This is a genomic window from Plantactinospora sp. BB1 (assembly GCF_003030385.1).
Classification (GTDB): domain Bacteria; phylum Actinomycetota; class Actinomycetes; order Mycobacteriales; family Micromonosporaceae; genus Plantactinospora.
Genome location: NZ_CP028159.1, coordinates 5,846,778 through 5,904,151, shown reverse-complemented (window position 1 = coordinate 5,904,151; position 57,374 = coordinate 5,846,778). Strand labels below are relative to the sequence as shown.

Here is a 57,374-nt window from a genome sequence, read left to right as displayed (position 1 = left end):
TTCGGCCTGGCGAACGGTTCGGATCCTGGCGTCGGAGCCTCCGTCAGGGCGACGTTTCCCTTCCGAGGGCTCCGACGGGATGGCTGGTTGGGGAGAAGACCAGGTCGAGGTGGTGGTCGACGACGGCGAGGGCGCTGCTGTGGTGGCCGGCCGGACGCCGGTTCCGGCGATCGAGGGATCTCACGTGATCGGGCGGTCGGGCGAGCGCGCGGTCGGGCAGCCGGTCTCCGGCCCCGGGTGTCTTACCCGGAGACTGTCGAGCTGCCCCGCCGGGGCGCCCACCGGGCCCGATCGGCCAGCTCGCGCGGGCCAGCGCCGGTGCCCCGTTCGTGCACCCAGCTCGACAGGCCGCCCAGCAGAGCCTGCCGGCCGACACCGGCCAGACCCGTGCCCGACCTGACTACGCGCGCACCGGCCGCCGCCTCGGGGCTGTCCCGCTCAGGCGGCGAGGACCGCCTGCACCTCGTGCCGGCGACCGGCGGCCAGTTCCATCAGCAGCGCGGGCGCCTCGTCGAACGGCAGCACCGCCGAGACCAAGTGCGCGCGGATCAGGTCGCCGTACTCCCGGAGCAGGGCGATCGTCTCCGCCGACAGGCGGTCGCGGTCCCAGGTGGGGGCCAGCCCGCGCGGTACCCGGCCGATCTGTGCGCAACGCAGCGAGAGTCCGTTGTGGTGGAACTCCTCGCCGAGCCGCACCAGGTCGGCACCGCCCTGATAGAAGGCGAGGTCGACGACGGTGCCCTGCGGGCGGAGCAGCCGCAGCGCCAGGTGCAGGGCCGACGCCTGGCCCCGACACTGGAAGACGACGTCGGCGCCCCGGTCGTCGGCCGCGTGCCGCCACCGCGTCTTCAACACCACGGCCGGATCGTCGGCGGTCGGGTCGAGGGTCTCCAGGCCGAGTGCCTCGGCGACCGCCCTCCGCTGCGGCGTCGGATCGAGTACGACCACCGAGGCGGCACCGGCCCGCCGGGCGAAGAGCGCGGTCAACAGCGCCACCACCCCCGCCCCGGTCACCGCCACCCGGCGCCCCCGCACCCCGTCGCCGAGGTCCCGCACCCCGCTGCCGTACAGGTCGGCGGCGGCGTGCAGCAGCCCGTTGGCGCAGATCGGCCCCATGTGCGCCACGTAGATCCCGAGCAGCGGATCCAGGTCGGCCGGCAACGGCACCACCCGGTCGAGGAGCGGGTCGCCCCGGTACCCCGTCCGGTGCCCATACGTCATCGCCACCACCGCGCCCTCGGCGACCGCCGGGGTACGACTGCGGGTCACCCGGCCGACCTCCATGTAACCGAGCCGGGTCACCGGGTACGGCGTCTCCGGCGCCCCTTCGACGAAGAGCCCGAGTGTGCCGTCCCAGGTGGCCGACAGGTAGGGGTTGGTGCCCTTGACGTAACTCAGTTCGGTGCCGGCGGAGACGCCGCTGAACAGGGTCTCGACCCGGAAGGTGCCGTCGGTCAGCGGCTCCGGCACCTCGTGGCGGAGCGCCACCTCGTGCGGACCGCTGACCACCAGGTTCCGGTCGACCACCAGGTTCCGGTCGACCACCAGGTTCCGGTCCCGCTCAGACATTCGCCGGCTCCAGCGGCGGTACCCGGACCAGCGCTCCGGTCGCGGCCGACTCGGCGACCGCCAGCGCCAGCAGGTGGGTCCGGAGCGCTTCCGAATAGGGCACCCGGACGTCCGCGCCGATTCCCCGGACCGCGTCGACGAAGGCCCGGTCGACGTCCCTCCGGCCCTGCTCCGGGTCGCCCGCGATCCGGCGCTCGCCGTCGCCGTCCCGCACCAGCAGGCCGTCCTCGCCGACCGACAGCGCCAGGCCGTCGGCGTACACCTCCAGGCCGGCCCGGTGCTTCCAGCCCAGCGCGCAGGTGGTGCCGAGCGTGCCCACCGCGCCGGTCGCGAACCGCAGCGCGGCGGCGGTCGCGCCGTCGACGTCCGCGCCGGCCACCTCCGGGGGTGTGCCGTTGCCGGCGGCCCAGACCTCCGTCACCTCGCCGACGAGATGCCGGGCCAGGTCGAGCACGTGTGCGGCCTGCTCCACCACCGGCCCGCCGGACCGGTCTCGCCGGGGCCACCAGGCGACCGGCGGTACCCTGTCCAGCCAGGTCCCGGCGACCAGCCGGACCGGCCGGTCGGCGAGAATCCGCCGAGCCTCGTCGACCACGGTCAGGTAGCGCCAGTGGTGGCCGACCGCCGTCACGGCGCCCCGCTCGTCGACGAGGCGGTTGATCCGCAGCGCGGTTTCCCGGTCCAGGGCGAGCGGCTTCTCCACGAAGAGGGCCGGACCGGCGGCCAGCACCGCCTCCTCGGCCGCACCGTGCGCGAAGGGCGGCACGCAGACGTAGACCGCGTCCAGGTCCGCCGCGAGCAGCGCGTCGACGTCCGGGAAGAACCGCGCCCGGGTCGACTCGGCCAGCCGCGTGGCCGCCTCCGGCACCACGTCGGTGACCCCGACGATGCGTACGTCGTCGAAGTCCGCAAGTACCCGCGCGTGCCGCTGCGCCACGCCGCCGGCACCGATCAGCCCCACCCGGCAGACCCGCATCCTCGACCTCCTGATCCCCGACCAGACCGGATCTTCGCCTTCTCCGGCCCCGGCCGTCGGGAAACCTCCCGGCGGCGGCGAAACGAAGCGTTCACCCGGTCGCCTCGGGGACGTCGTGATTTGGAGATCAAGCTGTTAGCCGATCTCGGGTTTGCCCGAGCGGCCCCGGGAAACTGTTCGGCCCGGTGCTGCGGATCCTGACTATTGGGGGGTCTGCCCGTGCGGCGGCATACAGAAGCGACCGTTCCACCCGTGGTGGAGGCGTGGACCACGTACCGTACCGGGAACTCGTCGAAGTGGACGAGCCGGCGACTGCTCAGGAGCAAGGGGGAACAGCGGGTCAGCGTGGTGTTACCGGCCCGTAACGAGGAGACGACCGTCGGCACCATCGTCGGTACGCTGCGCCGGCACCTCGTCGAGAAGAGCCCGGTCATCGACGAACTGATCGTGGTCGACTCCCGCTCCACCGACGCGACCGCGGCGGTGGCCGCCGCCGCCGGGGCCCGGGTGGTGAGCCAGGACGAGATGACCCGGGGGTTGCCCCGGCTCGACGGCAAGGGTGACGCTCTCTGGTCCGGACTGGCCGCCGCCACCGGCGACATCGTCGCCTTCGTCGACGCCGACCTGCGCCGCTTCTCGCCCCGGTTCGTCACCGGGCTGGTCGGGCCGCTGCTCGCCGACCCGACCGTCGCGTTCGTCAAGGGCTTCTACCACCGCCCGCTGGTCGGCGGCGGCACCGTGGAGCCGGACGGCGGCGGCCGGGTCACCGAGTTGATGGCCCGGCCCCTGATCAGCATGTTCTGGCCGGAACTGGCGGGCTTCGTCCAGCCGCTCGCGGGGGAGTACGCCGGCCGCCGGGAGGTGCTGGAACAGATCCCGTTCGTCTCCGGGTACGGCGTCGAGATCGCCATGCTGATCGACCTGCTGGAACTGGTCGGGCTGGACGCCCTGGCCCAGGTCGACCTCGGCGAGCGGTTCCACCGGCACCAGGACACCGAGGGGTTGGGCCGGATGTCGGCGCAGATCCTCTACACCGTCTGGACCCGGCTGCACCGGCGCGGACTGGTCACCGAGCCGGTGCCACCGACGGCCGCGCTCACCCAGTTCCGCCGTGGCGGTGAGCAGGCACTGCCCAACCTGGACCGGGAGGTGGTGGTCACCGACGTGTCGGTGGCCGAACGCCCACCGCTGGCCAGCGTCGCCCGGCGGATGCGGGCCGCCCGCGGCCGGGCCCGCCGGCTGGCGGTCGCCGGATCGGCGGTGACCGGCGCATGAGCCTCACCGTACTGGTCAACGCCGGCCCGTGGCTGCCGGTGCCGCCGAACGGGTACGGCGGAATCGAAAACGTGATCGCCACCCTCGTACCCGAACTGCGCCGGCTCGGCGTACGGGTGGTGCTGGCCACGGTCGGCAGCAGTGAACTACCCGTCGACGAACGGCTCGCGGTCTTCGCCGACGGCCAGTTCGGCAGCCTGCAACGGCCGTACAACCAGGCGTGCGGGGTGGTGCAGAGCCACCTGCACGCGGTGGTGCGTACGCTGCGGGACCGCGACGACATCGACCTGGTGCACGACCACGTCGAGGCGGCCGGCCTGGCCACCCTGGCCGCGCTCGGCCCGGACGCCCCGCCGGTGCTGCACACGCTGCACTGGGACCTGGCCAAGCACCCCGAGCTGTACGGCAACTTCGACGGCGCCGACCGGGTGCGCGTCAACGGCGTCTCCGCCTCGCAACTCGCCCGCGCTCCACAGGCGCTGCGCGACCACTCGGTCGGGTACGTCCACCTGGCCACCCCGCTGGCCACCGGCGCGGACCGGCGTCGCCCCGTCGACAAGGCCGGGCACGTCCTGGTGCTCGGCCGGATCAACCCGGGCAAGGGCCAGGACCTCGCCGCCCGGTTGGCCCACCGGGCCGGGTTCGACCTGGTCCTCGCCGGCCCGGTCGGGCCGTACCGGCAGCCCGCCGACCTTGCCGCCGCCGCGGACGATCCGGTGGCGGCGGCCAACCCCGACGTCCAGTTCTGGCGGGAACACGTCGCGCCGCACGTCGACGGGGTACGGGTGCGCTGGGTCGGCACGGTGGCCGGGCGGCAGCGCGACGACCTGGTCGCCACCGCCCGGGCGACGCTGTTTCCGCTGCGTTGGGCCGAACCCGGTGGTACGGCCGTGGTCGAGTCCCTCGCCCTCGGCACACCGGTCGTCGGGCTGGCCCAGGGCTGCCTGCCGGAACTGATCCAGCACGGTGAGACGGGCCTGCTGACCGGGGACGAGGACGAGTTGGCGGCGCTCGTCCTCGGCGCGGAGCGGATCGACCCGCGCCGCTGCCGGGCCGAGGCCGCCCGGCGGTTCACCCCCGAGGTGATGGCCCGGTCCTATCTGGCCCTCTACGAGCGCGTCCGAGCCCTGACCGCCACCCCCGCGCTGACCTGAGCCGGGTTCGGATCCGCAGGTCCCCGGGGGCCGGGACGCGGCTCGGGGCCAGCATGGTTCGTTCCCGTGCCGGCTTCGGTTAGTGTTCCGGTGACTACGCGTACCGGCGGTTGGGGGCAGGGTGGGACTCGCAGCCACATTCGGGCGGGCGGTGGCCGCCCACCGGCAGGCCCGGGCGCATCTGGACGCGGCCCGGCACGGGTTGGCCCGGCTCCAGCCGCCGCCCGACTCCGGCGAGACCGCCGACATCGTGGCCCGGCTGCGCCGGGTCGGCGAGGCGGTCAGCGGCGAACCTGAGCCGGCCCGGTTCTTCGCCGGCCCGCTGCCGGTGCGGCTCGGCGTGGCGAGCACCGTGGACGGAAGCTTTCCGGCGGTCGTACCGCTGAGCGGCGGCACCCACCTGGCGATCGACACCGACGCCCGGGACGGCCGAGTCGCCGCGCTGCTGCGTACCCTGGTGGTGCGGCTGCTCGCCGCCGCGCCGGCCGGCTCGGTGCGGGTGTCCGCCCTGGACAGCGCCGCGCTCGGCGCCACCTTCCTGCCGCTGCGGGTGCTGGTCGAGGCCGGGGCGGTGCCGCCGCCGGCCACCACCGAGGCGGAGATCACCGCCGTGCTCGACGCGGCCGAACGGCACGCCCGGGCCGCCCAGCAGGCCACCACCGGTACCCCGGAACTGCTGCTCCTGGTCGCCGCCTCGCTGCCGGAGGGGCGGGAGCTCGGTCGGCTCGCCGCGCTCACCCACGCCGGACCGACCGCCGGGATCTGCGTGATCGCCGCCGGCTATCCGTCCCGGACGATCGGGGTCGCCCCGCCGCCGCTGGGCGGCACCACGCACGTCCGGCTCGACCCGCAGGGGTACGCCTGGATCGGCGACCCGCCCGGCCATCCGTTCAGTTCGGACGGCACCGGACTCGCCGCCCCGGTACGCCTGGACGGCGAACCGCCGGCCGGTGCGGTCGCGGCGCTGGCCGACCGGCTCGGCGAGGTCTACCGGCGCGAGTCGAGTTTCGAGTTCACCGACCTGCTGCCGGCCCGCCCCTGGGCCGAGTCGTCCGGCAACGGGCTGCGCGCGGTGGTCGGCCGCGCCGGCCGGGAGCCGGTGATCTGCGCCTTCGACGACCAGACCCCGCACTGGCTGGTCGGCGGCCGGACCGGCGCCGGCAAGACCGTCTTCCTGCTCGACGTCCTCTATGGACTCGCCGCCCGCTACTCCCCGGACGAGCTGTCGCTCTATCTGCTCGACTTCAAGGAGGGCGTCAGCTTCACCGAGTTCGTGCCGACCGGCCGGGACCCGTCGTGGATCCCGCACGCCCGGGCGGTCGGCATCGAGTCCGACCGGGAGTACGGCGTCGCCGTGCTCCGCGAGCTGCGCCGCGAGTTGAACCGGCGGGCCTCGGCGCTGAAGCGGCACGGCGTGACCAAACTGGCCGACCTGGTCCGGGACGCCGGCAGGCCGGTGCCGAGGATCGTGGCGGTGATCGACGAGTTCCACGTGCTCTTCGCCGGCAACGACGCGGTGGCGAGAGAGGCGGTCTCGCTGCTGGAGGAGCTGGCCCGCAAGGGTCGCTCCTACGGCATCCACCTGGTGCTGGCCAGCCAGAGCATGACCGGAATCGAGGCGCTCTACGGAAAGACGGACTCGATCTTCGGGCAGTTCCCGCTCCGGGTGGCCCTGCCCGGCGGCGGGGGAGTGCTGGACGCGCTCAACGACGCCGCCGGGGCGCTGCCGATCGGCTCGGCGATCGTCAACCCGGCCGCCGGGCTGACCGCCGCCAACACCGTGGTGCAGTTCCCCGACGCGCACGCCAGCGCCGCCGAGGTGGCCCAGCTGCGGCACGAGCTGTGGCAGGCCCGCAAGCCGGGCTCGCGGCCACCGGCGGTCTTCCGGGGGTACGAGTCGGCGCACGTCGAGGACGATCCGACGTACCGGGGACTGGTCCCAGGTGGACGGCGGCCGTTGGCGCTGGTCGGTCGTACCGTCGACGTGGACCTCACCTCGGCGCTCTTCCCGCTGGACGCCACGCCGGGCCGGCACCTGGCGGTGGTCGGCACCTCGCCGGTCGGGGCCAGCGTGCTGCACGCCGCCACGGTCAGCCTGGCCCGGCAGCACACCCCGGGCAGCGCCCGGTTCCTGGTCGCGCCGCTGGTCGCGGTCGCCGACGAGATCGCCGAGGCGACGATCGCCGAGCTGACCGGCGCCGGGCACCCCGTCGACCGGCTCGACGCCGCCGGACTCCGCGAGGAGCTGCGCAAGCTCGCCGCCCAGCCGGCCGACGGGCCGCCGGCCGCCCGGACCTTCCTGGTCGGGTACGGCATGGACGGTGCCAGCGGCATCCTCGGCGTCCGGGACGAGAACTACCGGTCCGGGCTGGACGACCTCCAGGCGATGCTCCGGCAGGGCCCGGCGTACGGGGTGCACCTGCTCGGCTGGTGGCGTGGGCTGCGCCGGCTCTCCGACGACATCGGCGGGTCGAGCAACCGGGACGACGTCGCCTGCCTGGTCGCGCTGAACGTGCCCGGTGCGGAGCTGGGCATGTATCTCGGGCAGCACGACCTGGCCTACACCCCGAGGGCGAACCGGGCGCTGCTGGTCGACCGGCACGACCAGCGGGTACGCCTGATCGTGCCGTTCGTCCGGGCCGGCCACGAGCACGACGACGAGGAGGGGAGCTGAGGTGGCGAGCTTCGCCGAGTACGCGGCCCTGGCCCGGCACCTGCACGAGCTGCGTCGCAGCGGCGAGCGGACCGCCGCGCAGCTCGCCGAGGCGCGCGGGACGACCGGTGCCGCCGCCGACCGCCTCGACCAGCGGCTCGCGGTGCAGCAGCAGCGGTTGACGGCGCTCGGCCAGATGATCGGCAAGTCGATCCCGACGGCCCCGCCGATGCCCGGCCCGCCGCCCCCGCAAGCCGGCTGGTATCCGCCACCCGGGTCACCCGGGCATCCCACCGTGCCGGCCCAGTACGCCGGACCGGACCAGGTGAACCTGCCCGAGCCGCCACCGCCGGCCGGGCACGTCTACCGGCCGACCGGTCACGGCAACCCGTCAGCCGCTCCGGGTTTCCCGGGGGCGTCGGGTTCTTCAACCGCATCGGGTTCTTCAACCGCATCGGGTTCCCCGACCGCCTCGGGTTCGCCGGGCTACCCGGGTGATCCGGGGAGCGGGGCGGATCCGGCGGGCGGCACGGCGTACCCGGAACTGCCGGCCGGTCCGGCGCGGCGCGCACTGCCGGCGACCCCGGCGACCGGCCCGGTGCCCGGTCCGCGACTGCCCCCCGAGGTGTCGCCGTCCGGCGCCGGCGCGGTCTCCGGCGCGGGCCCGGGGATGCCACCGGCCCGGCCGGTCGACCCGCTGCGCGAGCTGGAGCTGGCCCGGCAGTCGGCGGACGGCGCCGACGTGCTGATCGTGCAGACCGAGACGATGGCCCAGCAGGCCCCGCTCTTCCCGTCGATGTCGTCGCTGGCCCGGGCGACGACGGTCTATCTGATCTGTGCCGGTTTCCTGATGGTCGTCATCTGGGTGCTGCTCTCCGTCGCCGAGGTGCAGCAGAACAAGGGCTTCGACACCGGTACCCTCGCCGTCTTCTCGTGGAGCTGCGCCGGACTGCCGACGATGGCGTTCTTCCTCGGCTATCTCGCGCTCAGCATCTGGGGCAAGCCGAGGATGATCGTCGGCCGTCCCGCCCGGTACGCCCGGCTCGGTTTCCTGATCTGCTTCCTGGCCGCCCCGGTCGCCTTCCTCGGCTACTACCTGGTGTGAGGGTTCCGCCGTCCGGGTCGCGGCAGCGCGGCGAGGGCGGAGAGCATCACCAGTACGGTGATGGCGAGCGCCGCCGGATAGCCGGTACCGGCGGCGACGAGACCGAAGCCGACCGCGCCGAGGCCGATTCCGGCGTCGTAGGCCAGGTTCCAGACCGCGCTGACCGTCCCGTATCCGGCCGGTGACACCTGCCGCAGCATGCTGGTCAGGCTGGCGTTCTGCGCGACGCCGAAGCCGGCACCGAAGAGCAGCATCCCGCCGACGAACGCGACGGGGTGCCCGGTCACGGCGAGGATCGCGACGCCCGACGCGGCGACGAACACGCCGCAGCCGAGCAGCGGGGCGAACGGATGCCGGTCGGTGTACCGGCCGGCCCACCAGCGGGTCAGCGGCGCGGTGACCGCCTGCGCGAGCAGCCCGAGCGCGATCAGGCTCGCCGGGGCGTCGGTCAGCACGGACGGCAGGAACGTGACGACGATGCCGGACGCCAGCGCCACCCCGGCGAAGACCACCGCCGGCCGGGTCAGCGCCGGGTTCCGCAGCCCCGCCACCATCCCGAGCGGCCGCTCCGGCTCGGCGGGCCGACCGGGTAACCCGGTCGCGGCGGCGACCCCGGCCAGCGCGGCGATCGCGCCGAGGACGAAGACGCTGGGATAGCCGACCCGGTCGACCAGCCACACCCCGACCGGCAGCCCGATGATGCCGGGCACCCCGACGACGACGCCGTACAGGCCGAGGGCCTCGCCGCGTCGCTGCGCCGGGGCGAGTTGTGCGGCCAGCGCGCCGCCCACGACAACCGTGATGGCGAAGCCGACGCCCCGGACGAGACAGACCAGCAGGATCGCCGGAATGCCGGTGGCGACCAGCAGGATCAGCGGCGGCACGCCGAGCAGCAGCAGACCGGCGAACAGGAGGCTCCGCTGCCCGAACCGGGCGGCGAGCCGGGGGATGGCCAACTCGACCAGCACGGTGGAGAGCATCAGCGTCCCGGTGACCATGCCGGCGCCCACGTCGCCCGCGCCGACCGAGGTGGCATAGAGCGGTACGACGGTCAGCAGGAGGTAGAAACTCGTCATGGCGCCGAAGCTGGCCACGAAGGCCAGTAGCAGTGCCCTGGTCACCAGCGGTGGCCGGGCGGCGGTGCCGGTGGTCGGCGGTACGGTCCCGGTGCCGGAGGTCATGCTGCTCATGCCGTCGACCCTAGGAGCGGAACCGGCCTGCCTTAAGGTCCAATTCCATGGTGGTTGAGTGGGCCGGTTTGGGCCCGGAGCTTCTCGTACCGCTGGACCGGACCAGTCGCGAACCACTGCGCGCGCAGTTGGAGGGCGCACTGCGGGACGCGATCCGTCGCGGCCGGCTCCGGGCGGGCGAGCGGCTGCCCTCCTCCCGTGAGCTGGCCCGGCAACTCGGCGTCTCCCGGGGCCTGGTCCAGGACTGCTACGGCCAGTTGCACGCCGAGGGCTATCTGCGCACCCGTACCGGATCGGCCACCCGGGTCGCCGAGCTGCCCGCCGGGGCGCTCGCCCCCGGCCCGGCCGCGGCGGCGGTCGCCCGGCCGCTGCGTGCCGACTTCGCCGCCGGGGTACCCGAGCTTGCCAGCTTTCCGCGCGCCGAGTGGCTGGCGGCACAGCGCGAGGCGTTCCGGCTCGTCCCGAACGCCGCCTTCGGCTACGGCGACTCCCGCGGCAACCCGACCTTCCGGGAGACCATCGCCGGCTATCTGCGCCGGGTCCGGGCGGCACACGCCGATCCCGACAACATCGTCGCCTGCGGCGGCTTCGCCCAGGGTCTGCACCTGGCTCTCGGCGTCCTCCGGCAGGCCGGCCACCGGCGGATCGCGTTCGAGGATCCGGGGTACGGCGACGACAGCACACTGGCCGCCACCGCCCGCGCCGGCCTCCGCGCCGTGCCGGTACCGGTCGACGCCGAGGGGATCGACGTCGACGCCCTCGCCGCGACCGGCGTACGTGCCGTGGTGGTCACCCCGGCCCACCAGTGGCCGACCGGGGTGGTGATGGCCCCGGCCCGCAGGCAGGCACTGGTCGCCTGGGCGATCCGGCACGACGCGATCATCGTCGAGGACGACTACGACGCCGAGTTCCGCTACGACCGGGAACCCGTCGGTAGCCTCCAGGGCCTCGCCCCCGACCATGTCGTCACCATCGGCACGGTGAGCAAGACCCTCGCCCCGGCGATCCGTCTCGGCTGGATGCTCTGCCCATCCGCCCTCACCGGGGCGGTTCTGCACGACAAGCGGCTCGTCGACCGTGGCTCCTCGCTGCTGGACCAGCTCACCGTCGCCACGCTGATCAGCTCCGGCCGCTACGACCGGCACCTGCGCCGGATGCGTGGCCGGTACGCCGCCCGCCGTCAGGCACTCGTGCGCGCCCTCGCCGCGTACGCCCCGATGGTCACGCTCACCGGGCTCGCGGCGGGTTTCCACGCCGTGGCCCACCTGCCGGCCGGTGCGGACGAGCGGACGGTGATCGAGCGGGCGTCGGCGCAGCGGATCGGCCTCTACGGGATGAGTGGCTACCGGGCCGACGGGTCGAGCACGCCGCCGCAGCTCGTGGTCGGCTTCGGCAACCTCAGCGAGGACACCATCCAGGCTGCCGTCCGAGTCATCGGGACGCTGGTCTAGGTGCCGCTAGTCGTCGTCCGACGCGGTGTCCGCTGTGGCTGCTGCGTCGTCTGTCGGGTCTTCCGTTGCGTTGTCGGCTGTGGCTGGTGCGTCGTCTGTCGAGTCGGCTGGTGCGTCCACCGTCGGCTCGGCTGGTGCGTGCACCGTCGACTCGGCTGGTGCGTCGCGGATCGCCTGGTCCTCGGCGTCGGAGAGGAAGCGGTCGAGTTCGGTGCGGGACAGGCCCTCGTCGTCGAGCAGCCCGATCAGCAGCAGCGTCTGCGCGGTGTGCGTCCTCGAACGCAGCGGGTCCGGCGTCGGCTCACCGGCCAGGGTCGCCCAGAGCAGCGACTCGGCCAGCCTCGGATCGAGGTCGTAGCCGGTACGGTCGTAGCGTTCCCGGACGCTGGCCACGAACCGGATCACCGGCGCGCGATCCTCCCCGCCGGGCCGGAACCGCCGGTGCGCGGCGAGCCGGAACGCGGTCTCGACCAGCAGGCCGTACCGTCGCCAGTCCGGCTCGTCGAACCGGTCGATCCGGTGCTGGTAGTCGCGCGGCCGGCCGGTGGCAAGGTCGCGGAGTGGGGCAGCGTAGCGGCTCAGCACGACTGGCTCCATTCGCGGTCGACGGGGCGCTGCCGGCGTACCCGGGCCAGGAAGCCACGCCAGCCGGCCCACGGCTGCACACTCAGCAGCACCGCACCGGCCGTCCGGGCCCCGGCCGCGATGGTCCCGACGCCGGCCAGGTGGGCGGAACGGGCGGCGGCGCTGGCGATCGGAGCTGTCGAGCGGCCCGCCCACCGGGGCGCGGGCCGGGGTGGCGGCTGGGCGGTGCCGGCGAGCGCGGCGGCGTACCGGTCGATCGCCCTGGCCCCGATCGCCAGCCGGGCGCTGACCAGGTCGAGTCGGGCGGCGGCGATCCGCCATCGGTCGGCGGCGACCCGGGCCGGGGCGTCGGCGCTGGTCCGGCGCAACCGGTCCTCGGCGGCGGCGAGCTGTCGCCGGACCCGCCCGGCCAGCTCCGTAGCCCGCTCGGCGTCCGTCCGGGCCGCTGTCAGCCCGTCCACCACCTCCTGGACACTCGCCGGGACGCTGCCGGGCAGCCGGCGGGCCTCGGCAATGCCGGAGTAGACCAGGCTGAGCGCGGTCCAGGCGTCGGTGAGCGCGTCGCCCCAGCGGGCCAGCCCGGTAACCGGCAGTGGATCATCTACTTTGGAGAGCTGCCGGTCGGCGCGGTCGAGCGCGGACTTGACGGCGAGGCAGGCGGCGCGCAGCTCGTCGGCCGGCAGCGGCGCGCTCACGTCCCCGGTCAGCATCGGGAGCTGGCGACGACCGTGGTCGTGATGGCCGCCGTCGCCGCCGTAGTGGTGCGGCCGCTGGTTGACCGTCCGTTGGGTGTGGTGCGCCAGGGTCCGCCGGGCGGCGAGCAGGGTGGTGCAGGGGCCGGGCCGACCACACCCGAGACAAACTCCGGTGTACGCGCACACGGCGTGCCCGAGCACCACCCGCCGGGCCTCGTCCATCCGGGCACGCGCGAAGATCGCGTACGCGGGCTGGGAGAGGGCGGTCACGAGACGGCCCTCGAATGTGGAGTGGGATCCATTGCTGCTTCCCGTCTGGTGGGGATAGCCGGCGGGTGTGAGTGGGTCTACGTGGGCAGGTGGGGGCACCCGGCCGACCGGGAGAGAGGGCCGGCCGGGCTCTGTGCGGGACGACCGGCCCCAAGGGTGCTGACCAGGGAACCGCTCAGCGGGAACTTTGTCATACTAGTCTGGTAAAGTCAACGTCCGGAGTAGTCCTTACTTGTCTGGGAAAGTGAGGTGTGATCAAATGGCGGTGCTGACCAGGGAGACCGCCAATGCCCGCCAAACCGAAGTGGGAGCGCATCGCCGACGAGATTCGAGGGAAGATCGAGTCTGGCGAGCTTGCCTCCGGCGCTCAACTGCCGTCCACCGCTCAACTGCGCGCCGAGTATGGCGTATCCGCAGGCGTCGTACGTCAAGCGATCCTGGTGTTACAAACGCAGGGCCTGGTTGAAGGCGTACATGGCGTCGGGGTGTTCGTTTCCGAGTCCTGATCGCCCGTAGAGTGTGAGTAGTCGTGTTTGCAGAAGCTGATCTAGGAACGGTGGGTGGCAGCCCACTGCTCCGGCCGGTCAGTGGGGTAGCTCGGTCACCCCGGGTACTTCCCGTCCGGCGAGCGGACGCAGGGGGACATTACGATCAGGGCGATCCAGACCCGGTCGCCGGAGGTCGTCCAGGAGAACTGGAAACCGTCGGCGGGGTTGACGAGATCCAGTTCGGCGCCGGCGCCGTCGGGCAGGAGTCGGAAGTTCTTTAGCTCGTACCCCTTCGCGGTCCACTCGTCGCGGAGCCGTTCCAGCACCGGGGCATGGCGCTCGACGGGCAGCGTCACGTGGCTGAACCCGGAGACGTGGAAGACCGCGTCGTCGCGGTACCCGTCACAGGGTGCCGGTGCGACGGACGGCGCCGGATCCGGGCTGCCCTCGCCGATCGCCTCCGTCGCGGCACCGAGATGCGCGCGGGTCGCCGCCTCGACATCCGCTCTCGATTGGCTCTGCACCGTCGGATCCTTCCCGTTGTCGGGGTCTGAACATCCGGCGAGGACCGCCACAACTGCGGAAACCGCCACCACGGCCGCCCGTACCCTCATCGTGGCGGCTGCCCGTGATCGAGGGTCACCTGGTCGTAGAGGCCGAGCACGATCCGGCCCTGGTTCTTCAGGCTCTCGCTGCCCGGCGTCCAGTAGCCGCTGTGCCCGGACGTGTCGACCTGGTAGCGGTTGGCGCCGAAGTCCTGGTCGGTCGGTTCGTTGTCGTGGATCCCCGGGATGCTGCCCGTCGCGCCGGTCATCGGATCGTCCGCCGCGCCACCCGCCCAGACGTGCCGGGGATCGAGCTGAAGTTCGCTCACGGTGCCCACCGACATCCCGGGACTGCCGGCCGTCACGATGTCGTGTACGGCGAGGCCGTCGCCGTGGCTGGCCGCCTCGCCCACCACCACGCTGCCGTAGCTGTGCCCGATCACCGTGGTGTGGTTCGGTCCGGGGTCGTGTGCGGCGTTCAATCCGTTGACGAAGCTGTCCAGAGCCGGGGCGCCGGCCTCGGCGTGCCCGGCACCCATCGCGCTGGTGTCGAACCCCGGGGCGTCGTAGCCGAGCCACGCGATCACCGAGATTCCGCCGGCGGTGGGGCCGCCGATCTGCTGTGCCGCTCGTTGGACCTCGGACGCCCGGTCGATCTGCCCTCGCATGTTGTCGAGTTCCGTCCCGGTGCCGGGCACGAGTACGGCGGTGTGCGCGGCGCTGTCCGGGTTGCCGACCGCGACGATCGCCTTGCCGTCGTTGGCGTTCTCCAACCCGAGCAGATACAACTCCTGTCCAGCCGGCCCGTACTCGGCGGCCTCCAGCTTGTCGAGCAGCGGGAGCAGCCGGTCGAGTTCGCGCCGCTCCTGCGCACCCCACTCTGGCGCGTGCCCCAGTTCCCCGATATGTGACCTCAATGCTAGCCGGTTCGCCTCGTCCCGGTCGGTCGCCGGCAGTCCGTCCAGCGCGCCGAGCCGGTCGGGATGGGCTGTCAGGAACAGCAGGCGCTGGTCCTCGGTGAGCCCGTCCCACCAGGCCCGGACACTCGCCGGATCGGCGCCGGCCGCCGGGATGGCGGACTCCGCCACGCCGAGCAGGTCGGCGACCTCCCGAGCGTCCAGGATCGCGTTCTTCCACTCGAAGGTGTCCATGGCGCCACGGTCAAACGGTTCCAGTTTGCCGAGGGCGCGTTTGATGTCCGCGTCCGCGTCGTCCGCCTCGGCGAGCAGCTTGCCGATCAGGTCCGTGTAGATCTCGGCGTTCTGGTACTGCAACGCCCGCTCTGCCCGACCGTCGTCCAGCTGGATGTGCCAGTCCTCGGCGGGTGGCGGCTGCACCCGACCGTCGTCGTTCACCCGCAGGCCCAGCAGGTCGCAGGCGTCGATCGCGGCGTGCAGGCGCTGCTGGACGTCACGCAGTCGCTCGGCGGCGTTGCCGAGCACGATCGCGGCCATCCGGTGCAGCAGGGCCGCAAGTTCGAACTCGTCGTCCAGCACGTCGAGGCGGGAGAAGAGCGCGGACGCCGCGTCGCCGGACCAGCCGGAGGTCCGCAAAGGTCCGGTGAGTTCCTTTACAACCCGCTGCTCCAGTTCGCCAGAGCGGCGGGCCAGCAGCCGCCACGCCTCCGCCGCCTCGGTCACCGTGCCGAGCCGGGCGTCCCGGAGTTCGACGTACGTGACCATCCGGGCTCACCGCCCCACCGCACGGAAGTTGTCCGCGCTGGCCTGGTCGCTCTGCCGGTAGTCACGGGCGCACAGGCGCAGGCCTTCGGTCAGCGCGTCCAGCCGCTGTCGCAGCCTGCCCAGGTCGTCCTCCCACCAGTGCAGCAGATTCTCCAGCGCGGTCCCGGTCTGCCAGCCGCGCAACTCCCGGACCACCTGCGCGGTCTCCGGCTCCACATCCGTCAACTCCCGGTCCAGGCCCGCCCGCAGGTTGGCCGTCACGCCGGCCTTCGCCTCAAGCAGTGCCGGGTCGACTCGTACTTCCGTAGCCATCGACACCCCTCCCCGGGTCGGAGGGTAGCAGGGCGGGCACACTACGTACTCTGTCGAGCCGGGTGGCGATCAGCTGAGCACCTCGCGGACGCGCTCCCGTTCCGGCAGGAACGAACGCCGGAGCAGCTCCTCGTCCTCGGCCGGCAGGTTGTCGACGTCGCCGTAGTCGAACGGCGGCTCGGGGTCGTACTCCAGGAACGCCTGCCCCATTCCGGCGGCCCGCTCACCCCACAGGCGTGCCGCCACCACCAGCGCGGCATCCATGCCGGCGGAGATCCCGGCGCTGGTCACGATCCTGCCGTCGACGACCCAGCGTTGCCGCCTGAACCGCGCACCGCACAGCGGCAGCTCCTCGGCGAACGCCCAGTACGTCGTCGCCGCCCGACCGCGCAGGATGCCGGCGGCGCCCATCAGCAGCACCCCGGTGCAGATCCCGAACGTGATCCGGGTGAACGGATGCACCGCGCGGATGTAGTCCAGGATGCCGGGGTCCTGCATCAGCCGGCTCGGCTGCCCGGGTCCGGGCACCACCAGCACATCCGGCCGGCGGAGCGTGTCGAAGGTGGCGGTGGGCAGGAACGCCAGCCCGTCACCGCCGGGGATCGGCGCCAGGTCGCGGCCGACGAAGTGCAGCCGGGCCGGTCGCGCGCCCGTGCGGATGGTGGCACCGAGCACGCCCAGCGGGCCGATCAGGTCGAGCGGCACCATCCCGTCGAAGACCAGGAACGCGATGTCGAGGGGCTCCTCGGTGCCGCCGGCCGGTCGGGGCTGCCCGGCGGCGGCCGGTCGTCCGGCGCCCAGCGTGAGGCCGGTCGCCGCGAGTGCGGCGCCGAGGGTCAGCATCTGTCGCCGGTTCGGGTTTTCAGGCATGGGTCTACCTCGCTCCTGTCTCGGATGGTTTCTTCGGGGAAGGTGTCGGGTGCTCGTTCGGAAGGAGGGTGCTCGTTCGGAAGGAATGCTCAGCCGAGCGGCGGTGCCGAGCCGGGCGGCCGTCGGCCGAGGCCCGGGTGGAGCTGCTGGCGGTATTCGGTCGGGGACGTCCCGAGGACACTGTGGAAGGCCCGCCGCATCGTCTCGACGCTGCGGAAGCCGCACTGCTTGGCCACCACCTCGACCGGGTCGTCGCCGGCTTCGAGGAGTTGCTGGGCGGCCTCGACCCGGATCTGCTGGACGTACCGGCCGGGACTGGTGCCGAGCACCTGGGTGAACAGTCGCGACAGGTGGCGGGGGCTGACCGAGGCACGGGCGGCCATCGCGTCCAGCGAGTGGTCCGCGTCCGGCTGCTCGGCGACCGCGTCGAGCACCACCCGCAGCGCCGACTGGCGCGAGTGCCTGGTCCGGCCGCGCACCGAGAGCTGCGACTGCCCGGCCGGCCGTTGCAGGAAGACCACCAGCCAGTGCGCGACCCGACGGGCGAGTGCGGGACCGTGGTCCTGTTCGACCAGCGCCAGCGCGAGATCGATGCCGGCGGTGACGCCCGCGGCGGTGAAGACCCGGCCGTCGCGTACGAAGATGCCGTCGGACTCGACGGTGACCGCCGGGTACCGCTCGGCGAGTTCGCGGCAGAAGGCCCAGTGGGTGGTGGCCCGCCTGCCGTCGAGCAGGCCCGCCTCGGCCAGTACGAAGGCGCCGATGCAGACCGACGCCACGACCGCGCAGTGCTCGTGCAGACGACGTACCGCGCGGGCCAGCGGTTCCTGCGCGCCGCCGGCCGGCGAGGTGTCGCAGCCCGCCACCATCAGGATGTGCACCGGACCGGCGAGCGTCTCCACGGCCGTGTGCGCGGCGAGCTGGACACCCTCCCGGGTCTGCACCGGCCGCCCTCCGGGGGAGGCCAGCCGGACCCGGTAGCCGGCACCGAGCTTGCCGGCCAGCGCGAAGACCTGTAACGGCCCGGCGACGTCCAACAGCACGGCACCGTCTCCGGCCGCGACGACCACGTCCCGATGACCGTCGTCGCGGGCGGATGAAATGCTCATGCGGCGAGTATTGGCGGGCAGGCTGGTGCCCGACAACGACCGCCAGCCCACAGATCCGGCCACGATCCCCGGGAACCGGAACCACCTACCGGACGACGCCGCCGAAACGTGGCCGGTTCACGGTGCCGGATGGTGGCGCCGCGGCTGCGAGGCCCGCCAGCCGTAGTCGAAATTCTGCGCGAACTGGCGCCACAGGGCGGTACGGCCGCTGTTCCTGATCTCCAGCATCGGCCCGGCCGACGATGTCCCGTGGTTCACGTAGAAGCCGACGAACATGACCTCGTCACCGATCTGGTAAATGGGTCCGAAGGGCAGAAAATCGTAGAGCCGGATCTCCAGATCGACTTCACCGGCCCGTCGACCTGATCCCGGCAGCCCGCTCTGGTCGTCGTGCACCATCTGCTTCAACCGCACCAGATCGGCCATCGTGGACCTGATCTTCTCCGCGCTCGCCGTGGCCGAGATGCCACGCAGCCGTACCCGCGCGGCGAGCAGGTCCGGCGGCGGATCCCGTTCCTCGCCCGGGTCCATCAGCAGTACCCGCAGGGCGAACCGTTTGTGCTGCTGTAGGTAGAGATTGCAGAGTGCGGCGACGAAGTTCTCCTCGGGGAACCAGGTCTGCTGGATCCGGATGACGGCATCCTCCGGCGCCTTTTCCAGTGCCCTGTGGATCCGCCCGTAGTCCCATCGGTCGTGCACGACGACGGACCGGGACTCGATGCTGGCCACCCCGGTCGCCAGCGTCATCAGGCCGGCCGCGAAGAGCGCCGAGGACGCGGCGGACGAGGTGGTTTCGAGTCGGGCGACCCCTGCGCTGACCGACAGCAGCGCGGCGCCGAGGGCGAAGCGGACGGAAGCGAAGCGGAGCCTGATACGCCCCATGTTCCTCTCTCCACGAAACGGCAGGACAGGACCACGGCGATCACCGCGACATCGATGCTATCGACGTCAATCAAGATCGGATCAGGTTGGGTCTGAACGCGGAGAGAATGTGCCGTCCTGGTCGACGAATCAGTGTGCGGCACACCGTAGCGGAATCGTCCGGTCATCGGCGTCCGGCCGAACGTCCGACGTGGTTCTCCGGAAGGCGACCGGAGAGGTACCGGTCTCTTCGGCGTCGCGTCCAGTCGTTGTCCAGTCGTGCTTGGCAGGGTGACTCCGGAATCAGTGCCGCATCGACGGGTCTGGCCCCGGTCGCGGCCACAGCGGAGGGAGAACCTTGGTGAGAGCCAGATTGTTACGCGGCATCGCCGTGGCGGCGCTGGCGGTGGTGGTGACCCTGCCCGGTACGGCCACGCCGGCACAGGCGGCCGTCGGTATCGACGAGATCCGGAAGGTGGGTCGGATCGCCTTCAGTCTGTTCCTGGACGCCCGTTCCGGCGAACTGACCGAGCAGCAGCTCTTCCAGGCGCTACAGGAGTTCGTCGGGGCGGTCGGCGAGGCCGAGGACGCCATCCTCTCGCATCTGGACGCGGTCGCCGCGGCACCGTGGGTCGGCGCGGCCGAGCACGCGATCCTGGAGGTCCCGTCCCTGCCCCTGCTCACCGAGGATGCGCTGCTGGACTACGCGCTGGAGGTCGCCCTGCACGCGCGTCAGGCCAAGAGCGTCTTCGACGCCGTCGAATCCCCGGTCGAGGCCGATCACCTCGGCTTCGCCATCTATTCGCTCTATTCCGTCGGACTGGAGGCGCGGATCGCCGCCGGGCTCGGTACGGCCACCTACATGCCGAACTACCGGGCGGCGATGCAGGCAATCGTCGACCGGCTCAAGCCGAGGTGTGTCTCCCGGGAGGGCGACATGGACTGGCATCCGTCGATCTATCACGTGGTGTACGAGTGCTCGACCCCGCACGGCCCGCGCACCTTCCAGGACTACCAGGTCAACGGCGAGTGGCGGGAGGGGCCGTGGACCACGGCGACGGTCGAGGCCGCGGCCGGCGCCGGTACGAGCTGGGAGCTGGCCAGAGACACGCTGCAACGGATGACCGACGGAGGAGTCTGATGATGAGGGCCAGGCTGAGGAAGGTGGCGACCCGGGGACTGGTCGCCGCGGTGGCGGCCACCGGGCTGGCGGTACCGGTCGCCCCGCGTCCCGCGCAGGCGGTGGACCCGGGGACGATCATCCAGGTGGCACAGTTCGCCTATGCCGCGTACTCCTTCTACAACGACTCGAAGAGCGGCGGGCTGACCCTGGATCAGGCGGTGACGCTGATGATCAGTGAGGTCCGCCGCTCCGAGCAGGCGATCAAGGACCACATGGACGCGCTGACCGTCGCCGAGGTCCGGGGCTGCACCGAGCACGCCATGCTGGAGTTCGTCGAGAGCCAGGACTTCTCGATGAGCCTCAAGCAGCGGTTCGCCCAGGACGCCACCGCCTGCGTCACCGCCATCAACGTCCGCTACGACGTGGTCGGGCAGAACTTCAACTTCGCGGCGATGCGCGACCTCGGGGTGCTGCTCGTCTCGCTAGGACCGGTCGCGTTGGCGGCCCGGGCGCAGGGCAACCTACAGACCGCGCAGCTGGAGCAGTACCTGATCGCGGCCTTCACCAAGATGCAGGCCACGTTCCAGGTGTTCTGCCACGAGTACTTCGACCGGTTCTTCCTGCCCATCCCGAACGAGGAGGAGGTGTGGCAGGTCTACCCCGAACTCTTCATCCCGGGCTACTTCCAGTGCGTCGAACACGGTGGCGGGCCGATGGCGAGCCGGCACGAGTACGCGTTGTGGCGCTGGGGGGCCTTCGCCGGGTACCCCGATCCGGCCAACCCCGGCCGGATGTTGAACCACTATCCGCACTACCCGGCGCTGCGCGAGGAACTCGCCGGAAGGTCGCTCTCCGGAATGCTCGCCGCCGCCCTCACCGAGCTGCGGTCCTGACCGAGCTGCGGTCCTGACCGAGCTTCGGTCCTGACGGAACTTCGGTCCTGACGGAACTTCGGTCCTGACCGAGCAGCCGCGGTCCTGAGCTGACGACGGCGCACGGCGGGGGATCCGCCGTGCGCCGTCGCGGCCGTACGGTCGTTGCCGGTCGTCGCGGTCGGGCACGCTCAGTTCCAGGGGTTCCCCGCCTGGTCGTTGATGTGCACCCAGAACCGGATGTTCGTCGGCAGGGTGCCGTGCGTCCAGAGGTTCCATCCGCTGCGGGCCCGCAGCGGCGGGATCGGCAGCCCGGGGAAGGGCCGCCGGACGAAGTAGTACCCGTCGTGGAACTCGGCCATCCGCCAGCCGGCGCCGAAGGTCGACGCGCAGATCCAGTCCGCCTCGGCCGGACTGCTCAGCCGGGTGCCGGACACCGGCGCGCTGAGCTGCACCGAACCGCCGGACCAGCCGTTGTACTGGTCCGGGGTGATTCCGGCCGGGATCGGGGCGTCGGTCTGCGACAGGCACAGGATCGGCAGGCTGGTGGTGGCCGGGGTGTCCCCCTGGTAGGGGTTGGTCTGCTCGTCCGAGCCGACCAGCACCACGTTGTCGGGTCGCTGTTCCTTGACCCGCCAGGTCATCGCCGAGTGCGTACCGGGACTGCTGGCGAAGAGGAGCAGGTTCGGCGAGCCCCGGACGTCGGAGATCACGTTCGGGGTGGCGGTGCCGGTGAGCCACGCCGAGACCTCGGCCGGCGGGGCGTTCGGGTTCCGCTCCAGATAGAGGGCCGCGGCGCCGGCCACGTGCGGGCTGGCCATCGAGGTGCCGCTGGCCACCAGGGCGGCGCCGTCCGAGGCGATCCCGGTGGAGAGGATGTCCGAGCCGGGCGCGAAGAGCGCCACGCACTGGCCGAAGTTGGAGAACCAGCTCCGGGCGTCCCCGGAGTCGCTGGCGGCCACGGTGACGACGTTCGGCAGGGCGGCCGGGGACTGGCCGCACGCGTCGACGCTGTCGTTGCCGGCGGCGACGACGTACGTCACGCCGGACGCGATCGAGTTGCTCACCGCCGCGTCCAGCGCCGGCTGCGGCGGCCCGCCCAGGCTCATGTTCGCCACCGACGGGCCGGTGCGGTTGGCGGTGACCCAGTCGACCCCGGCGATCACCGCCGAGGTGCTGGTGGTCGGCGAGCAGCCGAAGACGCGTACCGGCACCAGCCGCACCCCCTTGGCCACCCCGTACGCGGCCGAGCCGACCGTACCGGCGACGTGTGTGCCGTGCCCGTGGCAGTCGTTGGTGCCGTGGCCGTCGTTGATCGCGGTGAACCCGCCGGCCACCCGCCCGCCGAACTCGACGTGGCTGGCCCGGATGCCGCTGTCGATGACGTACACGGTCACGCCGGCACCGGTCCGGGCGTACTCGTAGACGTTGTTCAGCGGCCGGTGGTGCTGATCGACCCGGTCCAGCCCCCAGGTGACCGGGGTCTGCGTGACCTCGTGGCTGATTTGCTGGTCGGGTGCGATGTAGGAGACCTCGGGGTCGTTGCGCAGCGCGTCGACCTGGGCCGGGGTCAACCTGGCGGAGAAGCCGTTGAGCGCGCTGCGGTAGCGGTGTTCCACCGTCCCGCCCAGCGCCGTCGCCCGGGCCACCGCGCTGCCGCCGCGCGCGGCGGCAGCCGAACCCGGCTTCCCGTTGAGCACGACGACGTAACTTCCGGCGACCGCCGTGCCGGTCGCGGCGTGCAGCGGGGCGGGTCCGCCCGGCCGGGTGGGCGCGGCACCGGCCGCCGCGCCGGGCGCGACGAGGCTTCCGGCCAGCAGCGCGAGGACGGCGGCGGCCGTGACACCGCCCCACCGCTGCCATGGCCGCCGGCTCCGAACCGAGCCGGGCAGCCGAACGACATCGTCTGACATGGACAGTCTCCTTCCCGCGGAACACCGTCCGGGCCGCCGCTGGGGCGGAGCACCGGAGGGGGACCGGGGCGGCGAGTCGGGTGCGACATCGTCGTCGCGTCGCCACCACACCTCCGGGAGATCCGACCGGCAGCACCGGGTGCGTACCCGGCGATGGTGGCGGATCGACGGGCGGCGGGGCCGGGATTCCGTACAGGGGCAGAAATCGACAGACAACTGTTGATCAGTTCGTACCGCGGTCTAGGCTTCGTCCGTTGGCGGAGACCGGAGGGGTCCCAGCAGGATGGCGCACCGCTCGACCGGGCCGGTCTTCGACCAGCCGCCACTCGACGTGTCCGGGGTGCGGACGCTGCCCGACCTGGCCACGGTGCTGCGGGCACTGCGCCGCCGGCACGCACGCCAGCGCCGGGACGGCGAACTCACCTACCGCGAACTCGCCGCCCGGACCGGCTGGTCGACGGCGGCGGTGGCGGAGTATTTGACCGGCCGGACCCTGCCGCCCACCGACCGGTTCGACGTCCTGGTCGGACTCCTCGGCGCCACCCCGGTGGAGCAGGGGATGCTGGCCACCGCCCGGGACCGGGTCGCCGAACAGCACCGCCGGGCCCCGCGCCGGACCGCCAGGGCGGGCCACCGGTCGGTACCCCGGCAGTTGCCGGCGGACGTCTTCGCCTTCATGGGCCGGGACGAGCAGTTGGCCCACCTCGACGCCATCCTCGCCGGCCCGGCACCGAACGCGGTGGTGATCTCGGCGGTCTCCGGTACCGCCGGAGTCGGCAAGACCGCGCTGGCCGTGCACTGGGCGCACCGGGTGGCCGACCGCTTCCCCGACGGCCAGCTCTACGTCAACCTGCGCGGCTACGACCCGGAGCAGCCGATGCCGCCCACCGACGCGCTGGCCCGGCTGCTGGCCTCGTTGCGGGTGACCGGGGCGGAGATCCCGATCGACGTCGAGGAGCGGGCCGCCCGCTACCGCACCCAGTTGGCGGGCCGGCGGATGCTGATCGTGCTGGACAACGCGGCAACCGTCGAGCAGGTCCGGCCGCTGCTGCCCGGTACCCCGTCCTGCGCGGTCGTGGTGACCAGCCGGGACCGGCTGGCCGGCCTGGTGGCCCGGGACGGCGCCCGCCGGGTCGACCTCGACCTGCTGCCGCTGCCCGACGCGGTCGCGCTGCTGAGCCACCTGGTCGGGGCGCGGGCCGAGGCCGAGCCGGAGGCGGTCGCCAGCCTGGCGAACCTCTGCGCCCGGCTGCCGCTGGCGTTGCGGGTCGCCGCCGAGCGGGCCGCCGCGCATCCGGGCGCCACCCTCGCCGAGCTGACCGCCGAGCTGGCCGACCGGCAGCGCCGGCTGGAGCTGATGGACGCCGACGGCGACCCCCGGGCCGCCGTCACCGCCGTCTTCTCCTGGTCGGTGCAACACCTGCCGCCGCCGGTGGCCCGCACGTTCCGGCTGCTGGGCCTGCATCCGGGCGCGGACTTCGAGGAGTACGCCACCGCCGCGCTGACCGGCACCGAGCCGGCGGCGGCCCGCGCCGACCTGGAGGTGCTGGCCCGGGCCCACCTGCTGCATCCCGTCCCGACCGGCCGGTACGGCATGCACGACCTGCTGCGCGCCTACGCCGTCCGGCTCGCCACCAGCCACGAGTCCGACGCCGACCGGCGGGCCGCGCTGGGCCGGCTCTTCGACGCCTACCTCGGTACGGTCCGGGTCGCGACCGAGCTGCTCGACCTGACCGACCCGCGTCCCGCGCCCCGGGTCGACGCGCCGGCCAACCCGGGCCGGCCACTGGCGACCCCCGAGGCGGCCCGGGCCTGGCTCGACACCGAACTGCCCAACCTGGCGGCGGTCGCCACGCAGAGCGGCACCGGCGGTTGGCCCGGACACGCCGTCGCGCTGTCGGCCCTGCTCTACCGCTACCTCGACGGCGGCCACTACGCGGACGCGCTGACCATCCACGGTCAGGCGTACCAGGCCGCCGAGTCGACCGGTGACCGGTCCGGCCAGGCGCACGCGCTGCTCGGCCTCGGCGTGACGCACCTGCACCTGTGCCGGTACGAGCGGGCCGTCGACCATCTCCGGCGGGCGCTGGCGGTGGCGCGGCGGGCCGGTGACCGTACCCAGCGGGCGCGGGTGTTGACCGTCCTCGGCAACCTCGAACGGCTCCGGGGACGGCCCGAACCGGCCGCCGGCTACCTCCGGCGGGCGATGGACCTCGCCGAGGCGACCGGCGACGACGTCCAGCAGGCGCTGGTGCTGAGCAACCTCGGCACCGTCGACGCGCAGCAGGGCCGCTACGAGGCCGCGGCCGGCCACTTCGCCCGGGCCGCGGCACTGGCCCACCGGGCCGGTAACCGGCTCGGCGAGGCGACGGCGTTGACCAATCTCGGGCTGGCCGAGCAGCGGCTGGACCGGCACCGGTCGGCGGCCGACCACCTCGGGCGGGCGCTGGCCGTGTTCCGGCAGCTCGGTCACCGGCAGGGGCAGGCCAACGCGCTGGACAACCTCGGCAGCGTGCACCTGAGCCTGGGGCAGCCGCACCGGGCTGTCGAGTACTTCACCGAGGCGCTGGGGCTGTGCCGCGAGATCGACGACCGGGAGGTACGGGCCTGGGTGCTCAACGGTCTCGGTGCGGCCGCCCGCGCCACCGGCCGCCCCGCCGACGCCGTCGCCCACCACACCGAGGCGCTCGGCATCGCCGCCGAGATCGGCGCCCGGGAGCCGCAGGCCCGGGCACACACCGGCCTCGGACACGCCCACCGGGACCTCGGTGACCTGCCCCGGGCGCGGCGGCACCTGGCACAGGCGCTGACCGGCTACACCGAGCTGGACTCGCTGGAGGCCGAGCACGTCCGCACCGCGCTCGCCGCGCTCTCCGACGAGGACGGCTGAACCGGTCGACGGCGGCTGGACCAGTCGACGGCGGCTGAACCGGTCGACGGCGGCTGCATCGGTCGACGGCGGTCACGGGTTGACTTGAAGCCCGGTTGAGGTGCTGGACTCGGGCCATGATCTCGAACGGACTGCGGGTCGTCGTCACCGGTGCGGGCCGGGGCACCGGCCGTACCCTGGCACTGGCGTTCGCCGAGCGCGGCGCGCACGTCGTCGTCTCGGCCCGGGATCCGGCGGCGGCCGGCCGCACCGCGGACCTGATCGCCCGGGACGGTGCCGGCACCGCCGAGGCGTTCCGCTGCGACCTGGCCGACCCCGATTCGGTACGCGGCTTCGCGGCGGCGCTGGCCGAGCGGACCGACCGGATCGACGTCCTGGTCAACAACGGTGCCGGCTTTCTGCCCGGGGTGGAACTCGGCGACGCCTCCGACGACGAGATCGTCGACACCATCGCCGGAGCCGCGACCGGTACGGTGCTGCTCACCCGGCACCTGCTGCCGCTGCTGCGCGCCTCGGAGCGGCCGGACATCGTCAACCTCGTCTCCGCCTCCGCCGAGGTCGGCAACCACCGCCTGGCGGCGCATCCGGCGTACTACGCCGCCAAGCACGCCCAGGCCGGGTTCGCCGGCATCCTGTCGCACCGGCTGCGCGCCGAGGGGATCCGGGTGATCTCGCTCTATCCGCCGGACTTCGTGCCGGACGGGCCGCGCGGGCCGGGTGACCCGCTCACCGCCCGGTCGGTGGTGGAGTGTGTGCTCTTCGCGGTGGGGCAGCCCCGGGACTGTTTCATCCGGGAGTTCCACTTCGAGTTCGTCGGGGAATCCGACGTCGCGCAGTCGGGGCCGCCCGGACCGTAGCGTCTCGGCCGGCGGGCTGCCTCAGGGGGCGCTCGGCCCGGCGGGCGGGTCCGGGGCGTAGAACTGCGTGGTGTTGGCGACCATCGCCGCCACCGCGTCCGGGTGCTCGCCGCCGGCCACGTTGGCCGCACCCCAGGCGTTGCTGCTCAGCGTCATGAACTCGCGGGCCTCCCGGGACTCGCCCCAGGCGTTGGGGTCGGTGATGGCCTGACCGCCCAGGTAGAGGCCGAGGCCGAGCAGGGCGAGGTCCCAGCCGACGCCGACCGCGCCGGGACCGTACTCGGTCCACCGCTCCGGGTCGGTCACCGCGATGTGTTCGAGTTCGAATACGACCCGCTCGGCGCCGTCGCCGGGGGAGAGCCGTACCTCGACCTCGCTGAACCCGTCCTCGGCCGGCTCGCCGAAGACCCAGGTCAGCCTGAACAGGCGGGGCGGCTCACACCGGATGATCTCGCCGCCGGCGTTTCCCTCGACCTGGTAACGGCCGCCGAGCTTGAACTCCCCGGTGACCGGTGCGAACCACCGGGGCAGCCGTTCGGGGTTGGTGACCGCGTCCCAGAGGTCGTCCATCGACGTGTCGTAGGTCCTGCGCAGCAGGACGGTCCGGGCCTCGCCGACCGGCGTCGCGGCCCGACCGACCGTCCGATGGGTCGCGTTGATCTCGTCGACGATGTCCACCATCACTCCCTCAAGCTGGCCTTCAGTGCCGGAACGGGTGGGAGTGTATCAGGCTAAACTTATATAAGCGCAACCCTGTGCGACATCGGCGTGGCTGCCGCCGGTCCGGCCTACCGCACCCCGGCCTACCGCACCTGGACCTACCGCAACCTCGGGCCTATCGCACCCCGACGACGAACTCGGTGGACCGGCTGACGCCGCGATAGCTGACGGTGGCGGTGATCGTGGCGACCCCGGTCGCCTCGGCCCGGATGCCGCCCGACCGGTCGACCGAGACCACCCGCGGGCGGTTGCTGCGGTACCGCACGGTCGCGCCGGCCGGCAGCGGCGCGCTGGCACCCTCGGCGCGGTGGCCGTACCGGGTGTCGTCGGTCATCCCGATCGTCAGCTTCGGGGCGAGGACGGTGCCCGGGGAGACCAGCGTCGGCGCGGTCGCGGTGACGACCGACAACGCCGGGCGCAACGCCCCTCGGACGCTCACCACCGCCCGCAGCCGACGGTCGGCGTCCGCACTGGAGCGTCCGACCTGGAACGCGTACGCCCCCGGGTCGACGACGTACCGGCCGGCACGCTCGTCGAAGAAGGCGAGGTCGGCGACGGGTACCCGGAACTCCACCCGCCTGGTCTGCCCCGGGCGCAGCGAGACCTTCTCGAAGCCGGCCAGCCGCTTGGCCGGACGTTCCAGGCCGGCCGGGGCACCCGGGGTGGAGACGTAGAGCTGCACCACCTCGGCGCCCGGCACCCGACCGGTGTTGGTGACGTTCACGCCGACCCGGACGGTGTCGTCGGCGTGCGCCGTCCGGCGGTCCACCCGCAGCTTCGAGTAGCCGAACCCGCTGTAGCCGAGGCCGTGGCCGAACGGGTACGACACCTCGCCGTCGAAGTACATGTACGTCCGCCCGGGGCGCCCGTCGCCGCCGCGGATCGCGTAGTCGTCGATCGGCGGGAGCTGCCCGGCGTCCCGGTACCAGGTGAACGGCAGGTGCCCGCTCGGGTTGCGGGCCCCGAGCAGTACGTCGGCCAGCGCCTCGCCCTTGCGCTGTCCGTTGTGCGAACTCCACAGGATCGCCGGCACGGCCGCCTCGAAACCGGCCACGTCGACCTGGCCGACGGTCTCCAGATAGACCACGGTGTTCGGGTTGCGGGCCGCCACCTGGCTGATCAGGGACGCCTGCGCGCCCGGCAGCGCCAGTGTCGACCGGTCGACGTCCTCCCGGGAGTGCCGATCGTCGGTGCCGGCGTACACGATCACCGCGTCGTAGTCGGCGACGGCCGCCACCGAGGCCGGGTCCACCTCGGCCAGGCTGCCCGGGGTGACCCCGGGCAGGTGGTCGACGACCGCGCCGGGGTTGATCCGCTGGATCGCCGCCCTGAGCCCCTGGTAACCGTTGACCTCGTTGGCCTGCCCGGCGCTGGCCTGGATGCTGGAGTAGCCGCCGAGGTACATCGTCGGCGGGTTGGCGTAGTAGCCGAGCACCGCCACCCGGTACGGCCCGGACGCCGGTACCCGCAGCGGCAGCAGCGCGGCCCGGCCGGCACGTGTCGGCCGGGTCTTCGGGGCCTGGTTCTTCAGCAGCACGATGCCCTCGGCGGCGACCTCGCGGGCCGTCGCCAGCCGGGCCGGGGTCTGGGTGACCGCGCCGTTGGCGTCCGAGTTGGTCCAGGTCCCCGGCGCGACCCGGGACCGGGCGGCGGTCACCCACGGTACGTCCTCGGGCCGGTCGAACTCGCCGAGCCGGATCCGGGTGGTCAGCAGCCGGACCAGCGAGGCGTCCACGTGCTCCTCGGTGTAGCGCCCGTAGGGGGTGTCGACGCCCCGGGCGATCGCCTCCGGGATGGTGTTGGCGTAGCTCCACTCGTCGTGGTAGCCCTGCTGGCAGTTCAGGTCCTCACCGGCCGCGTTGGCCCAGGCGTGCCGTTCGACGTGGTCCAGCGGGGCCGGGTGGCCCGGCGGCTGCCAGCGGTGGCCGTGCTGGATCTCCCGGATCGAGTCGCAGTCCGAGGTGAAGAAGCCGTCGAACCCGAAGGTCTGCCGGGCCAGCTCGTCCATCAGATAGCCGCTGGCCGAGGTCGGTACCCCGTTGAGCCGGTTGTACGAGGTCATGATGGACGCCGGGGAGCTGCGCTCGACCACCTCCCGGAACTGCGCGGTGTAATACTCCCGCAGCGTCCGGTCGTCCATGTTCGCGGTGCCGCGCAGCCGGTCGAACTCGCTGTTGTTGGCGGCGTAGTGCTTGAGCGTGGTGCTGGTCTTCAGATATCCGCCGCTCTCCGGCAGCATCCGGCCGGACCGGTCCTTGCCCTCCATCCCGTTCACGAACTGCGCGGCGAGGGCGGCGGTGAGCAGCGGGTCCTCGCTGAACGCCTCGTCGTTGCGGCCCCAGCGCGGATCGCGGGCCAGGTTGACGGTGGGGGAGTAGAAGTTCAGGTCCAGCCGGTTGTCCCGGACCACCTCCCGGGCCTCGTCCGAGATCAGGGTGGCCTCCCGGTGGACCAGGTCGGGGTTCCAGGTGGCGCCGAGGGACAGGTCGACCGGGTACGAGGTGGTGTTGACCAGGATCGGCGGGTTGGCGTTGTGCAGGGTGCCCTCCCGGGCGACCCCGTGCCCGGCCTCGTTCCACCAGCCGTAGGCGGCGATGCCGAGCCGGGGCAGCGCTGCGGACTGGCTGCTGACCATCTGGGCGGCCTTCTCGGCGAGGGTCATCCGGGAGACCAGGTCGACCGCCCGTTCCCGTGCCGAGTAGGACCGGTCCAGGTAGATGGCGCTGCCGTCGCCGCTGGTCCCGGTGGGGACCGCCGCCTCCGGCCCGGTCGCACATCCGCTGCCGCTGACCAGTACGACGGCGACCGCCGTCGCCGTCCAGGCACGCGCTCGCATCCCGCCATCCCCCTCCGCCGGTCCGGTGGACCCCGGGGCGAAGGTAGGACGGATATCGATGACCGTCAAGGTATTTGGGCATCGCGCGGTGACGGCGTACCGCCGATGGTGTCGGATCGGGGCTAACCCGAGTTGGCGCGGCGGGCCGTGCTGAACCGGCGCTGGTAGGCGGCGGGGCTGATCGACAGCTTTCTGGCGAAAACCCGTCGCATGCTCTCGTAACTCGGGAAGCCGGCGAGGGCCGCCGCCCGCGTCGCGGTGTGTCCCTGGTCGAGCAGTGCCCTGGCCATGTCGAACCGGATGCTCTCCACGTAGCGGGCCGGTGTGGTGGACAACTCGTCGTGGAAGAGCCGGGTGAGCTGCCGGGTGCTCACGTTGAGGTGTTTCGCGAGTTCGCTGAGCGAGTGTTCCCCGCGAGGGTTCGCCGTCACCAGGTCGGTGATTTTGCGCAGTGCCGGCGAGCGGGGCGGTGGGCCCTGCAACGGCGCCGAGAACTGCGACTGCCCGCCCGCACGTTGCATGTAGACCACCAGGGCGCGGGCGACGTCGCGGGCCAGGCCGGGCCCGTGGTCCTCTTCGACGAGCGCGAGGGCCAGGTCGATCCCGGCCGTCACCCCCGCCGACGTGTACGTGGTGCCGTCGCGGACGTAGATCGCGTCCGGCTCGACGCGGCACGTCGGACATCGGGTGGCGAGTTCGTCCGTGACCTGCCAGTGCGTGGTCGCGCGCTTGCCGTCGAGGAGACCGGCCGCGGCCAGGACGAAAGCCCCGGTGCAGACCGACGCCACCCGGCCGGCCACCGCCGCCGGTATCCGCGCGGCGTCCGCCAGGTCACCGGGCACCCGGACCCGCGGATAGCGGTCGGACCCGGCCACCAGTAACGTGCCGAGGGCCGGCTCCGGGGTGACGGCGCCGTCGACCGCGATCCGGACCCCGAGGTTCGACGTGACGTCCGCACCGGTCGGCGACAGCAGCACGATCCGGTAGTCGGCACCGAACCGGTTCGCCTCCTTGAAGACCTCGGCGGGACCAGCGACGTCCAGCAACGTCACTCCGTCGTAGACGAGAACCGCGACGAGGTGCGGCCCGGAGTTCACCATTGCGGAATCTCCGGAGCCGGGACCGGGCGACACCCGATCGGACCCCGGTGCCACCGACGGCCGTCGGATCGGCGACGCAGGAGGCACTGGCACGGTTCATTGGTAACACACCGTCAACGGCGACGGCGGAGATCCCGTGGCGAGGGGTAACCGACGCGGAGCCCTCGCGAATCAGCCTCCAAAATGCGCGTACCGCAATCGGTGTCCGGTTTCGACGCGACGCGGCGAACCCGACAGCCGGCATGGCACACCACCAGGTGTGACGGACGTCGCGAAATGGCACCGCAGGCGCTCGACCGCGACCGCAGGGGTTGAGGGTGGTCCCCGGACGGAGTGGACCGCCGGGATCTCAGCTGTCCGGATACAAGGGCTTTCTGGCTGGACGGAGGCGGCGCCGCAGCCCGCTCGTTGGGCAGCATGAAAGTCGACCGAACAATGCACAGCCCACACAGTTCCGAAAGGCCAGGATCATGCCAGAGGTAATCGCGGGACTGGAGATTCCCGAGACGGCGGCGGTCGCCGAGGCGACCAGGCGCATCCAGGAGACGACCAGCCCGCTCATCTACCACCACTCCCGGCGGGTCTTCCTCTTCAGCCTGATCCACGCCGACCGGCTCGGCGTGATGCCGGACCCGGAACTGCTCTATCTGGCGGCCATTTTCCACGACAGCGGCCTGCTGACCCCATTTTCCGACGTCGAGCAGCGCTTCGAGGTCGACGGCGCCGACCATGCGCGCAAATTCCTCCTGGAACGGGGATTCCCGGCGGCCGCCGCCGAGACCGTCTGGACGGCGATCGCGCTGCACACCACTCCGGGCATCCCCGAACGGATGTCCCCGGAGATCGCCACCACGCAATTCGGCGTCCTGACCGACGTTCTCGGGTTCGGGCTGGACGGAATAGCACGCGATCAGCTGGACGAAATCCTCGCCGTACACCCGCGAGGGGATTTCAAGCACGAGTTCCTGCGCACGTACGCCGACGGGCTCAGGTATCGTCCCGAAACCACGAACGGCACCGTGAACTCCGACGTACTCGAGCACTTCGTCCCCGGCTTCCAGCGCACGACAATGGTCGAGCGCGTCCTCGGCTCGGCCTGGCCGAGCTGACCCGGGCAGTACCCGAAACGCGAGCCTGGGGCAGGCGGAGCCGCCACCGTGCCACGAGCGGACCCTCCTGCGAGTCCGGCAGAACCGGCCCGTACCGAAGAATGTTCTTGAAAGGATTCGAGGATGCGAGCGATCACCGTACGAGACCGTGACGCGGGTGTCAGCGGCCTCACCCTGACCGACATGCCCTACCCGCACGCCGCGGAGAACGACGTCATCGTGCGGGTACACGCCGCCGGCTTCACGCCCGGCGAACTCGACTGGCCGGCGACCTGGACCGATCGGGCCGGCCGCGACCGGACGCCGAGCATCCCCGGGCACGAACTCTCCGGAACGGTGGTCGAACTCGGCTACGGGACCACCGGCCTCAGCGTGGGCCAGCGGGTTTTCGGGCTGACCGACTGGGCCCGGAACGGATCGCTGGCCGAGTACGTCGCGGTGGAGGCGCGCAACCTCGCCCCGCTCGCGGCCGACATCGACCACACCGTCGCCGCCGCGCTGCCCATCTCCGGACTGACCGCCTGGCAGGGACTCTTCGAGCACGGACAGCTCAGGACGGGACAGACCGTCCTCATCCACGGCGCTGCGGGTGGCGTCGGCTCGATCGCCGTGCAACTCGCCCGGGAGGTGGGCGCGCACGTCGTCGGTACCGGTCGAGCCGACGATCGTGAGGTCGCGCTCGGCCTCGGCGCGCAGACCTTCCTCGACCTGGACGCCGACGACCTTCGGCAGGCCGGCGAGGTGGACGTGGTGTTCGACGTCATCGGCGGCGAGATTCTCCAGCGATCGACCGCACTGGTCCGCCCGGGCGGCGTCGTCGTCAGTGTCGCCATGCCGCCGACCGTGCAGCCCAGGGACGGGCGAGCGATCTTCTTCGTCGTCGAACCCGATCGCGCCCAACTGGTCGATCTCGCCCAGCGCCTCCGGGCCGGACGGCTCAACCCCATCGTCGGTGCCGTGCGGCCGCTCTCCGAGACGGCGTCCGCCTTCGCCCGCCACCGCCGTACGCCGGGCAAGACGATCATCCGGGTCGCGGAGGAACAGGAAGCGCAGCACTGAGCACCGGTACGGCCGTCGTGGTCGACCTGAGCATCGCCGGGGAGCCGTACGGGTAGGACCGGAACGCCACGCAGTGCGGGCTGTGCCGCGGACGATCGGGGGCAAGTACGATCCATGCCACCGTCGCGGGACGAGCCATCCGGGAGTGCCGATGATCAGCGATGCGACCCTCGTCCGGATCGGCGAAGCGGTGGCGTTGCATCACCATCAGGGCCAGCGCGAGGCGGCCCGCGACCTGTTCGCGCAGATCTGGGACGAGATCGGTGGGGAACAAGGCGATCCACTGCACGTCTGCGTCCTCGCCCACTCGATGGCCGATGTCCAGGACGACGTCCGGCAGGAGTTGGTCTGGGACCAGCGCGCGCTGGCAGCGGCCGACCTGCTCACCGAGGACCGGGTGACGGCGGCGGGGGTGCCGCTGCCGGTGGCCGGCCTGTATCCGTCGTTGCACCTCAACCTCGGTGAGTGCTACCGCAGGCTCGGCGATCTCGACCGGGCCCGCGAGCACCTTGAGCATGCGCGGGCGGGGATCGGCGCGCTCGGCGACGACGAGTACGGGCGGCTGATCAAGGACGGAATGGAGCGGCTGGCCCAGCAGCTCTCCGCCGCGTAGCCGCGCACTGCCGACGGGCGGTCCGTCCCGGAGCGGCCGGACCGCTGCTCGCCACCATCGACCCCGCTGGACCACCGACCGCAGCCGGGCGGGTGAACCCGTCCGGCTGCGAGATGGTGATCCGGCGTATGCGATTCCGGACGGGGCTCCGGCGCGGGCCGGCACGTCCCGGCGCCGGCCGGTCGTCTCCGTGGTCGGTGTCAACACACCGGCGGGTCCGCCGCGTTGCTTCCGGTGACGCGAACGATTGAGGAGGCCCCGTGTGACGTTCGAGGAGTTCGTGACGACGAGAGGTGCCAGCCTGGTCCGGCTTGCCCGGCTGCTCTCCGGTGATCGGCATCGGGCCGAGGACCTGGTCCAGGATGTCCTGGCCCGGGCGTACGTCCGCTGGCGGCGGATTTCCGCGACCGGCCGCCCGGAGGCGTACGTACGACAGATGCTGGTCAACGCGAACCGGTCGTGGTGGCGGCTGGGCAGGAACCGGGAGCTGCCGTACGCCGCCCCGACCCGTGCGGAGGTGGTCGGTGGTGAGGATTCCATGGTGGTCGAGCGGGATCACCTGTGGCAGATGGTCTTGACCCTGCCCTATCGGCAACGGGCCGTACTGGTACTGCGGTACTACGAGGATCTTGACGACAGCGCGATCGCGGAGATTCTCGACTGCTCCCTTCCCACGGTCCGTACCCACGCGATGCGGGCACTCGCCAAGCTCCGTGACCTGAGGGCGCGGGAGTTGGCCAACGAGTTCGGAGGGACACGATGAGCATGGATGACGAACTGCGTCGGAGCATGACCGTCCAGGCCGACGGTCTGGTGGATGTCGGGTCCCTCCTGAGCCGGTCGACGAGCCGGGGCCGTGTGCTGCGTCGGTATCGCCGTCTGGCGGTGGCATCCGCCGTGCTGGCCGTACTCGGCGTCGGGGTCGGTGGCTCGGTGCTGGCCTGGCCGACATCGGGTCAGCCCGGTGAGATCGTCGGCGGGACCGGGGTGGACGGGCAGGGGCTGGCAGGGGTGCCGATGCCACCCTCCGTAGCGGGCAGACCGACGGTTCTGGAGGACCCGGGCGTGCTCGGCAGCGATCCGACGCTCCTGCACCTCTCGGTCGAGGTCGAGCCCGCCGTGCTGGCCGCCCTCCAGCCGGAGTCATCGGTCGGCGGCCCTGCCCCGGCCACCGGCTGGGCCAGTACGGCCGGCTCGGAGTACCTCAGCCTCGGCAGCCCGATCGCGGTGGACTTCTGGGCCGGTCCCTGGGCGCTCGAACAGAAGCGTGGCTTCACCCGGCAGGGTGGGGTCACCGTCAACGGCAAGCCGGCCGAGGTCTACGTCGCCGCGAGGCAGCGGTTGATCGTCTGGGAACCTGTGCCCGGCGTCTCGGTCGCGGCCCGGGGCATCAACGGGACCACCGAGGAGGTGCTCGCCGCCGTGGCCGCCGGGCTCCGGTTCGACCGGGTCAGTTCCTGCGCGGTGCGGTTCGCGTCCCCTGCCCCGCCACCTGCGGCGGCGTTGTCGCGCTGCGACACGAACGTGACCGACGAGGGCGTGGCCAGTGGCGGTCGGCTGGTCTACCGCCGGGCCGACGGCTCCACACTGGACACCCGGGACCGTGGCGGGGAGCCGTCCCGGGAAACCCCGAACGCCGAGGTGGCGGGTCATCCCGCGAACTGGCGAACCGGGGATGTCCAGGGCGTGTCGGGTGACATCCTCACCGTCGACCTTCCCGGCGGTCGCAATGTCCTGGTGCTCATCACCGGAAGTTTCACCCGGGAGGAGGTCGAGGCTTTCGTGGCCGGGCTGACCTGGTCCTAGTCCGCCGACACTCCGCCGACACTCCGGGGACCGGCCGTTGGCTGGTCCCCGGAGCACCATGGGAGAAAGCCGGAGCACCATGGAGGAAGCATGTCGAGAGAGGGGTGGGAACGTTGACGGTCACCGTCCTGGAAGTACCGCAATGGCAGGGATCGGGTTCACCTGGCGCGTACCGGTTGCGGCACGGCGCGTCCGTGCTGGCCGGGTTCTTTCCCGCCGGGCAACGGATCCGGGTCGACGCGGACGGCCGACCGGCCGGGCTCCGGGACCGCGTCGCCGCCCTCGACACGCTCTCGGCGAACCTGGACGCGGTACGCGCCGCCCACGCCGACGCCCTGGCGCACGGGCGAGGGGTCGTGACCGTCGGTGGGGACTGCGCTGTCGACCTCGCCCCGATCGAGGCGGCCGTGGCCGCGTACGGCGACGGGCTCGCCGTGGTCTGGTTCGACGCACACGGCGACCTGAACAGCCCGGCCTCCTCACCGTCCGGCGCGTTCCACGGCATGATTCTGCGGACCCTGCTCGGCGACGGCCCGCACGAGCTAGCCCCGACCAGGGCGTTGCGGCCGAGCCAGGTCGTGCTGGCCGGCGTACGCGCGCTCGATCCCGGCGAACGGGAGTTCGTGGCCGAGCACCGGATCCGACACGTCGCGGCGGCACGGCTGGCCGACCCGGCCGTCCTGATCGACGAGGTCGCCGCCACCGGTGCCGAGGCCGTCTACCTGCACATCGACCTCGACGTGCTGGACCCGGAGGTGTTCGACGCCGTCGGCACGCCCGAGCCGGGTGGGCTGACCTTCCAACAGCTCGACAGCGCCGTGCGCGGCCTCGCCGCGCGGTTCACCGTCGCCGGAGTGTGCCTCGCCGAGTACGAACCACACGACGATGGCAACGCGGACCGCGACGGCAGCGCCGACCGCGACGGTAACGACGACCACGACGGCAACGCTGACCACGACGGCAGCGCCGACCGCGACGGTAACGACGATCGCGACGGCAACGACGACCGCGACGGCCTTGCCGGCCTGATCGCGACACTGGCCGCCGTGCTGGACGGCGACGCTGCCGAGCGGCTGGAGGGTGCGGCTTGACCAGGGTGCCCACCCTGTGGCCATGAAGCCGAACCTGGCGAGAATTCCGGGCGACCGCGACGCGGTTGCCCAGGCCGTCCTGGCCCGGGCACCCCGCCCCGTCGACCCGGGGTTCCTCGCCTCCCTCGATCCCTCCACCGCGCTGGCCCTCGGCCGATACGGTGTCCGCCTCGCGACGATCGCGTTGCGGGAGCGGTCGGTGGCGCTGCTCCGACGGTCCCTGCTGGCGACGGGACTCGGCCGTTGCCTGCGGGACGACGACGACCGGGACGTCATGGTCGGCCTGGCCCTGCCGTGGGTCGTGGCCCAGCAGCTCGGGGCCTCCCCGGCCACGGAGTTCGCGGCGGTCGCGGACGACCTGCCCGACGGCCACGTCGCCGGACTGTTGCGCAGGTTCGGCGCCCGGCAGGACATCACCCTGGCCGCCTTCGGGTGGGAGGTGGTGACGACGGCCGACGGACCGGACTTCTCCCCGCTGTACTGATCGTCGTCGGTGACGCCGTCTACGCCCGTCAGGTCGGTGCGGACCGGAGACTCTCCGCGACCGGGCGCCGGGCGGCCGTCATCGCGGGGATGGCGGTGAGCGCGGCGACGGCGAGCAGGACCCCGAGTGCGGCGCCGAGCAGCCAGGAAGCGGGCGGGTACTGGACCTCGCCGAGGCTGACGGACACCACAAGCCCGAGGCCGGCCGGGATCCCCACGGCGACGCCGGGTACGGCGGGCAGCAGTTGTGCCACCGCCAAGCCCACACCCGCCTGCGCGGGCGTCGCACCGAGCGTCCGGGCGACGGCCAGCGGCTGTCGGGCGTCGAGGACCGCGGTCCAGGTACTCACCACGGCGTTGATGAGCGCGAGTACGCAGAGTACGACGGTGAGCAGGAGGGTGGCCCGTTCGCCCCGTTCCCAGCGGGGATTGACCAGCTCCGTGTAGCCGAGGTCGAAGCGCACCACCCGGGCGTTGACCGTGAGCATGGCGACGAGTGCGGTCGTGGTGATCAGGGTGTTCACGGTGACCAGCCGGGCCCGGCGCGGCCGGCGCGCGTTGATGCGTACCCCGATCAGCAGGGCGGTGGGCAGCCGCCGCGACAGCCAGATGCGCCACCGTCGGCGCTGCGGCGGCGTGGCGGCGTCGGCCAGGGCGTGCACGGTGTCGGTGGCGGCGGCGCGCAGCACCGGTACCAGAGTGGCCGCCACCGCGATCACGACGGCGAGGGCCGTGACGGCGATCATCGTGCGCAGCGCGGGTGGCTGGGCGTGGACGGAGCCGATGAGCCCGGCGCTGGGCCGGATCAGCACCGGCGCCGCGAACCAGCCCGCGGCCAGGCCGGTGGCGGCGGCGGCGAGCCCGATCACGAGGTACTCGGCGAGGTGCACGGCGGCGATCATGGCCGGTCCGGCGCCGACGGCCTTGAGTAGTCCCACCCGGCGGCGCTGCCCGATGATCCGGCCCGCGACGATACCGGCGACGCCGGCCAGCGCAAGGCCGCTGAGCAGCCAACTGCCGACGAGCAGCGCCCGCTGCGCGTCGCTGTACAGCCGACCGTTGAGGTGGCCGATCGCCTGCCAGGTGGTGAGCTGGTCGCCGACGGTGTACCCCGTGCTGGCGGCCGGGTCGGCGAGCCTGAGGTTGAGGGTGTACGACAGCGGCCGGTTGCCGGCGAGCGTGGCCAGGTCGCCGCGGTCGACCCAGACCAGGCCGCCGCGCTCGACCAGGACGCTGCCCGGGTAGTGCCACCCGGCGTACGGATAGGTCGGTCTCGCGGCGGTGACCGCCGTGCCGGTCACCCGCAGCGGGTGGCCGTCGACGCTGACCGTGTCGCCGGTGCGGATGCCGAGGGCGTCGGCGAAGGCCCGCTCGACGACGACACCGCCGGGGCGTACCCAGGTGCCGTCGGTCACGGCGGGCCGGTCGACCGACACGGGTGCGGTGTCCCGGCCCTCGACGACGGCGTGCGCGGACGTGCCGCCGGCCGTCATCGTCAGGTACGCGATCGGGAACGGGCCACTGTGGTCGGTGACGCCGGCCGCGCTGGTCATCGGTGCCAGCTCGTCCAACGCGGCCTGGCCGGTGGTCCGGGGTGTGACGATCACGTCGGGGCCGGCGGTGGCGGTCCGGGTCTGCTCGTACGGCCGGTCGGCGATCTCGGTGAGGGTGAGGCCGAGGGTCAGCGTGGCGGTGGCGGCGGTGATGGCGACCAGGAGCAGGAGGGTCTCGGTCCGGCGCCGCCGCAGGTCCCGGACCAGCAGCCGGCAGACGAGCAGCAGGCGGCCGACCACCTCAGCGCCACCCGCCGTAGACCGTGCCGCTGCCGCTGCCGCTGCCGCTGCCGCTGCTGGCGCCGGTGCTGGCGCTGGTGCTGGTGCTGACGGTGGCGGTGGCGGTGGCGGTGGCGAACAGGCTGTCGTCGGCGAACGCCCCGTCGCGCATCGATATCACCCGGTCGGCGATCGCGGCGATCCGGGCGTCGTGGGTGACCACCACCAGCGTCTGTCCCGTGCTGCGAAGCTCCTCGAAGAGCCGCAGCACCTCCAGGGTGGCGGCGCTGTCCAGGTTGCCGGTGGGTTCGTCGGCGAGTACGACCAGCGGTTCGTTGCTCAGGGCGCGGGCGATGGCGACCCGCTGGCGCTGGCCGCCGGAGAGCGCCGAGGGCAGGTGCCCGGCGCGGTCGGCGAGCCCGATCCGGTCGAGCAGGTGCAACGCCCGCCTGCGCGCCCGGCGGGGCGGCTGCCCGGCCAGCAGCGCGGCCAGCTCGACGTTCTCCACCGCGGTCAGCTCGTCCATCAGGTGGAACGATTGGAAGACGAACCCGAGGCTGTCCCGGCGCAGCCGGGCCAGGGCCCGTTCGCTCATCGTGTCGATCCGGCGGTCCGCCAGCCACACCTCTCCGTCGGTGGGGCGTTGCAGCCCGCCGAGCAGGTGCAGCAGGGTCGACTTGCCACAGCCGCTCGGCCCCATCACCGCCAGCGTCTGCCCGGCGGGCACCTCCAGGTCGACGTCGTCGACCGCGCGCACCAGGGCGTTGTTCCAGCCGTACCGTTTGGTCAGCCCGCGTGCCCGCAACGCCGTCGATCCGGTCATGCCTCCGCCTTCCGCCCAGTCCGGTCACGCTCGGCCCACATCCGCTCGCATGCCTCCAGCCACTCCAGGTCGGCCCGCAGCCGCAGCACGACGCCCTCCAGCAGTACTCCGGCGACCGGATCCACCGACCGGTCCAGCGCCGCGCGCTGGGTGTCGCGCAGCCGGCGTAACAGCTCCCGCCGCTGCGCGTCGATCAACGCCACGGGGTCGGCCAGCCGGCCCGCCGAGGCGGCCACCAGCTTCAGGTGGAACTCCGTGAGGTCCGGCTTCGGCCAGCTCACCTCGGCCAGCCAGCCGGCGACCCGCTGCTGTCCGGCCGGGGTCAGCGCGTAGACCCGGCGGTCGGGCCGGTCCGGCAGACCCTCGGTCCGCTCCGAGGTCACCAGTCCGGCCTTGGCCAGGCGGGCCAGGACCACGTAGATCTGTCCGGCGTTCATCGCGTCGCCGACCGGGCCGAGCGCGTCACGGAGTCGGCCGCGCAGGTCGTACCCGTACGCCGGCTCCTTCGCCAGCATGGCCAGCACCACGTCCTGCACCCAGGCACACCCCTTCGACCGACAGACCGCTATTAGATAACCGGTAGCTATAGGACTGTCAAGTCCGCCGGGTCGGGACGAGACCGGGCGGGCGGCGTCCCCTGCATCGCCGTGTTCGTGCTGACGTGTCGGCCGTTGCGATCGTCCGGACTACCGCAGCCAGCGGAGTGCGGCGTCGGCGGTGTCCTCGGGGCTTCTGTTGAAGGCGATGGCCGCGCCTGGAGCGTGCTGCCGCACCAGGTTGACCACCCTCTCGAAGAGTTCGAGAAACGGCTCGTGCTTGCGGATGCCGCCACCGACCACCACGCAGGCGTACTCCCTGCGGGTCAGTGCCTCGACGATCGTTCCTTCGACGTCGTCGTCGGGTACCACCAGGCAGTAGTCCGCTTCGATCCCGTACTCGCCGAACCGGGCCGCACCGCGCTCCATCGCCGCCACGACCGGCTCCGGATCCCAGCCCGGGATCCTGGCGGGGTCGAGGCCGATCACGAGTACTCGTTCCGATGCCATCGGTCCTCCTCCTTGGCACAGCCTGCTCCTTGGCGGAGCCTGTCGGCGGCCACAGCCTGTCGGCGGCGCGGCGGTCCGCCCGGACACCGGTCCATCAAACACGGCCACGTCGCCGGAAGGCGTCACCCCGGCCGGGCTGGTGCTGCCTGCCGGCTTCGTGGCCCGTTGACAGGTCGCCGGAGTTCGCCCGACACTTGAGACAACGGCATTGATAGATGTCGATATTATTGTGGAGTGCCCGTGGTGGACGTTCGCGCGATGCCGGTGCGCGGCGTCGAACGGTCGGACGCAGCACCGGACCACCCCCAGGAACCGGACTATCCCCAGGAACCGGACTATCCCCAGGAGGTGCGGGCATGCGGAAGACACCCGGCGCCGGCTCGACGAGCGGCCGGCGGGGCCGGATCAGGATGCTGGTCGGCGCCGCCTGCGGCACGGTACTGCTGGCCGCCGCGACGATGACGGTCACCGACGCCCACGCCCACGCCCACACGACCCTGAGCCGCCCGGTCATCACCATCAACCAGACCGGCACCCACGACGGTTACTTCTACGCCTTCTGGCAGGACACCGGCGACGCCGCCCTGACCCTGGGCCCGCATGGTCACTACAGCGCCCTCTGGAGCGGCGTGGACAACTGGTTCGGCGGCAAGGGCTGGGCGACCGGCGGTCGTCGGACCTTCGACTACTGCGGCACGTTCCACCCGGGTGGCGATTCCTACCTGGCGCTCCTCGGCTTCACCAGAGAGCCGTACATCGAGTACTACATCCTGGAGAACTGGGGCAGCTACCGGCCGACCGGTACCCGGATGGGCGCCGTCGTCAGCGCCGACGGCACGTACGACATCTATCGGGTACAGCGGATCGGTACTCCGGGCAGCATGCCGTACCACCAGTACTTCAGCGTCCGGCAGCAGAAGCGCAGCGGCGGGACGATCAACACCGGTGAGCACTTCGACGCCTGGGCCCGGGTCGGCATGGACCTCGGCAGCACCATGGGCTACATGATCATGGCTACCGAGGGCTACCAGAGCAGCGGGTGGTCCGACATCACGGTGGAGGGCGCCGCCACCCGGCCGCCCCGGTGCACCACCGGCCCGCCGTCGACCCCGTGAGCAGGTGCGGGCACGACCCGACGTTGCCGGACGCCCGCCGCGCCCCCGTCCGCCCGCCGCTCTGGCCGCTGAACCGCCAATCGGTCTGGCCGGCTGAACCGCCAATCGGTCTGGCCGGCTGAACCGTCAATCGGTCTGGCCGGCTGAACCGTCAATCGGTCTGGCCGGCTGAACCGTCAATCGGTTCGCCCCGAGGGCGTCAGAACCAGGTCCAGGGGCGGACGAGTCGCCACAGCCGCCCACGCCAGCGTGCCCGCCGAGGGTGCAGGAACAACTCGATGTCCTCCAGCGCGTCGGTCGCGGTCCCTCGGACGTGCGGCCTTCGGCGCGCCTGGCGCAACGCGACGACGACACGATCCTCGTCGAGTCGACGGTGAACCCTCGCGAGATGCCCGAGGCAGGTGGCGGCGAGCGCCTGGACCTGGTGATCGTCATGGTCGAGCAGGGCCAGGTAGAGCTGCTGCGACTGCCTCCAGTCGCCGTCGCCGTACAACGCGCATCCCACCATGGCGTCCAGGGCGCCCGCGAGGTCTCCGCGATCGAGAGCGGTCCGGACGTCGGCCGGCCGTGCCGGTGGAGGATTGTGGAACGTGCGGTGCTGGTGCGTCATGCCATCCCCGTAGTCTCGGCGAGGGCGGTCAGCTGACCATCACGGCGGATATCGACGAGGTCGGGATCGGCCCCGCACACCGGGAGTCGTTCGAGTTCGCGCGGTTGTCGCCCATGACGAAAACGCTGCCCGTCGCCACCTCGACCGGGGCGAACCGGCGCGGTCCGCAGTCCTGCGGATTCGACGGCATGTCGAGTGGTGCGTCGTCGGCCACGTACGGCTCGTCCAGCGGCCTGTCGTCGATCGTCACCTTCCGGGCGGGGTCGCAGCAGGCGATGGTTTCGCCGCCGACCGCCACGACCCGCTTGAGCAGCGGTGCCGTGCCGTCGCCCCATCGACCGCCGTCGCGTTGGAACAGGACGACGTCGCCGTGCCGTGGCTGGTAACCATCCCCGACCTTCCGGACGGTGATGACCTGCCCGGACCTGACCGCCGGCTCCATGCTGACGCCGCCCTGGGTGAACTGCTCGGTCTCGCCGCTCGCGGTGGCAGTCCCGCAACCGGCGAGCCCGGTCAGCGCAGCACTTCCGGCCAGCACGGCGACGACGAGCAGCGACAGCGGTCTCCTCATCCGGCAGATCTTGCCAGAACGTTCAACGAGACGGGGGCGGCCGGCGTCCCACCACTGTGGAGGGCCTCCGGCACCGGTGCCGGAGGCCCTCCACCCGATCTCGCCGGCTACTGGGTCAGCTCGGCCACCTGCTCGGCGGTGAGCCGGCCCCGGGACTCGTCCGGCTCCGGCGCCGCGAGGGTGCCCCGGGCGGAGCGGGCGTCCGCCGCCACGGCCGGCGGATCCGCCGGCCGGCGCCAGTGCCAGTCGGTGACCTCCTGGTACGCGGCCACGACCGAGAGCAGCCGCTCCTCCCCGTACGGGAGGCCGCCGAGGATGGTGCCGATCGGCACCCCGGCCGAGGTGAAGCCGATCGGGAAGCCGATCTCCGGCAGGCCGAGGATGTCGAACGGCACCGGACCGGTCTGCACCACCACGTCGCAGGCGTCGAAGAGCTGGTCCAGTACCCGCTCCAGGAAGACCAGCTTGGCCCGCTGTCCGGTGAGGAACTCGTTGCCGCCGAGCAGCGCCCCCTGCAACCAGCTCGTCACCGAGACCCCGAAGCCGCGCAGGTCGGTCCGGAGGTAGGGCATGAACGGCTCGCTGCGTTCCGGCAGCCGGATGTTGTTGAAGGTGTTGCCGCCGAGCCGGTCCCACTCCTCCGGCAGGGTCACGTCGACCAGGGTCACCCCGGAGATCTTCGCCAGCTCGGCCAGGAACGCCTGCCTGGCCAGCGCGGTCGTCGAGGTGCCGGTTGCGTAGTTGGGGAGTACCCCGATCCGGGTCTTCCAGCGCAGCTTGACCCGCCTGCCGGCGTACACCGGGGTGGCGGCCTCGATCAGTCGGGGCACCGGCGGCAGGCCCTGGCTGCGCGGGTCGGCCGGGTCCTCACCGGCCATCGCGGTCAGCATGATCGCGGCGTCTCGGGCATCCCTGGCCAGCGGACCGGGATGGTCCCGGGTGTAGCTGAGCGGGATGATCCCGTTCAGCGAGACCCGGCCCATGGTCGGTTTGAGCCCGGTCAGGTTCTGCGCGTTGGCCGGCGCGGTGATCGAACCGCCGGTCTGGGTCCCGGTGCCGGCGGTGGCGAGCCGGCCGGCGACCGCCGTCGCGGTACCGGTCGACGAGCCGCCCGGGTCGGTGCCCGGGTTGGTCGGCGTCCAGGCGTTGACCGTGGTGACGATCCCGGCCGGGGTGGTGGCCCGGGTGGTGGCCAGCGGACCCATCTGGGTCTTGCCGAGCACGATCGCGCCGCTCGCCTTGAGCCGGGCCACCGCCGTCGCGTCGAACGGCGGCACGAAGTCCTGGAAGAGGTACGAGTTGGCGGTGGTCGGCACCCCGGCGGTGTAGTAGTTGTCCTTGATCGCCAACGGGATGCCGTGCAGGGCTCCGGAGTGCCGCTGTCGGCCGGCGGCCCGGGCGGCGGCCAGTGCCGCGTCCGCGAGTACCAGATTGAATGCCTGGTACGTCCGGTCGTACGCCCCGATCGGCGCCAGGTACGCCTCGACCAGTTCTTCCGGGCGCAGCCGGCGGGCCCGGATCAGCCAGGCCGCCTCGGCGATGGTCAGCTCGGTCGGGTCGGCCAGCGCCTCCGGGCGGGGTCGCCGGTACGCCTCCGGCCGGTCCAGCGCCGGGTCCGGCCGACCGGAGCCGCCGCCGTGCCCGGCCGGGCCGGTGGCACCGGGCGAGAAGGTGGCACCGGTTGAGCCGCTGGCACCGGGGGAGAAGGCGCCGGCCACCTGGGGCAGCGCGACGGCGCCGCCGACCGCCCCGGCGGCGGCCAGCGCGGCGGCCCGGGCCAGGAAGGCGCGCCGGTCGACGGCCCGGTCCTGCGGTTCGAAGCTCACTGTCATCACCGCCGCCATTCCGTGCTGATCGAGGGGTAGAGCATCGGGGCCGCCTGCTGGGAGAGCGCCTTGGCCAGTGCCGGGTCGGTACCGGCCGGGGCCGGCAACTGGTAGGCGGCCAGTTCGGCCACGGTGCCCCGGACGAAGGAGCGGAGCGAGGCGAGTACGGAGTCCCGGCCGGGCGATCCGGTCTCGGGGTCGGCGGTGGTGCCGGGTGGCAGCTGGTCGAGGTCGATGCCCAGGCTGGCCAGTCGGGCCCGGATCAGGGTGTTGAGTTCGGCGTCGGTGGGCGGGGTCGGTGCCATGGCGCTCCTCGCGACGATCGGTGCGACTCGGACGGTGATGCGTCGACCGGGCGGTCCGGGACCGATCGTCGGCGTTCCGACCGACGGTCCTGGTCGGGGTTCCGACCGGCTTCCCCGGTCGGCGGTCCCGACCAGCGGTGTCCGGGTCGGCGGTTCCGACCAGCGGTGTCCGGTCGGCGGGTTCCGACCAGGGGTGTCCGGGTCGGCGGGTTCCGACCGGATGTCCCGGTCGGCGGTTCCGACCGGGAGCCGGGTGGCCGGGCCACCGGCGGTTCCGGATCTTGATCAACTACATCGAGCACGACTGTCCGGCCGGACGGTATCGGGGTGATAACAGCAAGATCACGTCGCGGTGAACTGGCGGCCGGCGGCGTAGACTTTCTGCTCGGGCGCCGCTGGCCGCCCGCGCACGGACCCGGACCTTCGCCGGCCGGGAGCACGGCGCTGGCGCGGCGGGAGTAGGCTCGGCGCCGCGCGGTCGCTGACGCCCGCCAACGACGTCCCGGTGTGACGACCCGCCGGTCACCCACCAGCCGCGTGACGTTGGTCAAGACTTCGGCATCCCGAGGGTCCGGCGGGCCGATCCGAGAGAGAGACTAGCCTGATGGCCGTAACGCGCCGAGCGAAGATCGTCTGCACCCTTGGTCCCGCGACCTCCTCACCGGAGCGCATCCGCGGGCTCGTCGAGGCGGGCATGGACGTAGCCCGGCTCAACTTCAGCCACGGCAGCCATGCCGACCACGAGCAGGTCTACCACCTGGTCCGCGAGGCCGCCCGGACCACCGGTCGGGCCGTCGCGGTCCTCGCCGACCTCCAGGGCCCCAAGATCCGGCTCGGCCGGTTCGCCGACGGCCCGCACGAGTGGCGGACCGGCGACTCCGTGGTGATCACCGGGGACGTCGTCCTGGGCACCCGGGACCGGGTCTCCTGCACCTACGAGAAGCTGCCGGCCGAGGTGCGGCCGGGTGACCGGCTGCTGATCGACGACGGCCGGGTCGCCGTCGAGGTCAGCGACGTGCAGGGCAACGACATCCGGGTACTGGTCACCGAGGGTGGCGCCGTCTCCAACAACAAGGGCGTCTCGCTGCCCAACGTCGCGGTCAGCGTGCCGGCGATGTCGGACAAGGACAGCGAGGACCTGCGCTTCGCGCTCGGGCTCGGGGTCGACATGGTGGCGATGTCCTTCGTCCGCTCGCCCGACGACATCAAGCTGGCGCACAACATCATGCACGAGGTCGGGGTGCACCGGCCGGTGATGGCGAAGGTGGAGAAGCCCGAGGCGGTGACCCACCTGGAGGCGATCGTCAACGCCTTCGACGGCATCATGGTGGCCCGTGGCGACCTCGGTGTCGAGCTGCCGCTCGACCAGGTGCCGCTGGTGCAGAAGCGGGCCGTGCAGCTCTGCCGGGAGAACGCCAAGCCGGTCATCGTGGCCACCCAGATGCTCGACTCCATGATCGAGAATTCCCGGCCGACCCGCGCCGAGGCGTCCGACGTCGCCAACGCGGTGCTGGACGGCGCGGACGCGGTGATGCTCTCCGGCGAGACCAGCGTCGGAAAATACCCGGTACTCACGGTCAGCACGATGGCCAAGATCGTCACCACCACCGAGTCCGGGTCGATCGGCGTGCCCCGGCTCCAGCACGACCCGCGTACCCACGGCGGGGCCCTCACCGTCGCCGCCTCGCAGATCGCCAAGGCGATCGGCGCCAAGGCGCTGGTCGCGTTCTCGCAGACCGGTGACACCGTACGGCGGCTCTCCCGGCTGCACTGCGACCTGCCGCTGCTCGCCTTCACCCCGGTACCCGAGGTCCGCGACCTGCTCGCCCTCTCCTGGGGCGTGCAGACCTTCCTGATGCCGTTCGTGCAGCACACCGACGACATGTTCCGGCAGGTCGACCAGGCGCTGATCGGGCTCAGCCACGCCAACCCCGGCGACTACGTGGTGATCGTCGCCGGTACCCCGTCCGGCACCCCCGGCTCCACCAACACGCTGCGGGTGCACCAGCTCGGTTCGCTGGTCGACCCGGCGGCGGTGGCTCGGACCGGGCAGTGAGCCCGGACAGTCCCGGCGAGGTGGTCGTCGGGCAGGCGGCGGTCGACCAGCTCCTGGACGTGCTCGACCTCCGCCAGCTCGACGAGATGACCTTCCGGGGGATGAGTCCCCCGGTCGGCCCGCAGCGGGTCTACGGCGGCCAGGTCGCCGGCCAGGCCCTGGTCGCGGCCGGCCGGACGGTCGAGCCCACCCGGTTCGTGCACTCCCTGCACGGCTACTTCGTCCGGCCCGGCGACCCGGCCGAGCCGATCGAATACCAGGTGGAGAAGATCCGGGACGGCCGCTCCTTCTCGGTACGCCGTTCCGTCGCGCTCCAGCACGGCAAGACGATCTTCTTCATGTCCGCCTCCTTCCACCGCGAGGAGGAGGGGCTCGACCACCACGCCCCGGTCCCGGTCGACGTGCCGCCGCCGGAGGAGCTGCCGACCATGTCCGACCGGCTGGCCCGCTATCCGGAACGGCTGGGCATCTGGGCGATGATCCCGCGCCCGATCGACGTCCGGTACGTCGGCGAGCCCGGCTGGGTACGCCCCGGTGACCGGCCCGCCGACCCGCACCAGCGGGTCTGGATGCGGATCGACGGCAAGCTCCCCGACGACCCGCTGCTGCATGCCTGCGCGCTCACCTTCGCCTCCGACCTGACCCTGCTCGACTCGGTCCTCTCGGTGCACGGCGAGGTGTGGGGGCCGGGCGGCCTGGTCGGGGCCAGTCTGGACCACGCGCTCTGGTTCCACCGCCGGTTCCGGGCCGACGAGTGGTTCCTCTACGACTGCTGGAGCCCCTCCGCCTCGGGTGGGCGGGGGCTCGCCACCGGCCGGATGTTCACCGTCGACGGCCGGCAGATCGCCAGTGCGGTGCAGGAAGGCCTGCTCCGCCGGGTCGGCGCCTGACCGGGCCGGATAACCTTTCCGGCATGCGTCTCTCCGCCCGGGTCGACTACGCGCTGCGCGCGGTTGCCGAAATCGCCGCACGCGCGGAGGCGGGCGGGGCGGATCCGCGGCCGGCCGGCGGGGGCCGGCTCCGCTCCGCCGGCCCGGCCGGTGACGGCGCCGCGACCGGGGCGCACCGGCGGCCGGTGCCGCTGACCGCCGAGCAGATCGCCCGGGCCCAGGACATCCCGCCGAAGTTCCTGGAGAGCATCCTGTTGCAGATGCGCCGGGGCGGCATCGTGCACGCCCAGCGCGGCCCCGAGGGCGGCTACTGGCTGGCCCGCCCGGCGACGGAGATCTCGCTGGCCGAGATCATCCGGGTGATCGACGGCCCGCTGGCCAACATCCGGGGGCAGCGCCCGGAGGACCTGGGCTACTCCGGCGCGGCGCGGGCCCTCCAGGAGGTCTGGATCGCGCTGCGGGCCAGCGAGCGGGAGATCCTGGAGCTGGTCACCATCGCCGACGTGGCGAACGGCAAGCTGCCGGACCGGGTCCGGGACCTCGCCGCCGACCCGGCCGCCTGGACCTGAGCCGCCTGCACCCGAGCCGCCCGGGCCTGAGCCGCCAGGGCCTGACTCGCCTGGGCCCGACTCGCCTGGGCCCGACTCGCCTGGACCTGAGTCGCCTGGACCTGAGCCGCCCGGGCTTGAGCAGCCGGCACCCGACTCGCCTCTGGGCCTGAGTCGTCTGGCCGTGAACCGGCATGCCCCTGCCGTGGGAAACACACGGGTCGGGCATGCGAACGACACGGTCGGGACATGACGCGACGGGGGTGGGAACTGTCGCCCGCCGACGACAACCTGGTCAGCATGGATGACGTCGTGATCGAAGTGAACGGGCTGCGCCGCAGCTACCGGGAGTTCGAGGCGGTGCGCGGCATCTCCCTGCGGATCCGCCGGGGCGAGCTGTTCGCGCTGCTGGGCACCAACGGTGCCGGGAAGACCACCACCATCGAGGTGCTGGAGGGGCTGCAACCGGCCACCGCCGGCCGGGTCCGGGTGCTCGGGCTGGATCCGGTCCAGGACCGGTACGCGCTGCGCCCCCGGACGGGGGTGATGCTCCAGCACGGCGGATTCACCGGGGCGCTCACCGTCCGAGAGACGGTGGAGATCTGGCGGTCCCTCACCGTCCGGCCGCAGACCACCGCGGAGGTGCTGGACCTGGTGGACCTCGGCGGCCGGAGGAACGTCGCGGTCGAGCAGCTCTCCGGCGGCGAGGGCCGACGGCTGGAGCTGGCGCTGGCCGTGCTCGGCCGCCCGGAGGTGCTCTTCCTCGACGAGCCCACCGCCGGCATGGACCCGGCCTCCCGCCGCCGTACCTGGGACGTCGTCCGGGAACTCCAGAGGGGCGGTACCACCATCCTGCTCACCACCCACTACCTGGAGGAGGCGGAGGTCCTCGCCGACCGGGTGGCGATCATGCGGCGTGGCAGCATCGTCGCCACCGGGGCACCGGAGGACGTCGTGCGAACCCTGCCCGCCCGGATCAGCTTCCGGCCGCCGGCCACGGACGCGCTGCCCGACCTGCCGCACGCCGCCCGCCTGGTCGAGGGCGACCGGGTCAGCTACGAGTCCCGCCAGCTCCAGACCGACCTCACCCGGCTGCTCGAATGGGCCAGCGCGGGCAACATCCGGCTGACCTCCCTGTCGGCCCGACCCGCCACCCTGGAGGATGTCTTCCTGGACATCGCCGCCGACCACGACCCGACCGACCGGTACGCGGAATCGGAGGCCGCCCGATGAGCGGGACGATGACGACGCCGAGCCCCATCCCCGACGCCACCTCGGGCGACCGCGCGAGCAGGCCGTTCTGGCAGATGGCCGCGATGCTCAAGATGGAGCTGCTGGCGCTACGCCGTAGCTGGACCTCCACCGCGATGTCCGTGGTGACCCCGCTGATGATCGCCCTGCTGCTGGTCAGCGAGTACGGCGGCCAGCCGGTGCCCGGGGTGCGCCGGGTCGTCAGCGTCACCACCCTGGTCATGGTCTTCCTGGTGCACCACCATCTGACCACCGTCTACGCCGCACGCCGCCAGGAACTGGTGCTCAAGCGGCTGCGCGCCGGGCTCGCCTCGGACCGCACGATCCTCTTCGGCACGGCCAGCAGTACCGTGGCGATCTTCCTCGCCCAGTTCGTCGTGCTTGCCGCCTACGCGGTCCTGGTCCTGGACCTGCCGATGCCCAGGAACCCCGTTGTCATGGTGGTGGCGCTGCTCTTCGGCTGTTCGATCATGGCGGCGTTCTCGGCCGCGCTCTCCGCGATCACCCGCAGCTCCGAGGCGGCCATGCTCACCACCCTGCCGACCGTGGTGATCTTCCTGGCCACGCCGGGTGCGCTGCTGCCGCTCGGCGCGTTGCCGGAGGCGCTGGAGCGGATGCTCTGGTTCCTGCCCAACGGCCCGTTCACCGAGGTCATGCGCGTCGGCTGGCTCGGCCGCACCGACGAGGGCCAGACCCTGAGCTTCGCCGGCACCTTCGTCGAGACGCTGCCCTCCTTCGGGGTACTGCTGGTCTGGCTGCTGGTGTCGCTGCTCATCGCGGGCCGGTACTTCCGGTGGGAGCCCCGGCACGGATGATCGGGACGGCGATCGCGTCACCCGGCCTCGGGGACGTGAACCTGGACCGGGCGCGGGTCGGGCGGAAGCCCGGCCCGCGCGCCGCGCCCACGGAGCTGACGCGCGTGCCGCCTGCCTGCGAGGTGGTGATTCTCCCGCAGCCCGTAGCGGTCCTGACGCCCCGACACCGACCGCCAGCCGCCGCCGGGCGGCCCGGTGCGGGATATTGGATTTGAGTCTCCAGCGACTGGAAGGTTGATGCTCTTCCCGTGAACGACCGTACCGAGCTGTTCACGATCGGGCAGCTCGCCCGACGTACCGGCCTGCCGGTCCGGACCATCCGCTTCTGGTCGGACATCGACGTCATCCCGCCGACCGGCCGGTCCGCGGGTGGTTATCGCCTCTACGACACCGAGGCGGTGGCCCGGCTGGAACTGGTCCGGACGCTGCGGGAACTCGGGCTCGACCTCGGCACGGTGCAGCGGGTCCTGGCCCGGCAGAGCACGGTGGCCGACGTGGCCCGGGCGCACGTGCGCGCCCTGGACGCGGAGATCCGCACGCTCCAGGTGCGTCGGGCCGTGCTGCGGTCGATCGCGCGACGGAACAGTACGACCGAGGAGATGAGCGTGATGAACAGGCTGGCCCGACTTTCCGCGCAGGAGCGGCAGCGGATGATCGACGAATTCGTGGACCGTACCTTCGCCGGCATCGACCCGCAGGAGCCCGGGGCGAGGATCGCCGAGGCGATGCGGCAGATGCCCGCCGAGCTGCCCGACGACCCCACCCCGGAGCAGGTGGACGCCTGGCTCGAACTCGCCGAACTCGTCAGCGACCCGGAGTTCGCGCAGCGGACCCGGCAGATGGCGGTGGCCGGCGGGCAGCCGGGCGGCGCCCCGACCGGGCCGCCGCCGTACGACCCGACGGTGGTGATCGAGCAGGCCGGTCAGGCGCTGGCGGAGGGGATCGCCCCGGACTCGGCGCAGGGCCGGGCGGTCCTGGACCGGATCGTGGACCCGGAACTTCCGGCGCGGGAGCGGGTCCGGGTCGCCGACGAGGTGGCGACCTTCACCGACCGCCGGGTCGAGCGGTACTGGGAGCTGCTGGGCGTGCTCAACGACCGGCCGCCGTTCCCGCCCCGGGTGCCGATGTTCGAGTGGTTCATCGCCGCGCTGCGCGCCTCCGCCTGACCTGGAGCAGCGCCCGCCGGGCGGTGGTCGGTCCGCTCACCGACCGCCGCCCGGCCCAGCTCAGTTCCGCCGATCCGGCAGCGCCGCCGCGGTCTCGCCCATCAGCCGCCAGGTCTGCGCCACGTGCTCCTGCCGGGTGTACGGCGAACCGGGCACCAGCCGCAGCGTGTAACGCCCCGCCACCCGGGTGTGCGTCAGGTACGCCCGGCCGGTCGCGTTCACCCGGGCCAGCAGTTCGGCGTTGGCCTCGTCGTCGGCGGCAGCGTCACCGGTCGACCGCAGCCGGAAGCAGACCAGCGCGAACGGGCCCGGCGCGACCAGTTCGAACCGCCGGTCGGCCCGGACCTGCTCGGCGAACCAGCCGGCCAGCCCGATCGTCTCCCGGATGTGCGCCCGCAGCCCCTCGGCGCCGTACCAGCGCAGCACGAACCAGAGTTTCAGGGCCCGGAACCGCCGCCCGAGCGGCACCTGCCAGTCGCGGTAGTCGAGCACCTCGCCGGAGTCGGTCGCCGCGTTGCGCAGGTACTCCGGCAGCACGGTCAGCGCCTCGACCAGCTCCGCCCGGTCCGCAACCCAGAACGCGTCGCAGTCGAAGCCGGTGAGCAGCCACTTGTGCGGGTCGAAGCAGTACGAGTCGGCGTGCTGCAGCCCGGCGTGGGTGTGGCGCAGTTCCGGGCAGACCGCCGCGGCACCGGCGTACGCGGCGTCGACGTGCAGCCAGAGGCCGTACTCCCGGCACAGCTCGCCGATCGCCGGGATCGGGTCGACCGCGTTGGTGGAGGTGGTGCCGATCGTCGCCACCACCGCCGCCGGGACCAGCCCGGCGGCCCGGTCCGCCTCGATCGCCGTACGCAGCGCCGCCGGGTCCATCGCCAGGGTCTGCGGATCGACCGCGACCGTACGCAGCCCCGCGTCGCCGAGTCCGGCGATCCGGACCGCCTTCTCGATCGCCGAATGTCCCTGGGTGGAGGTGTATACCCGGTACGCCCGCCGCACCCCGTGCCCCCGCCACCGCCCGCCGCCGGCCCGGTGCAGCGCGGCGAGTACGGCGATCAGGATGGCCGAGGAGGCCGAGTCCTGGATCACCCCGCCGCCGGAGCCGGTGGACCGGAACCGGGCCGGCAGGTCGAGCAGTTCCGCCAGCCAGTCCAGCACCACCGTCTCGACCTCGGTGCAGGCCGGACCGGTCGACCAGAGCATGCCCTGCACCCCGAGGCCGGCGCCGACCAGGTCGCCGAGCACGCTCGGCCCCGAGGTGTTCGCCGGGAAGTAGCCGAAGAACCGGGGATGCTGCCAGTGGGTGAGACCGGGCGTGATCACCGTGTCCAGGTCGGCGAGGAGCCGGTCGAACGGCTCACCCCGCTCGGGCGGGCCGGTCGGCAGCCGGGCGGCGACCGTGCCGGGCGGGTCGGCGGAGGTGACCGGCCGCCGGTCCAGGGTGGACCAGTAGTCGGCGATCCAGTCGACGACCTGGTGCCCGTGCCGGCGGAACTCGTCCGGGGTCATGTGGTTGGCCATGCCCCCGAGTCGACCAGCCCGACCGTTGCCGATCAAGAAGCCGTACGCCGGGGAAGCCGGCCCGCGCTCAGCCGGCCGGCGAGCCGGTGCGTACCCGCCCGGCCTGGACCGGCGGCGGCGCGGCCGCCGTGCTGGCCCGGACGGTGAGCCGGGGTGGCAGCAGGGTGCCCTCCGGGACCGGCTCCTCCTCCAGCTTGCGCATCAGCAGCGACACCGCCTGCCGGCCGACCTCCTCGGCCGGGATCAGCACCGAGGTGAGCGCCGGGCTGGCCCGTTCGGCGACCTCGTCCGGGCAGATCGCCACCACCGAGATGTCCTCCGGCACCCGCCGGCCGAGCGACGGCAGCGCGGCGAGCACCTGGCCGACCGCCGCCTCGTTGTGCACCACCAGCGCCGACAGCTCCGGCTGGCGCTCCAGCAGCCCGGCCAGCTCCTGCGCGACCGCGTCGAAGTTCTCCTCGCAGGGCTGGGCGACCGCCGCGATCCCGTGCCGCTGTGCCGTCTCGGCGAAACCGGCCCGGGTGCGGTGGGCGAAACCGGTGTCCCGGTCGTAGACCACCGCCGGGGCGCCGAGCAGCGCGATCGAGCGGTGCCCGAGCCCGGCCAGATGCTCGACGCAGGCCTGGCCGGCCCGGTAGAAGTCCAGGTCGACGCAGGTGAGCCCGGAGGAGTCGGCCGGAAAGCCGATCAGCACGCTGGGTCGTTCCAGGTCGCGCAGCAGCGGCACCCGGGGGTCGTGCATCTCCACGTCCATCAGCACGATGCCGTCGACCATCGCGCTGGCGGCGATCCGGCGCAGCCCGGCCGGTCCCTCGTCGGCGGTCATCAGCAGCACGTCGTGGTCGAACTGCCGGGCCGTGGTCACCACGGCGGTGGCGAACTGCATGAGTACCGGCAGGTGCATGCCGGAGCGCAGCGGCAGCACCAGGGCGATCACGTTGGCCCGCCTGCTGGCCAGCGCCCGGGCCCCGGCGTTCGGGTGGTAGCCGAGGCCGCGCACGCTGGCGAGTACCCGCTCCCGGGTCGACGCCGAGATGGCGCGCTTGCCGCTGAGCACGTAGGAGACGGTGCTGACCGCGACCCCGGCGTGCCGGGCCACGTCGGCGATGGTCACCATGTCGGCCCGCTTGGCGGGGCCCTCGGCGGACTGCGGGGGCGCCGGTCGCGGGGCGGTGGGAGGCGACGACTCGGACACTAGGCGCCTCCACTTCCCGTCCCGGCAGCGTCCGCGTCCGGGCCGTCCGCACCGGCCACGAAGGTCAACCAGCTCACCGTAGCGCCGGGGGAGTCGAAGAGCAGGTACAGATCCCGTACCCCGGTCGCCCCGCCGCGCCAGTCGCCGGTCACCTCGCCGTTCGGCGCCGCGCCGTCGCCCGGTTCCGGGTCAGCGACCGGTGGGATGGCGACCGTGCCGGCCACCGGACCCCGGACCGGGTCGTCCAGCCGGAGCAGCAGCTCGGCCCCGTCCGGCAGCGGTCGCTCGGCACCGACCCGGGCGGTGACGCCGCGTACCCCGGCACCGAAGTCGACCCGGGAGAAGCGGATCCAGCCGCCCGCCTCCCGGGCGACCACCGCCGCGCCGTCCGGACCGTCCGGCAGCGGCTCGGTGCCGGCGTACTCGTCGTGGTCGGTCGCGCGGAGTGGACCGGCCAGCGCCGCGCGGGGACGCACCGGCTCACCGTGCACCGCCAGGGTGGCGGTCAGCACCAGGTCGGCACTGGACCGGCCGACCGCGACGGTGTGCCGGGCGTCCTCCACCACGTACCGGCCCCGGGTCACGTCCCAGTGCGCCAACTCGCTGGCGCGCAGCCGCAGCCGTACCGTGGTCTGCGCGCCCGGGGCCAGGCTCACCCGGGCGAAGCCGCGGAGCTGGCGCAGCGGCTGCTTGACCCGGGACCGCCGCTGTCGGGTGTAGAGCTGGACCACCTCGTCGCCCGGCCGCGAACCGACGTTGGTCACCCGCACGCTGACCTCGACCTCCCCGGCCGCGTCCACCTCGTCCGCGCTCAGCCGCAGGTCGGAGTAGGCGAATTCGGCGTAGCTCAGCCCGTGGCCGAACGGATAGAGCGGGGTGCCCCGATGGTAGAGATAGGTGGTGTCGGTGGCTATCACGTCGTAGTCGAAGAGGTCCGGCAGTTCGGCGGCGTCGTGGTACCAGGTCTGGGTCAGCCGGCCGCCCGGGTCGGCGTCCCCGGCGAGCACGGCCGCCAGGGCGGCGCCGTACTCCTGACCGCCGTGCGCCGACCATACGATCGCCGGCAGGTGCTCGTCGGCCCAGTTCAGCGCGTACGGGTAGCTGCTGCTGACCACCAGCACGGTACGCGGGTTGGCCGCGTGGACCGCCCGGAGCAGCGCCTCCTGCGCCTTCGGCAGGGCCAGGTCGGCCCGGTCCTCGGTCTCCCGGCCGCAGACCATCGGGTGGTTGCCGAGCACCACGACGGCGACGTCGGCGTCCCGGGCCAGCGCCGCCGCCTCGGCCGCACCGTCGGCGACCAGTTCGACGGTGAAGCCGGTACCGTCGGCGGGGGCGACCGCGTCGGCCCGGAGCACCCCGTCCGGACCGACCCGGACGTAGCGTCCGCTGGCCAGGTGGTGCAGCACCCGGTCGCCGGTGTCCCGGTCGACCAGCCGGAACGTCTCCCGGACGACCCAGCCGCCCGGGCCGGGCCGGTCGTTGACGAGCAGGCCCTCCTCGTCGGCGCCGACGTGCCGGCCGTTGGCCACGCTGCGCAGCGCGACGACGTCCTGGCCCCAGTCGAAGACCTCGAACCAGCCGTCCTGCGGCACCGGCCCGGCCGTGTCGCCCTGGGCCGCGCCGCCGCCGGCCCCGGTCGGCCCGGCGGCACCCTCCGGCGGCCCGACCCTGCCGTCCGGGATGGCGACGCCGCCCGGCGCCGGCTCCGGGCCGACCGCCAGGTGCAGCGGCGCGCCCTCCGGGTCACCGGCGGCCCGGACGTAGCCGTCGGCGGTGCGCAGCGCGATCCGGTCCGCACCGCAGTGGTGCGGCGTGCTCGCCGGGGCGAACCGGGCGGCCAGCCCGTCGCGGGCGGTGATCGCGTACGGCAGGGTGCCGCTGTACCAGTCCTCGTAGAGCGTGTCGGCCAGCGGCCCGAGTACGGCCAGCCGGCCGATCCGGGCCGGGTCCAGCGGCAGCAGCGCCCCGGTGCCGGGCCGGGGTACGTTGCGGAGCAGCACCAGCGACTGCCGGGCGGCCTCCCGGGCCAGCTCCTGGTGCGCCGGGCAGTTGATCACGTCTGCCGTGATCGCCGTGTACGGGTTCCGCTCGGGCGGGTCGAGGTCGCCGAGCCGGAACCGGACGGTGAGGATCCGCCGTACCGCCGTGTCCAGGTCGGACTCGTCGAGCAGTCCGCGCCGCAGCGCCTCGGTGAGCCGCTCGACGGTGGGCCCGGGGTCCTCGCTGTCCTCGGTGAAGCTGTCGATGCCGGCCCGCAGCGCGGCCGCGTACCCGCTGGGGTGGTCGGGGTGGTAGCCCTGCGCACCGGCGATGTTGGAGACCGCACCGGCGTCGCTGACCACCAGGATCTCGTCACTGGTCCAGCGGCGCAGCTCGGTGCCGATCAACGGGCTCAGGTGTGCCGGCCGGCCGTTGACCAGGTTGTAGGAGGCCATCACGGCCACCGCCGCCCCGGTGGCGATGGGGGCCCGGAACGCGGGCAGCTCGTATTCGTAGAGGACCCGGGGCGGCAGGTTGCTCGACGTGGTGCACCGGTCGGTCTCGTTGTTGTAGCCGAGGAAGTGCTTCAGCGTCGGCGCGGTCTTCAGGTAGTCGGGGTGGTCGC

Annotated in this window: 50 protein-coding genes (1 of these 50 only partly in view); 24 read left to right on the top strand and 26 right to left on the bottom strand. The window is 72.8% G+C overall.

The features are described from left to right. Window positions 1-438: 438 nt before the first annotated feature. Together C6W10_RS25800 and C6W10_RS25795 are read right to left on the bottom strand one after the other, a co-directional pair. Window positions 439-1,527 carry a zinc-binding alcohol dehydrogenase gene (locus C6W10_RS25800; RefSeq protein ID WP_107264288.1) on the bottom strand — a complete coding sequence of 363 codons (1,089 nt, stop codon included), beginning with the start codon at window positions 1,525-1,527 and terminating at the stop codon, window positions 439-441. Window positions 1,528-1,561: 34 nt separating this feature from the next. Next, window positions 1,562-2,545 carry a Gfo/Idh/MocA family protein gene (locus C6W10_RS25795; protein ID WP_107261238.1) on the bottom strand — a complete coding sequence of 328 codons (984 nt, stop codon included), beginning with the start codon at window positions 2,543-2,545 and terminating at the stop codon, window positions 1,562-1,564. Window positions 2,546-2,800: 255 nt separating this feature from the next. On the opposite strand from C6W10_RS25795, the gene C6W10_RS25790 reads away from it, so the two are divergent. From C6W10_RS25790 to C6W10_RS38765, 4 genes are all read left to right on the top strand, one after another. Continuing rightward, on the top strand, window positions 2,801-3,820 hold the full coding sequence (locus C6W10_RS25790; protein ID WP_234361948.1) for a glucosyl-3-phosphoglycerate synthase: 1,020 nt from the start codon (window positions 2,801-2,803) through the stop codon (window positions 3,818-3,820). Beyond that, complete coding sequence (locus C6W10_RS25785; RefSeq protein ID WP_107261234.1) at window positions 3,817-4,974, top strand: glycosyltransferase; 1,158 nt, start codon at window positions 3,817-3,819, stop codon at window positions 4,972-4,974. The genes C6W10_RS25790 and C6W10_RS25785 overlap by 4 nt, the downstream gene beginning before the upstream one ends. 121 nt (window positions 4,975-5,095) lie before the next feature. Next, on the top strand, window positions 5,096-7,648 hold the full coding sequence (locus C6W10_RS25780) for an FtsK/SpoIIIE domain-containing protein (protein WP_107261232.1): 2,553 nt from the start codon (window positions 5,096-5,098) through the stop codon (window positions 7,646-7,648). A 1-nt stretch (window position 7,649) separates the two neighbouring features. After that, on the top strand, window positions 7,650-8,732 hold the full coding sequence (locus tag C6W10_RS38765; RefSeq protein WP_107261230.1) for a hypothetical protein: 1,083 nt from the start codon (window positions 7,650-7,652) through the stop codon (window positions 8,730-8,732). On the opposite strand, the gene C6W10_RS25770 is transcribed toward C6W10_RS38765, so the two are convergent. After that, window positions 8,720-9,922 carry an MFS transporter gene (locus C6W10_RS25770; RefSeq protein WP_199853748.1) on the bottom strand — a complete coding sequence of 401 codons (1,203 nt, stop codon included), beginning with the start codon at window positions 9,920-9,922 and terminating at the stop codon, window positions 8,720-8,722. The two genes, C6W10_RS38765 and C6W10_RS25770, sit on opposite strands and share 13 nt — an antisense overlap. Before the next feature lie 47 nt (window positions 9,923-9,969). Here C6W10_RS25770 and C6W10_RS25765 point away from each other — a divergent pair, with 47 nt between their 5' ends. Further along, window positions 9,970-11,373, top strand: a complete 1,404-nt coding sequence (locus tag C6W10_RS25765) for a PLP-dependent aminotransferase family protein (protein ID WP_107261228.1) — start codon at window positions 9,970-9,972, stop codon at window positions 11,371-11,373. 6 nt (window positions 11,374-11,379) lie between these two features. On the opposite strand, the gene C6W10_RS25760 is transcribed toward C6W10_RS25765, so the two are convergent. Further along, a complete protein-coding gene (locus C6W10_RS25760; protein WP_107261226.1) occupies window positions 11,380-11,958 on the bottom strand; it encodes a hypothetical protein in 579 nt (192 codons plus the stop codon). Further along, window positions 11,952-12,923, bottom strand: coding sequence for a hypothetical protein (locus tag C6W10_RS25755; protein ID WP_107261224.1), 972 nt, complete (start codon window positions 12,921-12,923; stop codon window positions 11,952-11,954). Before C6W10_RS25755 ends, C6W10_RS25760 begins: the two co-directional genes overlap by 7 nt. 287 nt (window positions 12,924-13,210) lie before the next feature. Between C6W10_RS25755 and C6W10_RS25750 the strand changes: the two genes are divergently transcribed. Then, window positions 13,211-13,429 (top strand): winged helix-turn-helix domain-containing protein, encoded by a 219-nt coding sequence (locus tag C6W10_RS25750; protein ID WP_107261222.1) that lies wholly within the window; start codon window positions 13,211-13,213, stop codon window positions 13,427-13,429. Window positions 13,430-13,524: 95 nt separating this feature from the next. Here the strand turns inward: C6W10_RS25750 and C6W10_RS25745 are convergent, their stop codons facing one another. The 6 genes from C6W10_RS25745 to C6W10_RS25720 form a co-directional block, all read right to left on the bottom strand. Continuing rightward, a complete protein-coding gene (locus tag C6W10_RS25745) occupies window positions 13,525-13,935 on the bottom strand; it encodes a hypothetical protein (RefSeq protein WP_107261220.1) in 411 nt (136 codons plus the stop codon). Between the two features lie 86 nt (window positions 13,936-14,021). After that, window positions 14,022-15,638, bottom strand: a complete 1,617-nt coding sequence (locus tag C6W10_RS25740) for an alpha/beta hydrolase (RefSeq protein ID WP_107261218.1) — start codon at window positions 15,636-15,638, stop codon at window positions 14,022-14,024. A gap of 6 nt (window positions 15,639-15,644) precedes the next feature. Continuing rightward, window positions 15,645-15,950 carry a WXG100 family type VII secretion target gene (locus C6W10_RS25735; protein ID WP_159104745.1) on the bottom strand — a complete coding sequence of 102 codons (306 nt, stop codon included), beginning with the start codon at window positions 15,948-15,950 and terminating at the stop codon, window positions 15,645-15,647. A gap of 69 nt (window positions 15,951-16,019) precedes the next feature. Next, window positions 16,020-16,820 (bottom strand): DJ-1/PfpI family protein, encoded by an 801-nt coding sequence (locus C6W10_RS25730; protein WP_107261214.1) that lies wholly within the window; start codon window positions 16,818-16,820, stop codon window positions 16,020-16,022. An 89-nt stretch (window positions 16,821-16,909) separates the two neighbouring features. Then, window positions 16,910-17,929: a GlxA family transcriptional regulator gene (locus C6W10_RS25725; protein ID WP_234361428.1), complete on the bottom strand. Its 1,020-nt coding sequence runs from the start codon at window positions 17,927-17,929 to the stop codon at window positions 16,910-16,912. Window positions 17,930-18,046: 117 nt separating this feature from the next. Further along, a complete protein-coding gene (locus tag C6W10_RS25720) occupies window positions 18,047-18,811 on the bottom strand; it encodes a hypothetical protein (protein ID WP_107261210.1) in 765 nt (254 codons plus the stop codon). A gap of 340 nt (window positions 18,812-19,151) precedes the next feature. Here C6W10_RS25720 and C6W10_RS25715 point away from each other — a divergent pair, with 340 nt between their 5' ends. Both C6W10_RS25715 and C6W10_RS25710 read left to right on the top strand, forming a co-directional pair. Beyond that, on the top strand, window positions 19,152-19,931 hold the full coding sequence (locus tag C6W10_RS25715) for a hypothetical protein (protein ID WP_159104744.1): 780 nt from the start codon (window positions 19,152-19,154) through the stop codon (window positions 19,929-19,931). After that, entirely contained in the window at window positions 19,931-20,806 is an 876-nt protein-coding gene (locus C6W10_RS25710; protein WP_159104743.1) for a hypothetical protein, read from the top strand. The genes C6W10_RS25715 and C6W10_RS25710 overlap by 1 nt, the downstream gene beginning before the upstream one ends. 170 nt (window positions 20,807-20,976) lie before the next feature. Here the strand turns inward: C6W10_RS25710 and C6W10_RS25705 are convergent, their stop codons facing one another. Continuing rightward, window positions 20,977-22,698, bottom strand: a complete 1,722-nt coding sequence (locus C6W10_RS25705; protein WP_107261204.1) for a S8 family peptidase — start codon at window positions 22,696-22,698, stop codon at window positions 20,977-20,979. A 283-nt stretch (window positions 22,699-22,981) separates the two neighbouring features. On the opposite strand from C6W10_RS25705, the gene C6W10_RS25700 reads away from it, so the two are divergent. Both C6W10_RS25700 and C6W10_RS25695 read left to right on the top strand, forming a co-directional pair. Then, on the top strand, window positions 22,982-25,588 hold the full coding sequence (locus C6W10_RS25700) for a tetratricopeptide repeat protein (protein WP_107261203.1): 2,607 nt from the start codon (window positions 22,982-22,984) through the stop codon (window positions 25,586-25,588). A 116-nt stretch (window positions 25,589-25,704) separates the two neighbouring features. Beyond that, a complete protein-coding gene (locus C6W10_RS25695; protein ID WP_107261201.1) occupies window positions 25,705-26,445 on the top strand; it encodes an SDR family oxidoreductase in 741 nt (246 codons plus the stop codon). A gap of 21 nt (window positions 26,446-26,466) precedes the next feature. On the opposite strand, the gene C6W10_RS25690 is transcribed toward C6W10_RS25695, so the two are convergent. From C6W10_RS25690 to C6W10_RS25680, 3 genes are all read right to left on the bottom strand, one after another. Beyond that, window positions 26,467-27,126, bottom strand: coding sequence for an SRPBCC family protein (locus C6W10_RS25690; protein ID WP_107261199.1), 660 nt, complete (start codon window positions 27,124-27,126; stop codon window positions 26,467-26,469). 154 nt (window positions 27,127-27,280) lie between these two features. Beyond that, the gene (locus C6W10_RS25685; protein WP_107261197.1) at window positions 27,281-30,001 is read right to left on the bottom strand and encodes a glycoside hydrolase family 3 C-terminal domain-containing protein; all 2,721 of its coding nucleotides are present in this window, start codon (window positions 29,999-30,001) and stop codon (window positions 27,281-27,283) included. A gap of 122 nt (window positions 30,002-30,123) precedes the next feature. After that, the gene (locus C6W10_RS25680; RefSeq protein WP_107261195.1) at window positions 30,124-31,101 is read right to left on the bottom strand and encodes a GlxA family transcriptional regulator; all 978 of its coding nucleotides are present in this window, start codon (window positions 31,099-31,101) and stop codon (window positions 30,124-30,126) included. 470 nt (window positions 31,102-31,571) lie between these two features. Between C6W10_RS25680 and C6W10_RS25675 the strand changes: the two genes are divergently transcribed. The 7 genes from C6W10_RS25675 to C6W10_RS25645 all read left to right on the top strand — a co-directional run bounded on the left by C6W10_RS25675 (window position 31,572) and on the right by C6W10_RS25645 (window position 37,263). Then, window positions 31,572-32,210, top strand: a complete 639-nt coding sequence (locus C6W10_RS25675) for an HD domain-containing protein (protein ID WP_107261193.1) — start codon at window positions 31,572-31,574, stop codon at window positions 32,208-32,210. 123 nt (window positions 32,211-32,333) lie between these two features. Beyond that, window positions 32,334-33,269 carry an NADP-dependent oxidoreductase gene (locus C6W10_RS25670; protein WP_107261191.1) on the top strand — a complete coding sequence of 312 codons (936 nt, stop codon included), beginning with the start codon at window positions 32,334-32,336 and terminating at the stop codon, window positions 33,267-33,269. A 151-nt stretch (window positions 33,270-33,420) separates the two neighbouring features. Continuing rightward, window positions 33,421-33,882: a tetratricopeptide repeat protein gene (locus tag C6W10_RS25665; protein WP_107264286.1), complete on the top strand. Its 462-nt coding sequence runs from the start codon at window positions 33,421-33,423 to the stop codon at window positions 33,880-33,882. Between the two features lie 262 nt (window positions 33,883-34,144). Beyond that, window positions 34,145-34,645, top strand: a complete 501-nt coding sequence (locus C6W10_RS25660) for a SigE family RNA polymerase sigma factor (protein ID WP_107261189.1) — start codon at window positions 34,145-34,147, stop codon at window positions 34,643-34,645. Between the two features lie 122 nt (window positions 34,646-34,767). Further along, window positions 34,768-35,688, top strand: coding sequence for a hypothetical protein (locus tag C6W10_RS25655; protein ID WP_159104742.1), 921 nt, complete (start codon window positions 34,768-34,770; stop codon window positions 35,686-35,688). 113 nt (window positions 35,689-35,801) lie between these two features. After that, a complete protein-coding gene (locus C6W10_RS25650; RefSeq protein ID WP_234361427.1) occupies window positions 35,802-36,779 on the top strand; it encodes an arginase family protein in 978 nt (325 codons plus the stop codon). A gap of 22 nt (window positions 36,780-36,801) precedes the next feature. Beyond that, complete coding sequence (locus tag C6W10_RS25645; RefSeq protein ID WP_107261183.1) at window positions 36,802-37,263, top strand: hypothetical protein; 462 nt, start codon at window positions 36,802-36,804, stop codon at window positions 37,261-37,263. Between the two features lie 28 nt (window positions 37,264-37,291). Here C6W10_RS25645 and C6W10_RS25640 read toward each other — a convergent pair whose 3' ends face one another. From C6W10_RS25640 to C6W10_RS25625, 4 genes are all read right to left on the bottom strand, one after another. Further along, complete coding sequence (locus C6W10_RS25640; protein WP_107261182.1) at window positions 37,292-39,055, bottom strand: FtsX-like permease family protein; 1,764 nt, start codon at window positions 39,053-39,055, stop codon at window positions 37,292-37,294. Window position 39,056: 1 nt separating this feature from the next. After that, entirely contained in the window at window positions 39,057-39,857 is an 801-nt protein-coding gene (locus C6W10_RS25635; RefSeq protein WP_107261181.1) for an ABC transporter ATP-binding protein, read from the bottom strand. Continuing rightward, window positions 39,854-40,393 (bottom strand): PadR family transcriptional regulator, encoded by a 540-nt coding sequence (locus C6W10_RS25630; protein WP_107261179.1) that lies wholly within the window; start codon window positions 40,391-40,393, stop codon window positions 39,854-39,856. Before C6W10_RS25630 ends, C6W10_RS25635 begins: the two co-directional genes overlap by 4 nt. Before the next feature lie 150 nt (window positions 40,394-40,543). Beyond that, window positions 40,544-40,903 carry a hypothetical protein gene (locus C6W10_RS25625; RefSeq protein ID WP_107261177.1) on the bottom strand — a complete coding sequence of 120 codons (360 nt, stop codon included), beginning with the start codon at window positions 40,901-40,903 and terminating at the stop codon, window positions 40,544-40,546. A gap of 356 nt (window positions 40,904-41,259) precedes the next feature. Here C6W10_RS25625 and C6W10_RS25620 point away from each other — a divergent pair, with 356 nt between their 5' ends. Next, a complete protein-coding gene (locus C6W10_RS25620) occupies window positions 41,260-42,018 on the top strand; it encodes a glycoside hydrolase family 11 protein (protein ID WP_199853747.1) in 759 nt (252 codons plus the stop codon). 199 nt (window positions 42,019-42,217) lie between these two features. Here C6W10_RS25620 and C6W10_RS25615 read toward each other — a convergent pair whose 3' ends face one another. The 4 genes from C6W10_RS25615 to C6W10_RS25600 form a co-directional block, all read right to left on the bottom strand. Continuing rightward, window positions 42,218-42,628 (bottom strand): hypothetical protein, encoded by a 411-nt coding sequence (locus C6W10_RS25615; protein ID WP_199853746.1) that lies wholly within the window; start codon window positions 42,626-42,628, stop codon window positions 42,218-42,220. Window positions 42,629-42,656: 28 nt separating this feature from the next. Further along, window positions 42,657-43,199: a signal peptidase I gene (lepB, locus tag C6W10_RS25610; RefSeq protein ID WP_107261175.1), complete on the bottom strand. Its 543-nt coding sequence runs from the start codon at window positions 43,197-43,199 to the stop codon at window positions 42,657-42,659. A 107-nt stretch (window positions 43,200-43,306) separates the two neighbouring features. Beyond that, the gene (locus tag C6W10_RS25605) at window positions 43,307-45,031 is read right to left on the bottom strand and encodes an amidase (protein WP_199853745.1); all 1,725 of its coding nucleotides are present in this window, start codon (window positions 45,029-45,031) and stop codon (window positions 43,307-43,309) included. Further along, window positions 45,031-45,330, bottom strand: a complete 300-nt coding sequence (locus C6W10_RS25600; RefSeq protein ID WP_107261171.1) for a hypothetical protein — start codon at window positions 45,328-45,330, stop codon at window positions 45,031-45,033. The genes C6W10_RS25605 and C6W10_RS25600 overlap by 1 nt, the downstream gene beginning before the upstream one ends. A 604-nt stretch (window positions 45,331-45,934) precedes the next feature. On the opposite strand from C6W10_RS25600, the gene pyk reads away from it, so the two are divergent. The 6 genes from pyk to C6W10_RS25570 all read left to right on the top strand — a co-directional run bounded on the left by pyk (window position 45,935) and on the right by C6W10_RS25570 (window position 52,056). Then, complete coding sequence (pyk, locus tag C6W10_RS25595) at window positions 45,935-47,386, top strand: pyruvate kinase (RefSeq protein ID WP_107261170.1); 1,452 nt, start codon at window positions 45,935-45,937, stop codon at window positions 47,384-47,386. Then, a complete protein-coding gene (locus C6W10_RS25590) occupies window positions 47,383-48,276 on the top strand; it encodes an acyl-CoA thioesterase (RefSeq protein WP_369930591.1) in 894 nt (297 codons plus the stop codon). Before pyk ends, C6W10_RS25590 begins: the two co-directional genes overlap by 4 nt. Before the next feature lie 23 nt (window positions 48,277-48,299). Next, on the top strand, window positions 48,300-48,845 hold the full coding sequence (locus C6W10_RS25585) for an Rrf2 family transcriptional regulator (protein WP_107261168.1): 546 nt from the start codon (window positions 48,300-48,302) through the stop codon (window positions 48,843-48,845). A gap of 228 nt (window positions 48,846-49,073) precedes the next feature. Continuing rightward, window positions 49,074-50,057 carry an ABC transporter ATP-binding protein gene (locus C6W10_RS25580; protein WP_234361426.1) on the top strand — a complete coding sequence of 328 codons (984 nt, stop codon included), beginning with the start codon at window positions 49,074-49,076 and terminating at the stop codon, window positions 50,055-50,057. Then, complete coding sequence (locus tag C6W10_RS25575; protein WP_199853744.1) at window positions 50,054-50,890, top strand: ABC transporter permease; 837 nt, start codon at window positions 50,054-50,056, stop codon at window positions 50,888-50,890. The genes C6W10_RS25580 and C6W10_RS25575 overlap by 4 nt, the downstream gene beginning before the upstream one ends. A 248-nt stretch (window positions 50,891-51,138) precedes the next feature. Then, window positions 51,139-52,056 (top strand): MerR family transcriptional regulator, encoded by a 918-nt coding sequence (locus tag C6W10_RS25570; RefSeq protein WP_107261164.1) that lies wholly within the window; start codon window positions 51,139-51,141, stop codon window positions 52,054-52,056. Between the two features lie 60 nt (window positions 52,057-52,116). Here C6W10_RS25570 and C6W10_RS25565 read toward each other — a convergent pair whose 3' ends face one another. The 3 genes from C6W10_RS25565 to C6W10_RS25555 all read right to left on the bottom strand — a co-directional run. Further along, the gene (locus C6W10_RS25565) at window positions 52,117-53,574 is read right to left on the bottom strand and encodes a pyridoxal-dependent decarboxylase (RefSeq protein ID WP_234361425.1); all 1,458 of its coding nucleotides are present in this window, start codon (window positions 53,572-53,574) and stop codon (window positions 52,117-52,119) included. Window positions 53,575-53,641: 67 nt separating this feature from the next. Continuing rightward, complete coding sequence (locus tag C6W10_RS25560; RefSeq protein WP_107261162.1) at window positions 53,642-54,691, bottom strand: LacI family DNA-binding transcriptional regulator; 1,050 nt, start codon at window positions 54,689-54,691, stop codon at window positions 53,642-53,644. 77 nt (window positions 54,692-54,768) lie between these two features. Then, window positions 54,769-57,374, bottom strand: the 3' portion of a protein-coding gene (locus C6W10_RS25555; RefSeq protein WP_107261160.1) for a glycoside hydrolase family 3 protein. It continues 442 nt past the right edge of the window; the window shows 2,606 of its 3,048 coding nt (coding positions 443-3,048); its start codon lies off the right edge, out of view; its stop codon occupies window positions 54,769-54,771.

Coding starts and splice junctions, on each gene's coding strand:
- C6W10_RS25635 (WP_107261181.1), bottom strand. CDS start 39,857: ATGACCGGATCGACGGCGTTGCGGGCACGCGGGCTGACCAAACGGTAC.
- C6W10_RS25725 (WP_234361428.1), bottom strand. CDS start 17,929: ATGAGCATTTCATCCGCCCGCGACGACGGTCATCGGGACGTGGTCGTC.
- C6W10_RS25740 (WP_107261218.1), bottom strand. CDS start 15,638: ATGGTCACGTACGTCGAACTCCGGGACGCCCGGCTCGGCACGGTGACC.
- C6W10_RS25705 (WP_107261204.1), bottom strand. CDS start 22,698: ATGTCAGACGATGTCGTTCGGCTGCCCGGCTCGGTTCGGAGCCGGCGG.
- C6W10_RS25580 (WP_234361426.1), top strand. CDS start 49,074: ATGACGCGACGGGGGTGGGAACTGTCGCCCGCCGACGACAACCTGGTC.
- pyk (WP_107261170.1), top strand. CDS start 45,935: ATGGCCGTAACGCGCCGAGCGAAGATCGTCTGCACCCTTGGTCCCGCG.
- C6W10_RS25700 (WP_107261203.1), top strand. CDS start 22,982: ATGGCGCACCGCTCGACCGGGCCGGTCTTCGACCAGCCGCCACTCGAC.
- C6W10_RS25645 (WP_107261183.1), top strand. CDS start 36,802: ATGAAGCCGAACCTGGCGAGAATTCCGGGCGACCGCGACGCGGTTGCC.
- C6W10_RS25770 (WP_199853748.1), bottom strand. CDS start 9,922: ATGAGCAGCATGACCTCCGGCACCGGGACCGTACCGCCGACCACCGGC.
- C6W10_RS25615 (WP_199853746.1), bottom strand. CDS start 42,628: ATGACGCACCAGCACCGCACGTTCCACAATCCTCCACCGGCACGGCCG.
- C6W10_RS25565 (WP_234361425.1), bottom strand. CDS start 53,574: ATGGCCAACCACATGACCCCGGACGAGTTCCGCCGGCACGGGCACCAG.
- C6W10_RS25675 (WP_107261193.1), top strand. CDS start 31,572: ATGCCAGAGGTAATCGCGGGACTGGAGATTCCCGAGACGGCGGCGGTC.
- C6W10_RS25585 (WP_107261168.1), top strand. CDS start 48,300: ATGCGTCTCTCCGCCCGGGTCGACTACGCGCTGCGCGCGGTTGCCGAA.
- C6W10_RS25680 (WP_107261195.1), bottom strand. CDS start 31,101: ATGGTGAACTCCGGGCCGCACCTCGTCGCGGTTCTCGTCTACGACGGA.
- C6W10_RS25560 (WP_107261162.1), bottom strand. CDS start 54,691: ATGGTGACCATCGCCGACGTGGCCCGGCACGCCGGGGTCGCGGTCAGC.
- C6W10_RS25785 (WP_107261234.1), top strand. CDS start 3,817: ATGAGCCTCACCGTACTGGTCAACGCCGGCCCGTGGCTGCCGGTGCCG.
- C6W10_RS25695 (WP_107261201.1), top strand. CDS start 25,705: ATGATCTCGAACGGACTGCGGGTCGTCGTCACCGGTGCGGGCCGGGGC.
- C6W10_RS25765 (WP_107261228.1), top strand. CDS start 9,970: ATGGTGGTTGAGTGGGCCGGTTTGGGCCCGGAGCTTCTCGTACCGCTG.
- C6W10_RS25670 (WP_107261191.1), top strand. CDS start 32,334: ATGCGAGCGATCACCGTACGAGACCGTGACGCGGGTGTCAGCGGCCTC.
- lepB (WP_107261175.1), bottom strand. CDS start 43,199: ATGAGGAGACCGCTGTCGCTGCTCGTCGTCGCCGTGCTGGCCGGAAGT.
- C6W10_RS25720 (WP_107261210.1), bottom strand. CDS start 18,811: ATGGGGCGTATCAGGCTCCGCTTCGCTTCCGTCCGCTTCGCCCTCGGC.
- C6W10_RS25735 (WP_159104745.1), bottom strand. CDS start 15,950: ATGGCTACGGAAGTACGAGTCGACCCGGCACTGCTTGAGGCGAAGGCC.
- C6W10_RS25600 (WP_107261171.1), bottom strand. CDS start 45,330: ATGGCACCGACCCCGCCCACCGACGCCGAACTCAACACCCTGATCCGG.
- C6W10_RS25690 (WP_107261199.1), bottom strand. CDS start 27,126: ATGGTGGACATCGTCGACGAGATCAACGCGACCCATCGGACGGTCGGT.
- C6W10_RS25620 (WP_199853747.1), top strand. CDS start 41,260: ATGCGGAAGACACCCGGCGCCGGCTCGACGAGCGGCCGGCGGGGCCGG.
- C6W10_RS25685 (WP_107261197.1), bottom strand. CDS start 30,001: ATGCGAGCGCGTGCCTGGACGGCGACGGCGGTCGCCGTCGTACTGGTC.
- C6W10_RS25730 (WP_107261214.1), bottom strand. CDS start 16,820: ATGCCTGAAAACCCGAACCGGCGACAGATGCTGACCCTCGGCGCCGCA.
- C6W10_RS25605 (WP_199853745.1), bottom strand. CDS start 45,031: ATGACAGTGAGCTTCGAACCGCAGGACCGGGCCGTCGACCGGCGCGCC.
- C6W10_RS25665 (WP_107264286.1), top strand. CDS start 33,421: ATGATCAGCGATGCGACCCTCGTCCGGATCGGCGAAGCGGTGGCGTTG.
- C6W10_RS25750 (WP_107261222.1), top strand. CDS start 13,211: ATGCCCGCCAAACCGAAGTGGGAGCGCATCGCCGACGAGATTCGAGGG.
- C6W10_RS25625 (WP_107261177.1), bottom strand. CDS start 40,903: ATGGCATCGGAACGAGTACTCGTGATCGGCCTCGACCCCGCCAGGATC.
- C6W10_RS25795 (WP_107261238.1), bottom strand. CDS start 2,545: ATGCGGGTCTGCCGGGTGGGGCTGATCGGTGCCGGCGGCGTGGCGCAG.
- C6W10_RS25710 (WP_159104743.1), top strand. CDS start 19,931: ATGATGAGGGCCAGGCTGAGGAAGGTGGCGACCCGGGGACTGGTCGCC.
- C6W10_RS25575 (WP_199853744.1), top strand. CDS start 50,054: ATGAGCGGGACGATGACGACGCCGAGCCCCATCCCCGACGCCACCTCG.